Source organism: Geodermatophilus sp. CPCC 205761, assembly GCF_051383655.1.
Taxonomy (GTDB): Bacteria; Actinomycetota; Actinomycetes; order Mycobacteriales; family Geodermatophilaceae; genus Geodermatophilus.
In genome coordinates, this window is sequence record NZ_JALPKQ010000044.1 from 1 (window position 1) to 43,295 (window position 43,295).

Genomic DNA, 43,295 nt, shown 5'->3' on the forward strand with positions numbered 1-43,295 from the left:
GCCGGCCCGGCAGCCGGTGGCCGCCGCGGCCCGCCCCCGGCGGTGACGCCGGCGCGCCCGTCCCCGCTGCGCGGCGCCGGGGCCCGGTACGCCGTCGCGCTGCTGCTGGTCGCCAGCACCGTCGGCTGGCGGCGCGGCCAGTACTTCTCCGGGTCGCTGGACCCGGTGGTCGTCGCCAAGGCCGCGCTGAGCGTCCTCGCCGTGGTCCTGGCGCTGCTGGCGGCCTCCGCCGGTCCCCGGCGCCGGCTGGGCACCGGCACCTGGTGGGCGGCCGCGGTCCTGCTCGGCTGCTCCGTCTTCGGCGCGCTGACGCACGGCAGCCTGCTGGCCGGCGCGATGGTCGCCGCCCGGGTGGCCGTGCTGGTCGTCGCCGTCACCTGCCTGCTGCGGACGGCAACCGTGCGCCAGGCCGCCACCGCGCTGGCCGCCGCCTGCGGGACCGTGGGTCTGGTCGCGGCCGCCACCGGCCTGCCGAGCGCCGCCACCGGGCGGCTGGCGGGCGGGCTGCCGCCGCTGAGCCCCAACGAGCTGGCGCTGCTGGCCGGGATCGTGGTCCTCGTCGTCGCCTGGCTCGTCGTCCTGGGCGAGCGGCACTGGTGGAGCACGCCGGTGGTCCTGGGCGCGCTGGCGGTCGTCTGGGCCACCGGCTCGCGCACCGGCCTGCTCATGCTGCTGCTCGGCCTGGCGGTCGTCGCCGCCCACCTGCGACGTCCGCCGGTCGGCCTCGTCGTCGGCGGCCTGGTGCTGGCCGCGGTCGCGACGGTCGGTGCCCTGACCACCGGCGTCCTCAGCGGCTTCGCGGCCCGCGACGGTGCGGGGACCAGCACGCTGGAGTCCCGCTTCATCGCCTGGGACGCCGCGAGCACGTGGGCGGAGAGCGGCTGGCAGCTGGTCTTCGGCGGCGGGCTCTCGGTCAAGGTCATCGAGGTCCGCGGCCAGTGGTGGGACGAGCAGCCGCTGGACAGCAGCTGGGTCTCCGCGCTCGTGCAGGCCGGGCTGCTCGGGCTGCTGGCCGCCCTGGTGTGGGCGGTGTGGACGGTGCGCGGTGCGCTGCACGCGCCGCGGTCGCACCGCGCCCTCTTCCTCGGGCTGCTGGTGTTCCTGCTCGGCCGCAGCACCGTGGAGAGCGGCCTGTTCGACGCGACCCCGGCCTTCCTGTGCCTGGTCGCGGTCTCGCTGCTGGCCGAGGGCGGATCCCGCCGGCGGCTGCGGGAGGAGCTGCCCGCGCCCGCGCCCGCGGCGCGGGAGGAGGTACCGGTCCGGTGAGGGTGCTGTTCGACGCCTACTGGTGGGTGGAGGGCCAGCCCTCGGGCCGGCGTGTGGTCGACTCGTTCGTCCGCACGTGGTCGGCGAGCCGGCCGGACGACGAGCTGACCGTGGCGGTGCCCCGCCGGCACGTCGACCGGGTGCGCGAGCTCGTGGGGGACGCGCCGATCGGCATCGCACCGGTGCGGCTGAACCCGCACGGGGTGAGCGTGCTCGCCGAGCTGGGGTCGGCGGCCGACGCCGACGTCGTGATCGCGCAGAACTTCACCCCGCTGCGGACGCGGGCGCTGCGCGCCACCTTCATCCACGACCTGATGTTCGAACAGCACCCCGAGTTCTTCACCCGCCTCGAGCGGCTCTACTTCGCCGGCATGCCCTGGTCGGCCCGCCGTGCCGACCTCGTGCTCACCTCCACTCGCGCCGAGGCCGACCGCATCGCCCGCGTGCGCCCGGGGCTCGCCGCGAAGGTGGTGCCGGTCGGGCTCGGGGTGCCGGAGTCCTTCCGCTCCCGCCGGGCCGCCGACCCCGGCCTGGGGCTGGCACCGGGCGGATTCCTGCTGTGCGTCGGCCGGCTCAACGCCCGCAAGAACACCGGCCGGCTGGTCGAGGCGGTCCTCGCCGCCGGCCTGGTGACGCCCGACCGCCCCCTGGTGGTGGTCGGCGAGCCCGACGGCCTGGCCGCCGCCCGGCACGATCCCGGTGACCGCCGGGTGCGCTTCGTCGGCGGGGTGGACGACGGCGCGCTGGCATGGCTCTACGGGAACTGCCGGCTGTTCGTCTTCCCGTCCCTGGACGAGGGCTTCGGCCTGCCCGTCGTGGAGGCCGGGTTGTCCGGCGCCCCGATGGCGCTCAGCGACATCCCCGCGTTCCGGGAGCTCGCGCCGGGGGCCGCGTTCTTCGACCCGCTCGACCCGGCGTCGATCGCCGCGGCCGTCCGGACCGAGCTCGCCGGTCCGCCGAGCCCCAGCCCGGCCGTCGAGGTGCCCGCCTGGACCGAGGTGGTGGGCCGCATCCGCGCGGCCGTCGAAGAGCGACTCGAGGAGCGACTCGAGGAGCGACTCGCCCTCCGCTGACCGTCCGGTCAGGCGGAGCGGACGGGTGCTCCGACGCGGATCTCGCCGTCGGTGAGGACGTCGGCGCGCAGCCCGCCGCGGTGGATCAGCGGCCGGATGACCCCCGGTCCGCTGAGCCGGTCGAGGTGCACGCAGGGCTCGCACAGCCGGCGCCCCTCGCACAGCACGTCCCCGATCCGGAAGCGCCGCCCGACCAGCGCGTTGACGTCGATGCCGCGGGTGAGGACGTTGCGCCGGGTGCCCGCGAAGTCCAGGTCGTGCCCGGCCGCGGCCAGCTCGTCCAGGACCTCGGCGGCGATCAGCGTCAGGTCGTAGCCGGGGCGGCGTCCGGCGCGGGGACTGAACGTGCCGGCCGCCGCGGCGTAGCGGTCGCCGTCCAACCCGCGGCCGGCGCGGGCCTGCGCGGCCTCGAGCAGCCGCATCGGCGCCTCCGCGGTCGGCGCCACGGCCAGGCCCTCGACGGTGCCGCGCAGCTCCGGCGCGCCCTGCGGCCGGCGCAGCACGGGATCGAGGGAGGCGACGGCGTGGGCCTCGCGGATGCGCAGGTCGGCGGGAGCCCGGCCCAGCAGCGCGGGCGCCTGCGGGCTGAGGACGACGCCGGGCGGCGTCCCGAAGGCCAGCACGGCCACCCCGGCGCCCGGACCGGCCGGGTCCTCGACCACGGCGATCCACCAGCCGGCCCACTGGAAGCGCGCGGGGTCGGCGATGGGCACCAGCCCCGACCCGTGCCCGGCCAGCCAGCTGCGCCAGGCGCCCAGTGCGTGCGCCAGGTCGTCGTCCGGCAGCGGCACGTCGGTCACCGGCACCTCGGTGACCGACGCCAGGCACGCGGCGAACCCCCGGACGAGCGCGCCCGCCGGAGGTCCAGCCGGCAGGTCGACGTCGATCACGCCTCAGGCTCCCACGACGCCGCGCACGGCCAGGGAGACGGCCAGGGCGGCCATGACGACGGCGATGCCGCCGTCGAGCACCCGCCACGCCGTCGGACGGGCGAACACCGGCCGGAGCAGGCGGGCGCCGTAGCCGAGGCCGGTGAACCAGACGGCACTGCCGAGACCGGCACCGGCGGCGAACTCCCACCGGTGCTCGCCGTACGTCGAGGCCATCGAGCCGAGCAGCACCACCGTGTCCAGGTACACGTGCGGGTTGAGCCAGGTCAGCGCCAGGCACGTGCCGACGGTCACCGCCAGACCGGTGCGGGCGCCGGCGGCGTCGGGCAGCAGCGCGCCGGGCCGCAGCGCCCGCCGCGCGGCCATGGCGCCGTAGCAGAGCAGGAACGCCGCCCCGGCGAAGCACACCACCGGGATGAGCCACGGCACCCGTTCCAGGGCCGCGCCGGCGCCCAGCACCCCGGCGCCGATCAGCGCGACTTCGGAGAGCGCGCACACCGCCACCACCGCGGCCACGTGCTCGAGGCGGAGCCCCTGCCGCAGGACGAAGGCGTTCTGGGCACCGATGGCGACGATCAGCCCGAGGCCCAGCGCGAGCCCGGACGCGACGGCGAGCAGCGCCGGAGGGGTGAGCACGCCGCCGACGCTAGGAAGGCGGCCGTCCGCCGTCCAGCTAATGGTTCTCACGCATCATTAGAGTCACTGTTCATGGAGCTGGACCTCGCCCAGCTGCGGGCCCTGGACGCCACCGTCCGCGGCGGCACGCTGGAGGCCGCCGCCCGGGCGCTGCACGTCACCCCGTCGGCCATCAGCCAGCGGCTGCGCGCACTGGAGGTCGCCACCGGCCGGATCCTCCTGGTGCGGACCAGGCCGGTGCAGGTCACCGAGTCCGGACAGGCCGTGCTGCGGCTGGCCCGGCAGGTCGACCTGCTCACCGCCGACGTCGCCCGAGAACTGGGCGACGACGCCGCGGCCGAGCGCGTGCCCACCCTGCCGATCGCGGTCAACGCCGACTCGATGGCCACCTGGGTGCTGCCCGCGCTGGCGCCGCTGGCCGGCGACGTCTGCTTCGACCTGTACCGCGAGGACCAGGAGCACACCAGCGCCCTGCTGCGCGCCGGCACCGTCATGGCGGCGGTGACCGCGGACGCCGAGCCGGTGCCCGGCTGCACGTCCACCCGCCTGGGCGGGATGCGCTACCGGCCGATGGCCTCCCCCGGCTTCGCGCGGCGCTGGTTCCCCGCCGGCCCCACGCCCGAGGCCCTCGCCGGTGCCCCGGTCGTCGTCTTCGACCGCAAGGACGACCTGCAGCACCGCTACCTGCACGCGCAGGCCGGTCCCGACGTCGCTCCGCCGGTGCACCACGTGCCCGCGTCGGCGGACTACGTCGCCGCGGTCACCCTCGGCCTCGGCTGGGGCATGGTGCCCGACCTGCAGGCGCGAGGGGTGGAACTGGTCGCCCTCGACCCGGCCGCCGCGGTCGACGTCGTCCTGTACTGGCAGCAGTGGCGGCTGCGCGCTCCCACCCTCGACCGCGTCCGCGAGGCCGTGCTGGCCGCCGCCGGCCGCGACCTGGACCAGCCCGGCCGGTCCGGGCGCTGATCAGCGGGGCTACGCCCCCGGCGGCCGGTACCGCACCTGCTTGGCCTTGCCCAGCGCCTCCAGCGTCTCCTCGACGGTCAGCAGGACCGTCGTCTCCACCGGACTCAGCGCGCCTCCGCTGGCCAGTGCCACGGTCACCGCCGCCATGGACACGTTGTCGGGGGCCTCCCAGAGCGTGTACCCGTCGTGCGGCCCGAAGGCGTACCAGAACCCGTGCAGCGTCCCGCCGACCGACTCGATGTACGTGCGAGCCGCCTCACGGCGGTCCTCCGGGTTGTTGATCAGCCTGCCCCACGTCTCCGGGGTGTAGCTGAACCTCGTCAGGTAGAGCGGCATCGTCCGGCTCCCTTGTCCGCCTGGTGTGCCCCCGAGGGAGGCCGACGCTAGACCCGGACGGCGGGCCTCCGGGAGGCGGCGAGCGCGGTCCTCAGGCCGGGACCGGCACCGGCCGGACCGCGGCGTCCGGGCGACCGGCGAGCGGGCGCAGCACGGCCTGCCGGACGGCGACGGCGACCAGCAGCGGCCCGATCGCCAGCGCGAGCGGGGCCCACACCTCGCTCCCGTCGACCAGGGCGACCAGCGCGACGACGACCGCGAGACCGACGGCCTCGAGCAGCCGCAGCGCGAGCACCCGCCGCTGCCGGCGGTGCACGGTCGCCAGCACCGAGTACGGCAGCAGGACGGCGCCGGCCACCGCGTAGGCGCTCCAGCCGGCGACGGCCGCCACGGGCACCGCGTACGCGCCCCCGGTGAGCAGCGGCGCCACGACCGGCTGCAGCGCGACGCTGAGTGCCCCCAGCGCGGCGACCGCGCCGGCGAGCCGCAGGACCGCCCGGTCGGCGGCCCGCAGCTGGTCGCCGGCCGGCCGGTCGCGGATGGCCACGGAGTGCGGCAGCAGGAACGAGCCGAGGCCGGTGACGAGGACCAGCGTGGGGGCCGTGTAGACCCGCGCGGCCTCGAGCGGGCCGTACGCGGCGGCACCGGCCAGCCCGACCACGGCCAGCCGCAGGCCGGTCAGCAGCGCCGGGCGGACGGCCTGGGATGCGGCCCGCCAGGCGCCGAAGCCCCAGACCCCCGCCAGGTCCGGCGCCCGCCACGGGCCGCGCGGCCGCTCGGGAGCCGGCAAGCCCGCCCAGGCGACGGCCGACGCGCCCGCCTGCCCGACCAGAAGGGCGAGGAAGAAGGAGGTGAGGGTGAGCCGGCCGGTGGCCGCGCAGGCGGCCAGGGTGCCGGCTGCCAGCAGCAGGCTCGTGCCGTCGACGGCGGGCAGGGACCAGAACCGCCCGGTGGCCATGAGCAGCCGGCGGAGGGTGTCCTCGAGGACGAACGCGGTGACCGCCAGGCCCAGGACGGCGGCCGCGGCCGGCCGGACGACGTCGGTCGCCACGGCCAGGAGGCCGCCGGCGGCACCCGCGGCGACGGCGACGGCCGCGGCCCACACGTGCAGGGCGGCGCGGGTGCCCCGGTCGTGCCGGTCGAGGACGGTCAGCGAGTCGCCGACCAGCCCGCTGACCAGCGCCGTCACCAGCACCACGGCGCCGTACACCAGGGCGAAGGTGGCCAGGCCCGCGGCGCCCAGCCAGCGGGCGGCGGCCACCGAGAGCACCAGGCCGGCGACGGCCTGCGTGACCTGACCGGCGACCGCGCCGGCGGCCGGCCGCCGGGCCAGCCGGAGCAGTCGGGTCATCCGTCGATCCTCCCAACGGGTCGGGTGGACCGGGAGCGGTCGCACCCCGGACGGGTGAGGCCGGCTCCCCGTCGTGGGGAGCCGGCCTCGGTCCAGCGGGTGCGGTCAGCCGATCGCGGTGACGCCGAACGTGGTGAACCGGACGGCGGTCGCGGCGGTGCTGCTGCCCGGGCGATGTGCCGCGAGCCCGACCGACCCGGCCGCCTGCAGCGCCGCGGTGGCGTCGGTGCGGACCAGCTGCGGCGTGCCCGGCTCGGCCGTGCCGGCTGCCCAGACGGTGGCCCGCACCTCGGTGGTGCCGGTGCCGGACACCTGCAGGCGGACGTCCAGCGTGCCGCCGTCGGTGTAGGTCAGGCCCGGGACGACGACCTCCCCGCCGGGGAAGGCCTCGGTGCCGCCCGACACCCGGGACAGCGCCAGCCCGACCGACCCGTCGGCCTGCACCCGGACCCGCACCCGGTACTCCTCACAGGACCCGACCCGCCGGCCGGTCACGTACACGTACGTGCCGTTGCCGGTCGGCATCGAGGACAGCGAGAACGAGGTGCGGACGTCGGCGCTGGTCTGGTCGACCCCGTCGAGGTACGTCGCGGTGTTGTTGCCCGCGCCCGGGAGCGCCAGCTCGGCCGCACCCGGGGTCACCGACTGCCGGGTGGCACCCACCGATGCGGTCCACGCGCCACCGACGTCCGCCGTGCCCAGGCCGTTCTGCACGGTGCGGTTGAAGGTGTCCTTGGCGATGAGCTCGGAGCTCACCGGCGTGGTCACCACCACCTGCTGCTCGGTGACGGCCGTGGCGCCGTCGTCGTCGGTCGCCGTGAGGGTGACCGGGTAGGTGCCCGCCGCGGCGTAGGTGTGCGACGCGGTGGTGCCGGTGCCGGTGCCGCCGTCCCCGAAGGTCCAGGCGTGGCCGGCGACGGTGCCGTCGGCGTCGGCCGATCCGCCGCCGTCGACGGCGAGGGTGAGTCCGGCGGCCGCGGTCGTGAACGACGCCGTCGGCGCCTGGTTCGGCGGCGCGGAGGCGACCGTGACCAGCCGGCTGGAGACGCCGGTGGCGCCCTTGTCGTCGGTCACCGTCAGCGTGACGACGTAGGTGCCGGCCGCCGCGTAGGTGTGCTGCGCGGTCGCCCCGGTGGCCGAGCCGCCGTCGCCGAAGGCCCAGGCGTAGGAGGCGATCCGGCCGTCGGTGTCGGAGGAGGTGCCGGCGTCGAACGCGGCCGTGTGCTCGGCGGTGGTGCCGGTGAAGCGCGCCGCCGGGGCCGTGTTGGCGGGGGTCCCGGTGCCGCCGGCCGCGGCGTGCGCGGCGATCTGCGTCGCCGACAGGGCAGTGCCGTAGAGCGCCACCTCGTCGATCCGGCCGGTGAAGGTGTTGACCCCGCCCATGCCGCTGTCGCTGCCGACCCGCAGGTGACCGCTGTAGGCGAGCCCCGAGGTCGTGTCGGTGCGCGACCCGACCAGCTTGCCGTCGACGTGGAGCGCCATGCCGGCCGAGCCGAGCGTCGCGGCGACGTGGTGCCACTTGCCGTCGTTGAAGGAGGCGGTGCTGGTGACAGTCGTCGGCAGGTTCCAGAACAGCACCCGCCGGTTGACGCCGAAGACGACCCGGCCCTTGGCGTCCAGGTAGACCTGGCGGTCGAAGGTGGAGCTGGTGCCGGACTTCGCGTTGCCGAAGCCGAGGAGCCGCCCGCCCGAGGAGGAACTGGTCTGGAACCAGGCCTCCTGGGTGAAGGTGTTGGGCGCGGCCGTGGCGGTCGGCGTCGACAGGGTCGCCGTCGCGCTGCCGTTGAAGGAGTGGGCGGTGTCACGGTCACCGGTCGGGGCGCCCTCGGCCCCCCGGGTGACGCCCGACCCGACCGTCAGGGCGGCGCGGCCCTGGGTGTCGGCGGCCGTCGTCCCGGCGGCGGTCTCCCCCAGCCGCCAGTACGACTGCGGCGAGTCGGCCCGGACGGCGTCGGCGTAGCGGGTGGTCTGCGCGCCGGCGACGGCCGCGGCCACCTCGACCGGCGCCCACTCGGTGGCGACGGAGTTGCCGAACGGGTCGGTGGCGACCACCCGGTAGCGGAGCGAACCGCTGACGCCGGACTCGGTGGCCGACATGGCCGGCCGCTTCCACCAGGTCGAGGTCTGCACCTGCTCGGCGACGGGCAGCGCGGCGCCCTCCCGCTCGACGCGGTAGGTGAGGGTGGCGTTGTCCTGGTCGCTGGTGGCGGTCCAGGAGACCGTCACCTGACCGGCGGCCGGCGAGGTGACCGCGGCGGTGAAGCCGTCGGTGCTCGGGCCCACCCGGTTCGGCGCGGTGGCGGGCACCGCGTAGCGGACCAGCCCCTGCTGGCCGGCGCCGTTGACCCGCGGGAACTCCCCGGCGTAGACGAGGTACTCGCCGTTGCCGGTCACGTGCCAGCCGGCCTGCCCCTGGCCGGTGACGGTGCCCGGCGTCATGGTGGGGAACCAGGCGAGCTGCGTGCCGGCCGGCTGGCCGCGGAAGTTGGCGTTCTTCAGCGTGCTGGTGCCGACCTTGCCGGTGGCCGCGGTGCTGTAGGCGCTGGCGAACTTGTGCACCCGCGGGTTCTGCTCGGGGAAGCCGCCGATGTTGCCGCAGTCGTGGGTGTGGCTGGCGACGTAGAGCGCGCCGTTCATGGCGTGGCTCGAGTAGGTGTCGCCGCGGCACTCGTTGACCTCGACCACCGTGCCCCCGTCGGCGCGGACCGCGAAGGAGCCCTCGAGGTTGCCCGGCCCGTAGTAGTCGTAGGCGGTGCCGTACACGACGTCGCCGTCGGTGGAGAGGCTGTAGACCGCGGAGTTGACGCCCTGGTTGGTGATCATTTGGTTGATCGCGAACGGGCGGTTGACGCCGGTGACCGGGTCGAGCGCGGCGACGCCGGTGGCCTTGCTGCCGTTCATGGAGTCGAAGCGGCCGGCGGCGACGACCTGGGTGCCCCCGCCGGTGACCACCAGGGAGAGGACGGCGTCGCTGGTGCCCTTGGCGCCGTTGGTGTTGCCCGCGGTGGAGCCGACGCCGGGCACCGGCGCCCACGGGAGCAGCCCGCCGTCGGAGGCGCGGACCGCGGCCAGCCGCGAGCGGCTGACGCCGCCGACGGCGGTGATGCTGCCGCCGAGGTAGACGGTGTCGTCCGTGGCGGCGATGGCGCGGACCTGGCTGTTGATGCTGGGCTTCCAGGTGGTGACCAGGCTGCCGCTGGCGGTGTCGAAGGCCGCGACGCGACGCCGGACCTGGCCGTCGACCTCGGTGAAGTCGCCGCCGACGTAGATCCGCTTGCCGTCCGGCGAGGCGGTCACCACGAGCACCTGCCCGTTGAGGACCGGCGCGAACGAGGTGATCAGCTCCCCGGTGCGGATGTCGTAGGCGAGCAGGTTGGCGCGGGGCGTCTCCTGCGTGCCCGCGGCGGCACCGGCCGGCCGCGCGGAGCTGAACGCGCCGCCGACGTACACGGTGTTGCCGACGACGGCCTGAGACCAGGCCACCCCGTTGATCTGGACGGTGGGCAGCGCGTCGGCGCTCACCGTGACCGGCGCTGCGGCGGAGACCTCCCCCACCGGCGCCGTGTCGGCCGACGCCGCGGCCGGCGGCAGCAGGGCGAAGACGCCCGCCCCCAGTGCCACGGTGACCAGACCGGAGATGACCCGCTTCGGCGCAGGCGCCGACGATGTGCTCCTGCCGTTCCCCCACTGCTCGACCGCCCACCACGGCATGCGATGGACGTGTACCGAGAGTGACCATGTCACGGGGTTCTGACCTGCAGGTACACTCATTTCGGTGACGGACCGTGTCCCTCCCTCCACCGAGGGAGGTCGCTGTCACCCAGCGTGAGCGGGGAGCGACGGTCGGCGAGAACCGCCGTCGCCCCCCTCGGCTCACTCCGCGGCGGTCACCGCGAGGGTGGTGAAGCGGACGGTCGTGGCGGTGGTGGTGCCGCCGGGCCGGTGCACGGCCAGGCCCACCCCGCCGGGCGCCTGCAGCGCCGCGGTCGAGTCGGTGCGGACCAGCTGCGGCGCCGGCTCCGGCGTGCCCTGCGCCCACACCGCACCGGTGACCTCCGTGCCGCCCACGCCGGCCACCTGCACCCGCACGTTCAGCACCGTGCCCGGCGTCCAGGACAGCCCCGGGACCACGACCTCCCCACCCGGGAAGGTCTCACCCCCGGCCAGCCGGGACAGCGCCAGCCCGACCCGGCCGTCGGCCATCACCCGCACCCGCACCCGGTACTCCAGGGTCGCGCTCACCCGCCGGCCGGACACGTACACGTACGTGCCCGCCCCGGTCGGCGCCGCGCTCAGCGCGAACGCCGTCCGCACGTCGGCCGACGTCTGCGCCACCTCACCCAGGAACGCCGCGGTGTTGTTGCCCGCCGCCGGCAGCGCGAACTCCGCCGCACCCGGCGACACCGACAACCGGGTGCCACCCACCGACGCCGACCACGCCCCGCCGACCTCAGCGACCCCCAGCCCGTTCGACACCGACCGCCCGAAACCGTCCCGGGCGAGCACCGCCGGTCCGGCCGGCGGCTCCTCGGCCGGGGGCTCCTGGACCGGCGGCGCGGTCACGGTGACCTGGCGCTCCGCCGTGCCGGTGGCCGCGTCGTCGTCGGTGACCGTCAGCCGGACCGTGTAGGTGCCGGCCGCGGAGTACGTGTGGGTGGCCGTGGCCCCGGACCCGGTGGACCCGTCGCCGAAGTCCCACGCGTGGGCGGTGACCGTGCCGTCGGCGTCGGCCGACGCCGAGCCGTCGACGGCCACGCCGAGCCCGGACACCGCGGCGGTGAGGGCCGCCGTCGGGGCCACGTTGGCCGGCGGCTGCTCGACCGGGGGCTCCTCGGCCGGCGGCTGCTCGGCGCCCCCGCCCGCGCCGACCGCGGTCACCGCGACGGGCGAGAAGCGGACGGTCGTGGCGGTGGTGGTGCCGCCGGGCCGGTGCACGGCCAGGCCCACCCCGCCGGGCGCCTGCAGCGCCGCGGTCGAGTCGGTGCGGACCAGCTGCGGCGCCGGCTCCGGCGTGCCCTGCGCCCACACCGCACCGGTGACCTCCGTGCCGCCCACGCCGGCCACCTGCACCCGCACGTTCAGCACCGTGCCCGGCGTCCAGGACAGCCCCGGGACCACGACCTCCCCACCCGGGAAGGTCTCACCCCCGGCCAGCCGGGACAGCGCCAGCCCGACCCGGCCGTCGGCCATCACCCGCACCCGCACCCGGTACTCCAGGGTCGCGCTCACCCGCCGGCCGGACACGTACACGTACGTGCCCGCCCCGGTCGGCGCCGCGCTCAGCGCGAACGCCGTCCGCACGTCGGCCGACGTCTGCGCCACCTCACCCAGGAACGCCGCGGTGTTGTTGCCCGCCGCCGGCAGCGCGAACTCCGCCGCACCCGGCGACACCGACAACCGGGTGCCACCCACCGACGCCGACCACGCCCCGCCGACCTCAGCGACCCCCAGCCCGTTCGACACCGACCGCCCGAAACCGTCCCGGGCGAGCACCGCCGGTCCGGCCGTGGGTGCCACGGTCACGTCGCGGGTGGTGGTCGCCGTGGCACCGTCGTCGTCGGTCACGGTCAGCCGCACCGTGTAGGTGCCGGCCGCGGAGTAGGCGTGCGACGCGGTCGCGCCGGTGCCGGACGTGCCGTCGCCGAAGTCCCAGGCGCGGGCGGTGACCGTGCCGTCGGCGTCGGCCGACGCCGAGCCGTCGACGCGGGCGACCAGCCCGGTCGTCGTCGCGGTGAACGCCGCCGTCGGCGGCTGGTTCGGCGGGGGCACGACGATCGCGACCGGGCGGGTCGTGGTCGCCGTGGCACCCCTCGCGTCGGTCACTCGCAGCGTCACCGTGTAGGTCGCCGTGGCGCGGTACTGGTGCGCCACGGTCGGGCCGGTGCCGGTGCTGCCGTCGCCGAAGTCCCAGGCGTACGAGGCGATCGCGCCGTCGCTGTCGCTCGAGCCCGAGGCGTCGAACGACGCCTCGGCGTCGGACACGCTGGCGAGGAACGCAGCGGACGGCGCGGCATTGGGCGCCGTCCCGGTGCTGCCGAGGGCGTGGTGCCGCGCGACCTGCTCCGCGGTCAGCGCCGCCGGGTACACCGCCACCTCGTCGAGGCGACCGTTGTAGTACGGCGTCGACGCCCATGGCCGGTCCGCGCCGATCCGCCAGAAGCCCGTGATGTCGTAGGCGCCGGTGGTGTCGGCGCGGGAGGCCACCAGGCGCCCGTCGACGTACAACGACATCCCGTCCGGTCCGACCGTGCCCACGACGTGGTGCCAGGTCCCGTTGTTGTAGACGGCCGGGCTGGTCAGGATGCGCGGGGCGTCCGGGTACACCGCGAAGTTGACCCGGCCAGCGGGGTCGAGCCAGATCTGCCGGTCGTTGTCACTGCTCAGCCCGGTTCGGGCGCTGCCGAAGTCCATGATCACACCGCCGGCCGTCGTCCGGGTCTCGAACCACGCCTCGACGCTGAAGGTGTCGGGCCCGCGCACGGCCGTCTGCGAGCCGAGTGAACCGGAGGTCCCGTCGAACCAGGCCGCGGTGTCCGCGTCGCCCTGCAGTCCGCCGGGCCAGTTCAACTGGACCCCTGGCGTCATCGTGCTGTCGTTGGCACCGGCCTGGCTGTAGGCGATGGCACCGGAGCGCTCGCCCAGGGGCCAGTACTCGGTGGCGCCGTCGGCGTGCACCGCGTCGGCGTAGGCACGGGCGGAGCCGGTGCCCGAGACCGCGACCGTCGCCGTTCCGAGGTCGACCTCGTTGCCGTACGGGTCGGCGGACACCACGCGGTAGCTGTGCGCTCCCTCGGCCACCGCACGGTCGGTCCACGCGAGCACCGGACGCTGCCACCACGACGACGGCCGGCTGAACCGGGCGACCGGCGTCGTGGCCCCGTCCCGGAACACCGAGTACGTCAGCGTGCCGTTGTCGTCGTCGCTGGCCGCCTGGAAGCTGACGCGGACCGTGCCGGGCGCGATGGCGGTCGCGGCAGTCGGTGAGCCGGCGGTGGGACCGACGGCGTTCGGGGCGAGCTCCGGCATGGCGAAGCGGACCAGGCCCTGCTGCGCCTGCCCGTTGACCCGCGGGAACTCCCCGCCGTAGACGACGTACCGGTCGTTCCCGCTGACGCTCCAGCCGCCCTGGAACTGCCGGGTGTACTCACCCTGGGCGAAGCTCGGGTACCAGGTGAGGACCGCCGGCGCCGGCTGCCCGGTGAAGTTCAGGTTGCTCTGCGCGACGATGCCCACGGAGGCCGCCGGGGAGAGGCTCAGCGCCGTCGCCCGCTTCCAGACGCGCGGCTCCTGCTCGGGGAAGCCTCCGATGTTGACGCAGCTGTGGGCGTGCGAGGCCAGGTACAGCGCCCCGCCGGTCGGGAACCCCGAGTACGTGTCGCCGCGGCAGTCGGCCACCCACCGGAGCCGCCCGCCCACCGCGTCCGCGGCGAAGGAACCCTCGAGGTTGCCGGGACCGTAGAAGTCGTAGCCGGTCCCGTAGACCGCGTCGCCGTCGGTCGACAGGCTCCAGACGGCCGAGTTGTTGCCGTGGTTCGTGATCAGCTGGTTGGCGGCGAAGGGGCGGGTGGCCCCGGATCCGGGGTCCAGCGCGGTGACGCCCGTGGCCTTGACCCCGTTCATCGCGTAGAACCGCCCGGCCACCACGACCTGCGAGCCGCCACCAGCGACCACCAGGGCCATCACCTCGTTGGAGGTGATGGCGTTGCGCGCAGCGTCGCTGGTGTTGGGGATGGCGTTGCCCTTGGCGTCGAAGAAGGGCAGTCGGTTGCCGCTGGTGGGACCGACGCCCGGCACCGGCACCCACGGCAGCAGGCCGCCGTCGGAGGCGCGGACCGCGGCCAGCCGGGTGCGGCTCACGGCGCCGACCGCGGTCAGGCTGCCGCCGAAGTAGACGGTGGAGGCGGTGGCCGCGAGCGCCCGCACCTGGCCGTTGGCGCTGGGTGCCCAGGTGGCGACCAGGGCGTGGGTGCGCGTGTCGTAGGCGGCGATCCGGTTGCGGACCTGCCCGTTGGCGCGGGTGAAGTCACCGCCGACGTAGATCCGCGAGCCGTCCGGCGAGGCGGCCACGACCAGCGCCTGGGCGTTGAGGTCGGGCGCGAAGGACTGGACCAGCTCGCCGGTGCGGATGTCGTAGGCGAGCAGGTTGTTGCGGACCGTCTCCGAGGTGCCCGCCGGGGCACCCGCCGGGCGGGCCCGGGTGAACGAGCCGGCCGCGTAGACGGTGTTGCCGACGACGACCTGCGACCACACGACGCCGTCGATCTGGACGGTCGGCAGCGGGTCGGCGGTGACGGTGGCCGGGTTCGCGGCCGACGGAGTGGCCGGCGCCGAGTCGGCGAGCGCGGTCCCGGGTGCCAGGAAGGCCAACCCGCCGGCCATGAGCAGCGTGCTCAGGACCCCCGACACCAGCCGCTTCGGCGCAGCCGACAACCGTTCCCCCATGGTGCTCCCCCGTCGATCGTCCCCGTGTGCAGCGTCCCGATGGGACGAGCGCCGAACACTAAGCGTCACGATCGACGGTCGGCCAGGGTGATCACCCCGCCCGATCCGGTGACGACCTGCGCATTTGTGCAGGTCAGGGGCGTTCGACACTCACCCACCGTGACCGGCGAGCCCCCTCCTCCGAGTGAGCCGGCCGGCCGGGTCCCGGACGCACGACGGCCCCCGCCCCACCGCGGTGCGGCGGGGACGGGGGCCGGTCGGACGGCGCAGGGGTCAGGGCGCCGAGCCGGTGAACAGCAGCAGCGGGGCGCCGGCCTGGTAGCCGACCTCGACGGTCACCCGGTCGCGGGCGTCGGCGGGGACGCTGAACACGTACACGCCGTCGGCCGACTCCCCCGGCTCGAGCAGGCCGGTGAAGGCCCGCTGCGCCTCGTCCTCCAGGGGCGAGGCCGGCGTGCGGTCCGCTCCGTAGGAGGCGTTGACGGCCACTCCCCCCAGGGACACCGGCTCCTCGGTGCCGTTCTCGATGCTGACGGTGATCCGGAGCGCGGGGCCGGCGATGTTGCCCGGGCCGACCGCGGTGCCGTCGACCGCCTCGAGGCCGGCGATGCGGGCGACGATGCCGTTGCCGACGGCGGCCGGCTCGTCGAGCGCGACCTCCGGAAGGGCCGCCGGCAGCTCGTCGACGTCCTCCGTCGGGCCGGTCGGCTCGGGCGTCGGCAGGGGGGCCGGGACGGTCGCGTCGGCCGGGGTGGAGGTCGCGGTCGCCGCCGACGACGGCGATTGCTCGTCCTCGTTCCCGAGCACGAGCAGCAGCGCCACGAGCGCGGCCACGAGCAGCGCGGCGGCGCCGGCGACGAGCAGGCCGCGGCGGCCGCGGCCGGGGAGCTCGGGCGGGGAGGCCGGCGCGGTCGCGGGGGTCTGGGTGGTCACGGTGCGGTCGTCCTTGTCGTCGTCGTCGTCGTCGTCGGGGCCCGGCTGGGCAACCGGTCGATCTCGCCGAACCACTTCCGGCAGGCCAGGGCCAGGTAGCCGGCCGTGGCGAGGAAGAGCAGCGAGTAGGCGGAGAAGAACAGGGCCGGAGCGCCCATGAGGACGAACACCCAGCACAGCAGGCCGTAGTCGGTGGGCACCACCAGCAGCGACCGGAGCACGCTGGGCCGCTCGGCGGTGCGCTGCGCACGGGTCGCCGCGCCGTGCCGCTCGCGGAGGGCCTCGTTGAGCATCGTGCCGAAGAACAGCACCGCGGCCACGACGCAGAACCCGAGCGGCACCAGGAGCAGCGGTCCGCGGTCGACGGTCTCGAAGCGGTACAGCGACACCAGGACGGCGAGGTGCAGGCTCGAGGTCTTGGCCGCGTCGACCATGTGGTCCAGCCACTCGCCGGCCGGGGAGCCGCCGCCACGCAGCCGGGCAAGCTGGCCGTCGGCGGAGTCGAAGGCGTAGCCGACGGCCAGGCACGCCGACACGGCGACCCCGGTGCCCCAGCCCGGCCGGGCGAGGGCGAGGACGGCGATGCCGGTCGCGGTGAACGCGGCACTGATCGTGGTGACCGCGTTGGGGGTGAGCCGGACTCCGAAGGCCAGCGCGGCGAGCAGCCGGCCCAGCCGCCGGTTGACGAAGCGGGAGTAGGCCGGCGCGCCCTGCGCTCCCTTCTGCGCCGTCCCCAGGCGGCGCAGGGTGTCCCCCAGCCCCGCCGGGGGCGGGGCCGGCACGGTCGCGGTCACTGCTGACCGGCCAGCAGCTGCTCCACCGCGGGAGCGGCGGCCGGTGCGGGCACGGCCGGGGTCACCGGCGGCGGCACGGCCCCGGTCACCGGCGGCAGCTCGGCCGGCCGGTGCCAGGAGGCGGGTGCGTCGGCGGCGGTCGGCCTCCGGCGCCCGGAGGGCCGGCGCCCGGGGAACCGGCGCTCGGCCAGCACGCGGGCCAGCTCCTCGTAGCCGGCGGCCACCTGGTCCCAGTCGTAGCCGCCGGCCAGCTCGCGCGCCCGCCGGCCGGCGCGGGCCGTGCCCTCGGGGTCGGCCTCGACCGCGACCACGTGCCCGGCGACGTCCTCGGGCGTGCGGAAGTAGCGGCCGGCGTCGGCGACGACCTCGCGGTTGAAGTCGACGTCGAACGCGGTCACCGCCGCGCCGGCGCCGATGGCGCGCAGCAGCGAGGGGTTGGTGCCCCCGACGGAGTGCCCGTGCAGGTAGGTGGCGCAGTTGGCGTAGAGCTGGTCGAGCACCTGCTGGTCCCAGACCCCGCCGAGGAAGCGGACCCGCTCGTCGGCGAGCGCGTGCACCCGGCGGGTGTACGCGTCGGCGTACGGCGCGGAGCCGACGACGACCAGTGGCTTGGTCGCCGCGCTGGCCGCGTACCCCGCGACGATCAGGTCGACGTGGTTCTCCGGCTCGAAGCGGGCGACGACGAGGTGGTAGCCGCCCGGGACGAGGTCGAGCTCGGCGAGGCGGTCGGCGCCGGGGTCGATGAGCGGCGCCCCGTAGGTGAGCAGCGTCGTCGGCGCGGCGAAGGCGTCCCGGTAGTAGTCGGCGATGCCCCGCGCGTCGGCGATGAGCGCGTCCGACCAGCGGACGGCGAGCGCCTCGGCGACCCGGTAGTAGCGCCGTCCGGTCGGGCCCCACTTCGCCCGCTTCCACTCCAGCCCGTCCACGTGCGTGGCGACCGGGATGCGGGCGGCGCGCAGCGCCGGCAGCAGCGGCGAGTTGGCCGCGTTGAAGACGAACGCGGCGTCCGTGCGGTGGGTGAGCAGGTGCCGCACCGACAGCGCGGTGTGGCTCAGGGTCTCCAGCGCGCGCCGGCGCGCGGCGGGCAGGTGCACCAGCTCCATGCCGAGGTACCCGGCCGGCGGCGGCTCGGTCGCACCCGGCGGGGTCCGGCAGTAGACGACGACCCGGTGCCCGCGGTCGGCGAGACGGCGTCCCACCTCCTCGACGGCGGTCTCGAAACCGCCGTACCGGGCGGGGACACCTCGCGTCCCCACCATGGCGATGCTGAGCGCGTCCACCTGGCCTCCGATCCCTGCCTCCGAGCGGACGGCGGGGGCCCCTGCGGGTCGCACGGGTGCCGTCTCTCCCAGGCAGCATCGACGCCGGTCACCCGGTCGTGGAGCGCAGCGCGGTCGCCCTCACCCGCATGGGTCACGCGGGCGAGGGCTGGCGCCCTCAGTAGGCGCCGGAGCGGCTGAGGACGGCGCGGGCGGTCTTGGCGAGGATGAGCGCGTCCATCGCCAGCGACCAGTTCTCCACGTAGCGGAGGTCGAGGCGGACGGCCTCCTCCCACGGCAGGTCGCTGCGGCCGGAGATCTGCCACAGCCCGGTCAGGCCGGGCTTGACCAGCAGCCGGCGGCTGACCGAGGTGTCGTAACGGGCCACCTCCCCGGGCAGCGGTGGCCGGGGCCCGACCAGCGACATGGAGCCGCCGAGGACGTTGAACAGCTGGGGCAGCTCGTCCAGCGACAGCCGGCGCAGCAGCCGGCCCACCGGCGTCACCCGCGGATCGACCCGCATCTTGAACAGCAGCCCGTCGGAGATGTTCTCCGCCCGCAGCCCGTCGACCTGGCGGTCGGCGCCGACGACCATGCTCCGGAACTTCAGCATCGTGAAGGCCTGGCCGTTCACGCCGACCCGCTCCTGGCGGTAGAGGACCGGGCCGGGGCTGGTCAGGCGGATCGCCGCCGCGAGGGCCAGCAGCACCGGGGCGAGCGCGACGATCGCGAGCGCGGCGGCGACGCGGTCCAGGCTGCCCTTGACCACGCGCTGCCAGCCGGTGAACCGCGGCTGCTCCACGGTGAGCAGCGGCAGCCCCTCGAGCGGGCGGATGTGCAGGCGGGGGCCGGCGACCTCGACCAGGCCCGGCGCGACGAGCAGCTCGATGCCGGTGCCCTCCAGCTGCCAGGACAGCCGGCGCAGGTACTCGGCGGCGGTCTCGCTGGCCGAGGTGACCGCGATCGTGTCCGCGCCGTGCTCCGCGGCGATGGCCAGGACGTCGTCCAGACCGCCCACGGGGACCGCGGCACCCTGGGCCACCCGCACCCGGTCGTCGGGGGTCACGCAGGCCGCGACGACGTCCAGGCCCGCGTAGTTCTCCCGGCGCACCCGCTGGACCAGCTCCAGGACGGCGGTCCCGCGGCCGACGACGACCACGCGCTTGGTGCACCACCCGCGGGCCCGCAGCCCGCGCAGGGCGCAGCGGGCGGCGAACCGGCCCAGCAGGGTGACGAGGGTGAGACCCGGGACGGCGCCGACGACGAGTGCGCGGCTGAGATCGAGCGCGGCGGCGTAGGAGAGGAAACCGAGCAGCGCGAGGAGGACGAGGCCGGCCTTGCCGACCGCCCGGTACTCGTCGCTGCCGGTGCCGAAGACCCGCTCGGAGTGCGCGCCGACCGCGTGCAGCAGCAGCGGCCACGCGGCGACGAGAGCGAGGACCACCCACGACAGCGCGGCGCCGGAGGTCCATCCCTCCGCCCGGGTGGCGAGGACGAGCGCCCCGGCACCGGCGGCGGCGAGCGCCTCGAAGCCGGTGAGGGCGAGTGAGAAGCGGCCCACCCAGGCCCGGGTCACCGTGCGGAGCCGCGGCGTCGCCGTCCTGGCCCGGACGGCCGAAGCCGTCCCCAGCCGGACCCTGGTGTGGTCGAGTAGCACGGTTCCCCCCGGACGCGCGTGACGGTACGTAGTCGGGAACCGAGTGCGGGAGCCCGGGAACGGGCGGTCCTGCGGGCCTCAGCAGCCCGACTTCGCAGCAACCATCACAGGGCGTCACGACCGGGTCAACGCGCGGGGCGACCGTTCACCCCCATGGGAGCAGGAGTCACCCGGTCGGGGCGGGGAGGGGTGACGGGGCGTCAGGTCCGGGGGTGGACGACGTTCTGCGCGGCCTCGAGCCCGCGGGTGAGGAGCTCCTCGGTCGCGTCGGCCGCCTCGGCCAGCAGCAGGCCGAGCTCCTTGCGCTCGGTGCCGGAGAAGTCCTTGAGCACGAAGTCGGCGGGGTCCTGCCGGCCGGGCGGGCGGCCGATGCCGACGCGCACCCGGAGGTAGTCCTTGGTGCCGGTGGACCGGGTGATCGACCGCAGGCCGTTGTGGCCGCCCTCGCCGCCGCCCCGCTTGAGCCGCACGCAGGAGAACGGGAGGTCGAGCTCGTCGTGCAGCACCACGAGGTCGCAGGCCGGGAGGTGGTGGTAGTCCAGCAGGCCGCGCACCGGCCCACCGGACTCGTTCATGTAGGTGGTGGGGCGGGCCAGCACGACCCGCCGTCCGGCCAGCCGGCCCTCACCGGAGAGCGCGCGGGACCGGGCGCCCTTGCCCGGCGAGAGCCGGATGCCGGCCCGCGCGGCCAGCTCGTCGAGCACCATCGCGCCCACGTTGTGCCGGTGGCCGGCGTAGGACGGGCCGGGGTTGCCGAGGCCGACGACCAGGAAGGGGCCCTCGGACACGACCGCGGGGGCCCCGGCATCGCCGGCGCCCCCGCGGGTCGTTGCGTCGCTGCTCAGGGCTGGACGCCGGTGTTCTCGCCGGCGTCGGCCGGGACGGCACCGTCGGTCTCGGAGGTGGCCTCCTCGGTGGGCTCGGTGTGCTCCTCGCGCTCGATGCCGGCCTCGGCCTCGGCCTCGGCCAGCTCGGCCTCGAGGGCCTCGGCGGTCGGGGCGCCCAGGAAGCCGATGACCAGCGCCTCGGCGTCGGTGATCAGCGTCGCGCCGCTGGGCAGCACGAGGTCGCCGGCGGCGATGTTCTGACCGGCGGTGCGGCCGGTGATGTCGACCTCGATGGCCTCGGGCAGCTTCGTGGCGTCGGCCTCGATGGCGACCGTGTTCAGCTGGTGGTTCGGGATCGAGTCGATGCCGGGCTCGCCGACGACGACGATCGGGACCTCGACGGTCGTCCGCTCACCGCGGCGCACGAGCAGCAGGTCGACGTGCTCGTGCTGGCGGGTCAGCGGGTCGCGCTGCACGGCCTTGGTCAGCGCCAGCTCCTCCTTGCCGTCGAGGACGACGGTCAGCAGGGCGTTGGCGCCGCCGTTGCGCAGCGCCGCGGCGAACTCGCGGGCCGGCAGGGACAGGTGCACGACGTCCTGGCCGTGCCCGTAGAGGACGGCGGGGATGCGGCCGGCCCGGCGGGTGCGGCGGGCGCCGCCCTTGCCGAACTCGGTGCGGGACTCGGCGACGAGGCGGAAGTCAGCCACGGTGGTGTGCTCCTCGAGAGGTGGTCGGTGTCGGTGGCCGGCACACGGCGCGGCACACCCCACCTGGAGGCACACGCACGTCGATCACGGAGTACGGAGGAACCGTCTCCCTCGCCGGGCAACCACCCCAGGATACCCGACGCCCCCACCCGGACTTTCGGCGCGGAAAGTCCGCAATGGGCCGACCCGCAGCGGCGAGATCCGCTGACCCCGTCGGGGACGGCACGGACCCGGAGTGGACCGGCCGCGGGGGTCCGGAGGACCTCCCGGCCGGGACACGGGAGGGGCTCAGCGCACCAGGGGGACGGCACCTGGCCGCGGTGTCGTCCGGTAGGACGACGATGTGCTCAGCTCGCGCCGTCGAAGAGGCTGGTGACCGAGCCGTCCTCGAAGACCTCCTTGATCGCCCGGGCGAGCAGCGGGGCGATGGAGAGCACGGTGAGCTTGTCGAACTGGCGGGCCGACTCGATCGGCAGCGTGTTGGTCACGATGACCTCGCTGACCTGGCTGTTCTTCAGCCGGTCGACGGCCGGGCCGGAGAGGACGCCGTGGGTGGCGGTGACGATGACGTCGGCGGCGCCGGCCTCGAACAGCGTCTCGGCGGCCTTCACGATCGTGCCACCGGTGTCGATCATGTCGTCGACCAGGATGCAGGCCCGGCCGGCGACGTCACCGACGACGCGGTTGGCCTTGACCTCGTTGGGCTTCATCGGGTCACGGGTCTTGTGGATGAAGGCCAGCGGGACGCCGCCCAGCTTGTCGGTCCAGCGCTCGGCGACGCGCACCCGGCCGGAGTCCGGCGAGACGACGGTGATGTCGCGGTCGCCCCACCGCTGGCAGACGTGCGACACCAGCAGGTCGAGGGCGAAGAGGTGGTCGACCGGGCCGTCGAAGAAGCCCTGGATCTGTGCGGTGTGCAGGTCGACGGTCATGAGCCGGTCGGCGCCGGCGGTCTTGAACAGGTCGGCGACCAGGCGGGCGGAGATCGGCTCGCGGCCGCGGTGCTTCTTGTCCTGCCGGGCGTAGGGGAAGAACGGGGCGACGACGGTGATCCGCTTGGCCGAGGCGCGCTTGAGCGCGTCGACCATGATCAGCTGCTCCATGAGCCAGGTGTTCAGCGGCGCGGTGTGACTCTGCACCACGAAGGCGTCGCAGCCGCGTACCGACTCCTCGAACCGGACGAACAGCTCGCCGTTGGCGAACTCGTAGGCCGCCGTCGGCGTCGGCGACACCCCGAGGTGGCCGGCGATCTCGTCGGTCAGCTCCGGATAAGCCCGCCCGGAGAACAGCATCAGGCTCTTGCTGGTGGCTTGCCGGATGGCGCTCATCGGCTCTGTTACCCCTGGTGGTCGAAATCCGCCGCCGTCTACTCGGACCCCCTGGTCCCAGTGTCGGTCGCTGTCCCGGCTGCTGCACCCCTGGCCGCCTCGGCGGCCTTCGCGGCGGCCGTTCCGGGCCGCCGCCGTGCCACCCAGCCTGCCACATTGCGCTGCGTGGCCCGCGCCACGGCCATGGCCCCCGGGGGCACGTCCGAGGTGATCACCGAGCCGGCGGCGGTGTAGGCGCCGTCCCCGATGGTGACCGGTGCCACGAACATGTTGTCGGCTCCGGTCCGCGCGTGGCTGCCGATCGTGGTGTGGTGCTTGTGCACGCCGTCGTAGTTGACGAAGACGGTGGCCGCGCCGATGTTCGAGCCCTCGCCGATCGTGGCGTCGCCGACGTAGGACAGGTGCGGCACCTTCGAGCCGGCGCCCACCTCGGCGTTCTTCGTCTCGACGAAGGTGCCGACCTTCGCGCCGGCGTGCAGCCGGGTGCCGGGGCGCAGGTAGGCGAACGGCCCGACCGAGACGTCGGGGCCGATCTCCGCCCCGACGCAGTGCGCCCGGACGACGCTGGCGCCCTCCCCCACCGCGGTGTCCACCAGCGTGCTGTCCGGCCCGACGACCGCGCCGGAGGCCACCGACGTCGTCCCCTGCAGCTGGACGCCCGGCTCGAGCAGCGCGTCCGGCCCGACGGTGACGGTGACGTCGACCCAGGTGGTGGCCGGGTCGACGACCGTGACGCCGGAGCGCATGAGCTCGTCGAGCACGCGGTCGTTCAGCGTGCGCCGGCGGGCGGCGAGCTCCCGCCGGTCGTTGCAGCCGAGCACGTCGACCGGGTCCGCGGCGCGCTCGCCGCCGACACGGGCGCCCTCGGCGACGAGCAGGCCGAGGACGTCGGTCAGGTACTGCTCGCCCTGGTCGTTGGCCGCACCGACCCGGTCCAGTGCCCGGCGCAGCGCGGCCGCGTCGCCGACGTAGACGCCGGCGTTCACCTCGCGGATCGCCCGCTGCGCGTCGGTCGCGTCCCGCTCCTCCACGATCGCCAGCACCCCGCCGTCCTCGGCCCGCACGATCCGGCCCAGCCCCGTGGGCTCGTCGACCTCGGCGGTCAGGACGGTGAGCACGTTGCCCGCGGCGGTGTGCGCGTCGACCAGCGCGCCGATGGTCTCCCGGCGCAGCAGCGGGGCGTCGCCGTTGACCAGCAGCACCGGCCCCTCCAGGTCCGGGACGGCGGCCAGCGCGACGGCGGCAGCGTGCCCCGACCCGTTCTGCTCCTCCTGCACCACCGGCCGGGCCCCCGGCGCGGTCGCGGCCAGGTGCTCGGCCACCGTCTCCCGTCCGGCGCCGACGACCACGAGGGTGTGCCGGGCCGCCAGCGGCTCGACGGCGGCCAGCACGTGGCCGAGCATGCTGCGCCCGCCGAGCGGGTGCAGGACCTTGGGCAGCGCCGACTTCATCCGGGTGCCCTGGCCAGCGGCGAGGACGACGACGGCGGCGACGTTCGGGTGGGTCACGGATCTCCTCGTGCCTGGGGCTCGGGTCGGCGTTGCTGGGGGACTCGGACTCGAACCGAGACTTCCCGGCTCCAAAGGCCGGCGGGCTGCCGATTACCCCATCCCCCACTGCGGCGTCACGGACGCCGGCCGGCGTCCCCCTGGAGACTAGGACGCGCGCCGGGCCCGGGCACCGGTCGCCTCGGGAGACCACCCGTCCGCTCGACGGGCGCGGCTCCCTACGGTCACGTAGGTTACGGCCTCGAACCCCCGGCACCTGCGGCGCCAGCCCATGCGCCCTGCCGGGCCCGTCCCTGGAGGTCGCTTGTCCGCTCCCGCTCGCACGAGGCCCACCGCTCCGGTGCGCCCCACCGCCGACCCGGACTCCGGGCTGCCGGCGAACGCACTGGGCAAGGAGAAGGGCGCGGTCGAGCAGATCACGCTCTACGTGTTCGTCGTCGTGCCGTTCCTGGCGCTGGCCGCCGTCGTCCCCGCCGTGTGGGGCTGGGGCCTGTCCTGGCTGGACGTCGGTCTGGCGGTCGGCTTCTACTTCCTGACCCTGCTCGGGGTCACGGTCGGCTACCACCGGCACTTCACGCACGGCTCGTTCAAGGCCAACCGGCCGCTGCGCATGGCGCTGGCGATCGTGGGCTGCATGGCGATCCAGGGTCCGGTCGTGCAGTGGGTCGCCGACCACCGCCGGCACCACGCCTTCTCCGACCGCGAGGGCGACCCGCACTCGCCATGGCGGTACGGCACCGACACCCGGGCGCTGCTCAAGGGCATGTGGCACGCGCACCTGGGCTGGCTGTTCGACCGCCGGCAGACCAACCCGGAGCGGTACGCCCCCGACCTGCTCAGGGACGCCGCCCTGCGCCGCACCAGTCGGCTGTTCGTCGTCTGGGCCTTCCTGAGCCTGGCCCTGCCGGCCGCGATCGGCGGTCTGGTGACCGGCGGCTGGGCCGGCGCGTGGACGGCGTTCTTCTGGGCCGGCCTGGTGCGGGTGGCGCTGCTGCACCACGTCACCTGGTCGATCAACTCGGTGTGCCACGTCGTCGGCACCCGGCCGTTCGCCTCGCGGGACCGCGCGACCAACTTCTGGCCCCTGGCGATCCTCAGCGGCGGCGAGTCTTGGCACAACCTGCACCACGCCGACCCCACCTGCGCCCGGCACGGCGTGCTGCGCGGGCAGGTCGACATGAGCGCCCGCGTCATCTGGCTGTTCGAGAAGCTCGGCTGGGCGCGCGACGTCAAGTGGCCCGACCCCGTCCGGCTCGCCGCCAAGCGGCGGGCCGCCGCGACGGCCACACCCTGACCGGCTCCCCCGGCGGCGCGTCGCGCCGCCGGGTGCGGATGACCGGCGCCGAGCGGCGCCGGCAGCTGCTCGACGTCGGGCGCGAGCTGTTCGCCCAGCGCGGCTACGAGGCGACCTCCATCGAGGAACTCGCCGCCCGCGCCGACGTCAGCAAGCCGGTCGTCTACGAGCACTTCGGCGGCAAGGAGGGGCTGTACGCGGTCGTCGTCGACCGGGAGATGCAGCGGCTGCTCGACCGCTTCACCACGGCGCTGGCCGCGGGGGGCACACCGCGCCAGCTGCTCGAGCGGGCGGCACTGGTCCTGCTCGACTACATCGAGGAGGACACCGACGGCTTCCAGGTGCTCAGCCGCGACTCGCCGCCGACCAGCCGGGGCACCTACTCGTCGCTGATCGGCGAACTGGCCGGGAAGGTCGAGCACATCCTCGCCGCCCAGTTCGACGCCCGCGGGTACGACCCCCGGCTCGCCGAGCTCTACAGCCAGGCACTGCTGGGCATGGTGGCGCTGGTCGGGCAGTGGTGGCTCGACCACCGCTGGCCGGACAAGCGGGAGGTCGCCGCGCACCTGGTGAACCTGGCCTACCACGGCCTGGCGCACCTCGACCCGCACCCGGTCCTGCTGGCCGGGCCGCCGGCCCGCCCGGCGTCCTGAGGTCGGTCAGCCGACCAGGCGCGCGCCGGGCACCGGACCGTGCACGGCCCGCACGGTGCGGAACACACCCTCCCCGGCCAGCTGGGCCGTCAGCCGCACCGCCGCCTCCTCGTCCTCGGCGAGCGCGGCCACCGTCGGCCCGGAGCCGCTGACGATCGCCGCCGGCGCGCCGGCTCCGATGGCCGCGCGCAGGGCCCGCCGCAGGGCCGGCCGCAGCGACAGCGCCGGGCCCTGCAGGTCGTTGGAGAGGGCGGCGGCGAGGGCGGACACCGGCCCGCTGCGCAGGGCAGCGATGACCGGCTCGGGGGCGGCCGGCTCGGTGCCGTCGGGCACCCGGTCCTCGGCCCGCAACCGGTCGAGCTCGGCGTAGACCGCCGGCGTCGACAGCCCCTCGCCGGCGATGCCGAGCACCCAGTCCCAGCGGCGGCGGGCCAGCACCGGCGAGAGCCGCTCCCCGCGTCCGGAGCCGAGGGCGATGCCGCCCTGCAGGCTGAACGGGACGTCGCTGCCCAGCTCCGCGGCGAGGGCGGACAGCTCGCCGCGGGTGGCGTGGGTGCCCCACAGTGCGTCCAGGGCCACCAGCGCCGCGGCCGCGTCGGCACTGCCGCCGGCCAGGCCCGCGGCCGCCGGGATCGACTTGTCGATGGTGATGGTCGCCTCGGCCGGCACCCCGGCGCGCTCGGCGAGCAGCTCGGCGGCCCGCCAGACGAGGTTGCGGCGGTCGGCCGGGACGGCGTCCGGGCCGCTTCCCGTCGTCCCCTCGCCGGTGACGGTGAGCGCCAGCCCGTCCCCGGGGCGCACGGTCACGGTGTCGAACAGCGAGACGGCCAGGTAGACCGTGCGCAGCTCGTGGAAGCCGTCGGCGCGCAGCGGGCCGACGGCGAGGTGCACGTTGACCTTCGCCGGCGCCCGTGCGGCGACCGCGCCGTCCCCGGCCAGGCGACCAGGACCCCCGGGCGACGACCAGCTCACGTCGCCGCCTGCGTCGCTGCCAGGCGGGCGAAGTCGGTGACCGACAGCTGCTCGCCGCGGGTGGTGGGCTCGATCCCCGCCGCCCGCAGCCGCTCCTCCGCGGCCGCGGGGCTGCCGGCCCAGCGGGCCAGCGCCGCGCGCAGCCCCTTGCGGCGCATGCCGAAGGCGGCGTCGACGACCGCGAAGGTGGCCGCGCGGTCCCCCGGCGGCGGCGGCCGCCGCACCAGCGCCACCAGCCCGGAGTCGACCTTGGGCTCGGGCCAGAACACCCGGCGGCCGACGGAGCCGGCCCGCCGCACCTCGCCGTACCAGGCCGCCTTCACCGACGGCACGCCGTAGGCGCCGCTGCCCGGCGCGGCGGCCAGCCGCTCGGCGACCTCGGCCTGCACGAGGACCAGCGCGCGGCGCAGCGTCGGCAGCAGCTCGAGCAGGTGCAGGAGGACGGGCACCGCCACGTTGTACGGCAGGTTGGCCACCAGTGCGGTGGGAGCCGGCCCGGGAACTCCGGTGATCCGAAGCGCGTCGGCCTCGACGACGGTCAGCCGGCCGGCCACCGCCGGCGCACGCTCGGCCACCGTGCGCGGCAACCGGTCCGCCAGGCGCGGGTCGATCTCGACGGCGGTCACGTGCGCGACGGCGGGCAGCAGGGCCAGGGTGAGCGAGCCGAGGCCCGGCCCGACCTCCAGGACGACGTCGTCCGGGGTCAGCTCGGCGGTGCGCACGATCCGCCGGATGGTGTTGGCGTCGTGCAGGAAGTTCTGGCCGAGGCTCTTGGTCGGACGCAGCTCGAGCTGCTGGGCCAGGTCGCGGATCGCGGCCGGGCCCAGCAGCCCGTCGGTCTGCTCGGGAGGGGGAGTCAGGAGGAGCCGATCAGCCGAACAGCCGGGAGCCGCAGTGCGGCCACTGGCCGGCGCCCGAGCGCTGGTAGAGCAGCTGCGCGCGGTAGGTCTGCTCGTCGGCGGAGGCGGCCGAGGGGACCCCGGTGCCGCCCACGGCGCTCCACGTCGCCTGCGAGAACTGGTAGAGGCCGTGGTACTTGCCCGTGGAGCTCACCGCGTTGGGGCGGCCGCCGGACTCGCACTGCGCCAGCGCGGCCCAGTTGAGGCCGTCGGCGGACGGCGCGTTGCCACTGGACGCCGCGGGGCGCTCCTTGGTGCCGACGGTGACCAGCTCGTCGACCGGCTGGCGGGTCACGGTGGTGCTGAGCTGCTCGCGGGCGGTCTCGACGCCGTCCACCACGGTGACCCGGAAGGTGGTGGCCTGCTCGCCGTCCACGCCCGGCTGGGTGACGGTCTCGTCGCCCTCGAGGACGTTGGGGTCCTCGGTCTCGACCGTGTTGTGGCCGATGGCGGTGGTCTCGGTGACCTCGTTGACCTGGACGCGGAAGACCTGCAGCCGCATCCCGTTCATGAGCGCCTGCTCGGGGTAGAGGCTCGTGCGGTCGGTGGCGCCGAGGGTGACGCCCTGCTCGGCGAGCAGGTCGCCGGCGGTGGCGGCGGTGGTGGTCACGACCAGCTGCCGGCCGTCGACCAGCAGGGTGACGTCCTTGGGGGTGCTGATCGACAGCGCCATGCCGTCGAGCGGGAGGCGCTCGCTGCGGCTGGCGGAGACGACGAGGTCCGCGGCGCGGTAGCCGAGCTGCTCGAGGGCCTCGTCGACCGACAGCGCGGTCACGTAGACCTCGCTCTCGACGCCGTCCACGGTCAGGCGCAGCGGCCGGGCGCGGTTGACCACGACGGTGTCGCCGTCGGCCACGGTGGCACCGGCGTCGGGGAGGACGACGTCGTGCGACCGGGTCTCGAGGCCCTCCTCCTCGAGCACCTCGCCGACCGTGCCGGCGTAGGTGCTGACCTCACGCGCCTGCCCGTCGACGGTCAGCGTCAGGGACTTCTGGGCGGCGAAGTAGGCCAGGGAGCCGCCCACCAGTCCGAGCAGGACGAGGGCGAAGAGGGCGAGCTTCAGCGATCGGGGCACGACACTTCCACGGGGTCACGGGACCCGGGCAGAGGAGGCCGCGCAGGAGCCCACCGGCAGGCGGGCACCGAGCGCGTCCCCGGCTCGAACGGCAGTCGACCGGGAGCTCAGCGCTCCCGGTCGCGGTGCCGTCCGGGTCGGTCCCCACCCCGGCTGGTCACGACACGATAACGAACACGGTGCGTCTTGCACCGGTGCGCAGCGAGTGAAGCAGAGGAGCGTCCTGTCGACTTGTGGACGCGCCGACACTCTCCGTGTGCGCCGGGCCGCGTGGGGCGGGTGTGACAGTTGCGCAGCGTGAGGCGGGAGGGGTGACCAACCCCACAGTGTGGCGAAGACCGCTCAGGGGCAGAACACCCGGCCGCTACCCGGCGAGGGCGCGGTCGTTCGAGCGGATCGGCCGCAGCCAGGTGACCAGGAAGACGGCGACCGCCAGGCCCGCGGCCAGCGAGGCGAACCCGCCCGCGACGAGCGCGACGGGCAGCAGGTCGAACCCGTCGGTGACCCGGTCCCCCAGGTCGATGCCGGCCGCCAGGAGGAGCGTGCCGAGCGGCAGCAGGGCGAGGACGCTCGTGGCGGCGGTGACCAGGTGCGTCGTCCAGGTGCGCAGCGCCTCGTCGACCGGGACGTCGGCGCCCTCGGCCGGCACCGGGCGGACGAGCACCCGCAGCAGCGCCACCTCGGCCAGCACCCAGGTCGCCGCCGGCACCACGATCGCGACCCAGCCGACCGAGTCGGGCAGGTTGTCCTGCTGCCACATCAGGACGGCGGTGACCAGCTCGGCGGCCATCACCACGCGCATCGACCAGAGCAGGAACAGGGAGATCTGCTCCGAGCGGCGCGGCCGGCGGGCCGCCGTGCCGGTGCGCCACCGCGGGCGCGGGCGGGTCGCCTCGGCGAGCACGACGCCGGTCAGCAGCCCGATCGCCAGCGCCGGCGCCCACAGGAACACCGAGGCCTCGCCGAACAGCACGACGCTGACCACGATGCCGACGACGCCGAGCAGGAACCCCAACCGGCGGACCCGGCGACCGTGCTGCGCCTGACGCCGCAGCGTGGCGCTCCCCTCCGGGGTCGGGACGGCGAACTCGACGGCCGCCGCGGCCACCGCCCGGTGGCCCGCGGCCTGCGCCCATGCCCGGGCCAGCAGGACACCCGGCACCAGGACGGCGATGAACAGCACGACGGCGATGAGGCGACCCACGGCGCCCAGTGTCCACTCTTCCGCCGGGAACGGGAGAGGCTGTGGTCCGTCGTCAGCCGGCGGGCGTCCCGTCCCCGCCCCACGGGCCGAAGACCCGCTCGGCGGTGGCCGTCAGGGCGGCGCACAGCTGGTCGAGCTCCGCGCCGGTCACCTCGGCCAGCGCCCGCACGGTGAGCGGCACGAGACGCGAGGCGTTCGGCCGGCCGCGGTGCGGCATCGGCGTGAGGAACGGTGAGTCGGTCTCGACCAGCAACTGGTCCAGCGGCGTGAGCGCCGCGGCCTCCCGGAGGTAGCCGGCGTTGCCGAAGGTCAGGGTGCCGGCGAAGGAGAGCACGTGACCGCGCTCGACGCAGGCCGTCGCGAACGCGGCGTCCCCGGAGAAGCAGTGGAAGACGGTGTGCTCGGGCGCCCCCTCGTCGTCGAGCACGCGGAGGATCTCCTCGTGGGCGTCGCGGTCGTGGATGACCAGCGCGACGTCCCGCTCCTTCGCGATCCGGATGTGCGCCCGGAACGACGCCTCCTGCGCCGCCCAGCCCTCGGGACCGGTGCGGAAGCGGTCCAGCCCGGTCTCCCCCACCGCGCGCACGCGGGGCAGCGCCGCGAGCCGGTCGATCTCGGCCAGCACGTCGTCGGTGGCCGCTCCGGTCCCCGCCTCGTTCGGGTGGACGGCGACCGCGGCCAGCACGTTCGGGTGCCGGGCCGCGAGCTGCGCCGACCACCGGGACGAGCCGACGTCGACGCCGACCTGGACGAGCCGGGTGACGCCGACGGCCACGGCGGCCGCGATCTCGGCGTCCACCGCGGCCTCGTCGGGCCGCCGGTCGCTGTCGAGGGCGATGTCGAGGTGGGTGTGGCTGTCGACCGCCGGGGACGGCAGCGGCTCCGGGGAGGGCGGCGGCTCGCCCCGCCGGTTGGCGCGGGCGCCGGCCGACCGGCTCACGAGGAGGCTCCGCCGTCCTCCAGGCGGCGCAGCTCGTCGGCGACGATCGACTCGTCGAGCTTGGTGAACACCGGGGTGGGCGGCGCGAGCGGCGTGCCGGCCGGCAGCGGCCGGGACGCCCAGACCGCCTGCGCGGCGTCGTAGTCCCCGGTGATGACCGGGTAGGGCGAGCCGTCGTCGAGGTCGGTCACCTCGTCGATCCGCGGGGCCGGCGACCACACACCCGTGCCGCCGAGCAGCTCGTGGATCTTCTGCGCGGAGTGCGGGAGGAACGGGGTCAGCAGCGCGTTGCAGTCGCTGATCGCCTGGAGCGCGGTGTGCAGGACGGTGTCCCGGCGGGCCGGGTCCTCCTTGAGCTTCCACGGCGCCTGGTCGGACAGGTACTTGTTGGCCTCGCCGACCACCCGCATCGCCTCGGCGGCCGCGGCCTTCTGCCGGTTGCGCGCCAGGAGGTCGCCGATCGGCCCGAACGCCGCCTTCGTCGTCGCCAGCAGGGCCTGGTCGGCCTCGGTGAGCTCACCGGGCGTGGGGACGGCGCCGACGTTCTTGGCCGCCATCGACACCGAGCGGTTGACCAGGTTGCCCCAGCCGGCGACCAGCTCGTCGTTGTTGCGGCGGCGGAACTCCGCCCAGGTGAAGTCGGTGTCCTGGCTCTCCGGGCCGGCCGCGGCGATGAAGTAGCGCAGCGCGTCGGCGTCGTAGCGGGCCAGGAAGTCGCGCACGTAGATCACGACCTGGCGGGAGGAGGAGAACTTGCGCCCCTCCATCGTCAGGAACTCGCTGGAGACCACCTCGGTGGGCAGGTTGAGCCGGCCCAGCGAGCCCGGCGTCCCGCCCTTGTCGCCCGCGCCGTTGTAGCCGAGCAGCTGGGCCGGCCAGATCTCGGAGTGGAAGACGATGTTGTCCTTGCCCATGAAGTAGTAGGCGTCGGAGTCCGGCGCCTGCCACCACTGCCGCCACGCCTCGGCGTCCCCGGAGCGGCGGGCCCACTCGATCGACGCGGACAGGTAGCCGACGACGGCGTCGAACCACACGTAGATGCGCTTGTCCGGCCGGTCGCGCCAGCCGTCCAGCGGCACCGGCACGCCCCAGTCGATGTCGCGGGTGTAGCTGCGCGGCTTGAGGTCGTCGAGCAGGTTGACGCTGAAGTTCAGCACGTTGGGCCGCCAGCTCTTCCGCGTGGCCAGCCAGTCGCCCAGCGCCCTCGTGAAGGCCGGCAGGTCGAGGAAGTAGTGCTCCTCCTCGACGAACTTCGGGGTCTCCCCGTTGATCCGGCTGACCGGGTTGATCAGGTCGACCGGGTCGAGCTGGTTGCCGCAGTTGTCGCACTGGTCGCCGCGGGCGCCGTCGTAGCCGCAGATGGGGCAGGTGCCCTCGATGTAGCGGTCGGGCAGGGTGCGGCCGGTGGACGGGCTGATCGCGCCGAGCGTCGTCTGCGGGAAGACGTAGCCGTTCTTCAGCAGCCCCAGGAAGATCTCCTGGCTGATCCGGGCGTGGTTGACCGTCGTCGTCCGGGTGAACAGGTCGTAGCTCAGCCCGAGGCTGGCCAGGTCGTTCACGATGATCCGGTTGTTGCGGTCGGCGATCTCCCGCGGGGTGATCCCCTCGGCGTCGGCGGCCACGGTGATCGGCGTCCCGTGTTCGTCGGTGCCGCTGACCATCAGCACCCTGTCCCCCACCATGCGGTGGTAGCGGCTGAAGACGTCGGAGGGGACGCCGAAGCCGGAGACGTGGCCGATGTGCCGCGGGCCGTTGGCGTAGGGCCAGGCCACGGCCGTCAGGATGTGCCGATCACTCACGCGTCCGAGGGTACGGAGGGGGGTCCAGCCGGTTCAGGGGCGGCTGGTGCCCGCCGTCGCCGGCGCGTCGCTCGCGGTGCCCGGGGCCGGCGTGCTGAGCGCGACGGTGCAGAGCGCCAGCCCGATGACGGCCAGCGTGGCGGCGCGCAGCACCGGCCGCGCCGGACCGGTCTCGGAGCGGTCGGCCGGGACCCGCGGTCCCTGCGCCGCCCAGGCCAGCGCCGAGGGCGAGCCGGCGAGCAGCAGCTTCCCGACCGGGACGGCGAGGAGCAGCAGGACCAGCGCCGGCAGCGTGGCCGGTGCGACGGCGGGCAGCGGGCCGACGAGGCTGGCCATCAGCAGCACGCCGACGAGTGCCAGCTCGGCGGTGGCGAGACCGGTGAACAGCCGCCGTCCGGACCCGTCGACGAGCAGCGCGCCACCCCCGGCGCACAGCACCACCCACGCGGCCAGGGCGACCAGGACCACCGCCACCAGCGCGCCGGAGGGGCGCAGCGGGGACAGCAGCAGGCCGTCCAGCCCGGTCAGCGCGCCGGCCACCAGGGCCACGGACTCGAGGCCGGCGACGGCGCCGGCCGCCAGCACCGTCACCGGCGGGTGGACCCGCGCGGAGGACGGCGGTGCGCTGGTGGTCCGGGGGTCGAGGACGGTGCTCGCCACGGTGCTGCTCTCCCTGGCCGGGGACGACGGTCACCAGTCGGGTCGGCGCCGGCGGGAGCCGGCTGTACGACCACGGAGGTGCCCCTCACCCCTCCGGAGGAGAGCTCAGGCGCGGGAGATGTCCTTGCCGCCCGTCGACGCCGGGACGCGCTCCCCGGTCGCCATCCGGCTGTGGCCGCGGCCGTAGACGAAGTAGATGACGATCCCGATCAGCATCCACACCAGGAAGCGCAGCCAGGTGTCGACCGGGAGGTTGGCCATCAGCCAGAGGCAGGCCGCGGCGGAGACCCACGGCAGCACCTGGACGAACGGGACCCGGAAGGTCCGCTCGAGGTCGGGCCGGGTGCGCCGCAGCCGCCACACGCCGACCGACACCAGCAGGAACGCGAAGAGCGTGCCGATGTTGACCAGCTCGGCCAGCGCGGTGAGCGGGACCAGGCCGGCCAGGAGCGCGACGACCGCGCCGGTGGCGATGGTGATCTTGTACGGCGTGCCGTAGCGCGGGTGCACACGGGCCAGCCCGCCCGGCAGCAGGTGGTCCCGGCTCATCGCGAACAGCACCCGCGACTGGCCGAGCATGAGGATCATGACCACCGAGGTCAGGCCGGCCAGCGCACCGAGGGAGATGACGCTGGAGAAGAACGTCAGCCCGTTGGCGGCGAACGCCCCGGCCAGCGGCGCGTCGGCCGACAGCTCGGTGTACTCCTGCATGCCGACGACGACCAGCGAGACGGCCACGTAGAGCGTGGTGCAGATGGCCAGCGAGCCGATGATCCCGCGCGGGAGGTCCCTGCCCGGGTTGCGCGTCTCCTCCGCCGCCGTCGCGACGATGTCGAACCCGATGAAGGCGAAGAAGACGATCGCGGCGCCGGCCAGCACGCCGCTCCACCCGAAGCTCCCCTGCGCGAAGCCGAGCAGCTGGACGAGCGGGGTGTGCAGCCCGCTCTCCCCCTCGGCCAGCGGCTCGGCCGGCGGGATGAACGGCGAGTAGTTGTCGGCGGAGACGTAGAACAGGCCGACCACGATCACCAGCAGGACGACGGCCAGCTTGATCGCGACGATGACCGCGGTGACCCGCGAGGAGAGCTTGATGCCCAGCACCAGGACGGCGGTCATGGCCAGCGCGATCACCATCGCGGGGATGTTGAAGCTCGCCGTCTCCCCCGCGATCGACGTGGGCAGGGCCATCCCGAGGTCGTCGAGCAGCTGGTTGAGGTAGCCCGACCAGCCCACCGACACCGTCGCGGCGCCCAGCGCCAGCTCGAGGACGAGGTCCCAGCCGATGATCCAGGCGACGAACTCGCCGAAGGTCGCGTAGGAGAAGGTGTACGCCGAGCCGGCGACCGGCACGGTGGAGGCGAACTCGGCGTAGCACAGCGCGGCCAGCCCGCAGACCACGCCGGCGATGACGAAGCTGATCGCCACCGCTGGGCCGGCCTGGTCCCGGGCGACCAGCCCGGTGAGCACGAAGATCCCGGTGCCGATGATGACGCCGACGCCGAAGACGGTGAGGTCGAGGCCGGAGAGGTTCTTCTTGAGCCGGTGCTCGGGTTCGTCGGTGTCGCGGATGGAGTCCTCGACGGACTTGACCCGGCGCGTGTTCGCGGCCACGGCGTCCCCTCCCGGCGGGCCGGCGTCCGGCCGGCGGAGCTCGACCTGGGCAGCGTCGCACGGTCGTGGACAGGCTGCATGCCTACGCTGGCAAGCCGGTCGACCCGGACGGGCGACCCGGGAGAGGAGAGCGGATGACCGGCACCGAGACCCCGCGCGGTGCGTCCGGGGGGCTGTCGGCCGAGCCGCCGACCCTCCGCCCCGGCCAGTCCGAGCCACCGACGCTCCGCCCCCGCCCGGCCGGCCCGCCGCGCACGACGCCGTCCCGGGCCGAGGGGCTCAGCCCGGTCGTCGACTGCGGGATCTACGTCGACGGCCGCCGCCAGGACCCGGTCCACCCGCACGACGCGCTGCGCGAGGCGACCGAGCGGGGCGGCTTCGTCTGGCTGGGGCTGTACGCGCCGACCGAGGTGGAGCTCGGCGCGATCGCCGAGCGGTACGGCCTGCACCCCCTCGCCGTCGAGGACGCCGTCTACGCCCACCAGCGCCCCAAGCTCGAGCGGTACGACGACGGCCTGTTCATGGTGCTCAAGACCGCGACGTACGTGGAGCACGACCGGCTCACCGCGACCAGCGAGGTGGTCGACACCGGCGAGGTGATGGTGTTCCTCGGCCCGCACTACGTGATCACGGTCCGGCACGGCGAGCACGGGGGGCTGGCCGACCTGCGACGCAACCTGGAGGAGCAGCGCGAGCTGCTGTGCCTGGGGCCGGCGGCGGTGCTGTACGGCGTGGCCGACCGGGTGGTCGACGACTTCGTCGACGTCGCGAGCCAGGTGGAGGAGGACGTCGACGAGCTGGAGGCGTCGGTGTTCAGCGACCGGCGCTCCGACGACATCGGCCGGCTGTACCAGCTCAAGCGGGAGCTGATGTCGCTGCGCCGGGCGGTCTCCCCGCTGGAGGTGCCGCTGCAGCGGTTGTCGCAGCGGCAGTTCGAGGTCGTCCCGGAGGCCATGCGCTCGTACTTCCGGGACGTCGAGGACCACGCCATCCGCGTCCGCGACCAGGTCTCCGGCCTCGACGAGCTGCTGACCTCGATCCTGCAGGCCTCGCTGGCGCGCACCTCGCAGGCCGACAACGAGGACATGCGGAAGATCAGCGCCTGGGCCGGGATCATCGCCGTCCCCACGGCCATCGCCGGGATCTACGGGATGAACTTCGAGTACATGCCCGAGCTGACCTGGCGCTTCGGTTACCCGCTGGTGCTGCTGGTGATCCTGACCGCCTGCGTCCTCCTCTACCGCGGCTTCAAGCGCAACGGCTGGCTCTGACCGCGGCAGTCGAGGCATAGGAAGCTATTCGCACGTTCTCCGACCGCAGACGTGGGAAAAGCTTCCTATGCCTCGTGCGGGGCGGTCGTCGGGTCGCACTGCGCTGTCCACAGATCCGGAGGACGTCGCCACGCACGGCCTCCCTTCGGTGAGCCTGCTCGCGTGGATTGGCGTCAGGTGGTCTCGGCGGAGTTGGACGAGCACGGCGGGCTGGCGACCCGGCAGGAGCTGCTCGCGCGCGTCCCCGGCAGCGTGCTGGATGGCTACATCGGACGACGCACGCTCATTCGCGTCTTCCCGCACGTCTACCGCGCTGCGGACGGTCGCATGACCGAGGACCTGCTGCTCCGCGCGGCACTGCGTCATGCCGGCCCCGCAGCCGCGCTCAGCCACACGACAGCACTGGCGGTGTGGGGTGTGCTGCCACTGGAACGCCCCCTGCACCTGACGGTCGACCAGTCGATCCGCAGGGCCGGCGCACCCGACCTGATCGTCCACCGGCGCCTGCGGTTCTCGCCCGAGTCGCCGCAGTGCGTCGTCCGCCGCGGCCTGCTGATCACCGATCTGCCCCGTTCGGTCGTCGACGGATGGCCTCTGCTCGCCCCGGCCGACCGGCGGCCCCTGCTGCTCGACGTCATCCGTCAGGGACTGACCACAGCGCTGCACCTCCGGGGCGCTCTGGCGGAGCGACCCAACGTCGGCGGGCACCGGCTGCTCGCCCAGGCGATCGACCTGGCAGAGGACGGCTGCCAGAGCGAATTGGAGGCTCCCGGGGTCCTCGACGTCTTCCGCCACCCGTCCGTCCCACGCAGCGTCGGGCAGTACCGGATCGTGCTGCCGAGTGGAGCGATCCGCCTCGATCGCGCCTGGCCGGAGGTGAAGATCGCCGTCGAGCTCGACGGTGCCCGGCACCACACCTCTCCCGAGGACCGTCGCAAGGACCTCGCACGCGACACCGCGCTGGCCGCACTGGGCTGGGTGGTCTTGCGGTTCACCTACGCCGACGTCCGGCGCGACCCTGACCTCGTGCGGCGGCGGGTCCTCGAGGTCTATGCGACCCGGGCGAGCCAGCTCCGGGTGAGCTGACGCGCTCCGGCGCTTCGCGTGCCGGCCACCCGTCGACCGCGCGGGAATTGGATCCTCTGCCCACGTCGAGGCGGCGCAGACGTGCGTATTGCTTCCTATGCCTGCGACGTCACGGGGACTTGGCGGCGACGACGGCGTCGTAGACGGTGCGGCGCGGCAGGCCGGTCCGGACGACGACGGCGCGGATGGCGTCCTTGCGCGTGGCGCCCGCCGCCTCCTCCGCCGCGACCTCCGCGGCCAGCTCGGCGGGCGAGAGCGGCACCGGCCCGGCCGGCGCCCCGCCGACGACCAGCGTGATCTCGCCCTTCACCCCGTCGGCCGCCCAGTCCGCGAGCTCGGCGAGGGTGCCCCGGCGGACCTCCTCGTGGGTCTTGGTCAGCTCCCGGCAGACGGCGGCGTCGCGGTCGGGCCCGAACGCGCCCGCCGCGTCGGTCAGCGCGTCGGCCAGCCGGTGCGGCGACTCGAAGAAGACCATCGTGCGGCGCTCGTCGGACAGCCCGGCCAGCCGCGACCGCCGCTCCCCGCCCTTGCGCGGCAGGAACCCCTCGAAGCAGAAGCGGTCGACCGGCAGCCCGGACACCGCCAGCGCGGTCGTCACCGCCGACGGTCCGGGCACCGACGTGACCGCCACGCCCGCGTCGATCGCCGCCCGCACCAGCGTGTAGCCGGGGTCGGAGACCGATGGCATCCCGGCGTCGGTGAGCAGGAGCACCGTCTGCCCCTCGGCCAGCGCGGCGAGCAGCCCCGGCAGCCGGGACCGCTCCACCGACTCGTGGAAGGTGACCACCCGGCCGGTCAGCGTCACCTCGAGGTCCTGAGCCAGCCGGTGCAGCCGGCGGGTGTCCTCCACCGCCAGGACGTCGGCACCGGCCATGGCCGCCCGCAGCCGCGGGCCGACGTCCCCGGGCTGGCCCAGCGGCGCCCCACCCAGCACCAGACGTCCCGTCACGCGCCCGAGCCTGTCACGGCCGGAATCGCCGGCCCGCCTGCAGGGGCCCGGCGCGAGCCTGCGAGTGCCGGGGGCAGGGGGGTCCCTTCACTACCCTGGCCCCATGGCGGTGCTGGCTCCCGAGCTGACGGGCCGGGAGCCCGGCGGGGACCGCCCGTCGGCGGTGCGCCGCCGGCCGCTGCCGCGCCCCCGCCGCGACCGGACGCCGCCCCTGCCGGCCGACCCCTGGCTGTCGTGGGCGCTCACCGCGGTGCTCGCCCTGGCCACCGCCGCCGTCCGGCTGTGGCACCTCAGCTATCCCGGCGACCTGCTCTTCGACGAGGCGTACTACCCGCCCGAGGCGCGGGAGCTGCTCGAGTGGGGCCACGAGTACAACCGCGGCTACACGTTCATCGTCCACCCGCCCCTGGGCAAGTGGCTGATCGCCGGCGGCGTCCACCTCTTCGGCTATGACTCGTTCGGCTGGCGGGTCCCCTCGGTGGTCGCCGGCACGGTCACCGTCGTCGTCCTCACCCGGCTCACCCGGCGGCTGACCGGCTCGACGCTGCTGGGCCTGGTCGCCGGCGTGCTCCTGGCGCTGGACGGCGTGGCCTTCACGCTGTCCCGCATCGGCCTGCTCGACGTGTTCCTCCAGGTCTTCGTCGTCTCCGCGGTGGCCTGCCTGGTGGTCGACCGCGACCGGGTGCGCGAGCGGGTCCGGGCCGCGGGCGACCGCGCCGCCGGCGGCTTCGCGCTCGGCCCGCGCGGCTGGCGGCTGGCTGCCGGGTTCCTGCTCGGGTGCGCCTGCGCGGTGAAGTGGAGCGGCATCTACTTCCTGGCGCTGTTCGCCGTCCTCTCGCTGGTGTGGGACCGCGCGGCCTGGCGCGAGGCCGGCGTCCGCCGTCCGACGCTCGTTGCGGCCCGCCGCGGGCTCCCCGGGGCGCTGTGGGCGCTGGCCGCCGTGCCCGTGCTCACCTACCTGGCCGCCTTCACCGGCTGGTTCCTCGGTGAGACGTCGCAGGGCAAGGCGTGGGCGCAGCAGAACCCGGACACGGCCGTCCCGTGGGTCCCGGACGCGCTGCGCTCGCTGTGGCACCAGCACGCCGAGTGGCTGCGGTTCCACAGCGGCCTGTCGACGCCGCACCCCTGGGAGTCGGGACCGTGGACGTGGCTGGTGAACGGCCGGCCGATCCTGCTGTGGAACCCGCAGGGGCTCACCGACTCCGCGGGTGACCAGGTGGTCCGCTACATCTTGATGGTCGGGACGCCGACGCTGTGGTTCGCCTTCGCGCCCGCGCTGGTCTGGCTCGTCTGGCGCCTGGTCGCCCGCCGCGACCCCGCCGCGCTCGTCGTGGCCACCGCCATCGCCGCCGGCTGGGGAGCCTGGTTCCTCAACCCCGAGCGGACGATGTTCGTCTTCTACACGGCTCCGGTCCTGCCGTTCTTCGTGCTCGCCGTCGTCCTCGTCCTGCAGGACGTGCTCGGCCGCCCCGGCGCCGACCCGTGGCGGCGCCAGGTGGGGCTGTCGGCCGTCGCGCTGTACGTGGGGGTCGTCGCCGCGACGTTCGTCTTCTTCTACCCGGTGCTCACCGGGCAGCCGCTGTCGCACGCCGAGTGGCTGGACCGGATGTGGTTCCCCTCCTGGTTCTGAGCAGGCCGCGGCCGCGCCCCCTACGGTGACGGCACCGGCACGGGAGGGACGGCGATGACCAGCGCAGTGCAGCGGCCGCGGGTGCTGACCGGGATCGACGGTGACGTCTGGCGGATCACCCTGGACCGGCCGGAGGCGGGCAACGCCCTCGACCCGGCGATGGCCGAGGAGCTGGCCGCCGCCCTGCGCGACCGCCCGCCGCAGACCCGCACCGTGCTGCTGCTCGGCAACGGCGAGCGGTTCTGCGTCGGCGGCGACATCCAGACCTTCGCCGCGAGCGACGACCTCGGCGGGTACGTCGGCCGGCTCGCGCGCGACTGGCACGAGGTCGTCCGGGCACTGCTGCACTGCCCGGTGCCGGTCGTCACCGGGGTCCAGGGGGCGGTGGCCGGTGCCGGGGTCGGGCTCATCGGCGCCTGCGACGTCGTCGTCTGCGCCCGGTCGACCAAGATCCGGCCGGCCTACGGCGCCATCGGCTTCTCCCCCGACGGCGGCACCTCGTGGGCACTCACCCGGGCACTCGGCGCGCCCCGCGCGCTGGAGCTCATGCTGACCAACGGGGCGCTCACCGCCGCCGAGGCGCACATGTTCGGCCTGGTCGCCCGCCTCGTGGAGGACGAGGAGGTGCACCAGGCGGCGATCGCGCTCGCGCACGCGGTGGCGGCCGGCCCGGTCCGGGCGATGGTCCGCACCCGCGCGCTGGTCCGGCAGGCCGCCGTCCGGACGCTGGACGAGCAGCTGGACGACGAGGCGCGCCTGATCGCCGAGTCCGCGGCCGATCCTGAGGGCCGCGAGGGCGTGCGCGCGTTCATCGAGCGGCGGCCGCCGGACTTCCGCGGCGCCGTCTGACGGGAAGCCGGAACCTCAGACCGCCGTCACCGGGTAGAGGACGAAGGAGGCCCGGGCCTCGGCGCCGGCGCTGTCGGTCGCGGTCACGACGACCTCCATGCGGGTGCCCTCACCGTGGTCGACGAAGGGCCGGGCGTACTCGGGCCCCGTGGAGGACTCGCCGGGGTGGTCGTGGCACAGCCCGGCGCTGCAGTGCACGAGCACCTCGCGCCACCGCACGGTCAGCGGGCCGTCCTCGGCGTCGACCGCCGTCGCCGAGGCCTGCACCAGCTCGCCGGGGACCCACCGCCGGTCGCCCGGCGGCGCGTCGAGCGAGAGCACCGGAGCGGTGTTGCCGGGCACGACGGTCACCGTGGTCGTGTCCGTCGCCCCGCCGGGATCGGTGACCGTGAGCGTCGCGGTCACCGGCTCGGTGCCGGTCCCGGCGTAGGTGTGCACCGCCTGGGCGCCCTCACCGACGGCCCCGTCGCCGAAGTCCCAGCGGTGGGTCAGGGGCTCGCCGTCGAGGTCGCTCGAGCCGCCCCCGTCGAAGGTGACCGTCCTGGTGAGGGCCTCCACCGTGGCCGTGGCCCGCGCGTGCGGCGGGCGGTTGCCCGGCGCGTACACCAGTCGCTGGAGCACGCTGTCGCGGATGTCGGCCCAGACGACGTCCCCGTTCCCGGGGTGCGCGGCGAAGGAGACGGGTGCGCCGTTGTCCGCACCGAAACCGTCGGCCTCCGGCGCCCGCACCAGCCGGCCCTGGTCGTCGTGGCGCAGCGTGTAGACGCGCTGGGAGGAGTAGTCGCCGAAGAAGTAGGCGCCCTGGTACTCGGCCGGGTACGCCGTCCCGGTGTAGACGAGGCCGCCGGTGACCGCGGTTCCGGCCGGTCCGTGCACGTAGGAGTGCAGCGGCGCGGTGTTGGGGACGCCCTGGCAGGCCGGCAGCTCCGAGTAGCCCGCCGTCGGCAGGTCGCCCTCCCAGCACGGCCAGCCGTAGCTCGCCCCGCGACGGACGACGTCCACCTCCTCCCACGTGTTCTGGCCGACGTCGCCGAGCAGGGGGACGCCGGTGACCGGGTCGAGGCTGAACCGGAACGGGCTGCGGAAGCCGCTGGCGTACACCCGGCTCTGCCACGACGACGGGGCGTCCGGGTCGTAGAACGGGTTCTCCGGCACCCCGCTGCCGTCGGGGCGGACGTGCAGCAGCTTGCCGTAGCCGCTGGTGCGGTCCAGGGCCCGCAGCGCCAGCGGGTCGACGATCCGGGGGTCGGCGCTGTCGCCGATCGAGGCCCACAGGGTGCCGTCGTCGTCGGCGACCACGCTGGTCATCGCGTGGGTGTCGGTGCCGGCCGGCAGCTCGAAGAGGACCCGCTCGTCGGCCAGCGCGGTCGGGGCGGCTCCGCCGACGAGGGTCCAGGCGGCCAGCCGCACCGTCCACAGCCCCTCGACCTCCAGGGTGCGCGTCAGGTAGACCGTGTCCGCGTCCGGGGAGACGGCGATCCCCAGCAGCCCGTGGTCGCCGGTGGTCACCACGGACAGCTCGGCGAGCGTCCGGGCCTCCCCGTCCGCTGACACCCACGCCACCCGGCCGTTCTTGCCGGTGGTGAGGTAGCTGCCGTCGGGCAGGAACTCGACGTCGGTGAGGGCCTCCTCCTGGCCGCTGGGCAGCTCCTGGACGACGAACCCACCGGTCAGCGCCGGGAGAGCTCCGGCCGGGCCGGCCGTGGCCGCCAGCGTTCCCGCCGCGAGCGCCGCGAGCACGCCCAGGTGCAGGGCGCGGCCGGACCACCGACGGACGACGCTGCCTCGTTGCCGCATGCCGCGCGACGGTGCCGCAGGGCTCGGGCCCGGACAACGCGCCTCGCCGGAGGCCCGCGCCCGCCCCGGACGGTCCGGCACTCTGGGTGGTCGGCCGTGCGCGGAGCGACTCCACGGGGGGACCTCCCGCACAGACGACGACGCCCCGCCCGGGGAGCCCGGGCGGGGCGTCGTGCTGTCGGGTGGAGCTGAGGGGATTTGAACCCCTGACCCCCTCGATGCGAACGAGGTGCGCTACCGGTCTGCGCCACAGCCCCTGACGAACGGAGAGCTTACCGTCCGTGCGCTCCGGCGCCGCCACGGGGGCGGCGCCGGAGCATCGGCTCAGCCGTTGGCGACCTTGCGGGGCTGGTAGACGTCGATGTCGGCGAAGCCGATGTCGTCGTCGTCGAGGCCCACCACGGCGCTGTTCTGCCAGCCGGCCGGCGCCGCGGCGCGGGCGGCGACCACCCGGCCCGGGCGCAGCGGGTGCACCGGAGCCAGGGGCAGGCTCGGGTGCGGCAGGCCGACGGTGTGGTGCACCTCCTCCACCGGGGCGACCGGGGTCTCCACGGGGGCGGCGCGGGGCGCCGTCGCCGGGCGGGCGGCGGGACGCGGCTCCGGCCGGCGGGCGGCACGGGCGGCGGCCCGGGC

Annotated in this window: 33 protein-coding genes, 2 tRNA genes and 1 pseudogene; 9 read left to right on the forward strand and 27 right to left on the reverse strand. The window is 75.1% G+C overall.

Annotated elements, in window-relative coordinates:
• Both MY526_RS21485 and MY526_RS21490 read left to right on the forward strand, forming a co-directional pair.
• Nucleotides 1-1,266, forward strand: a 1,266-nt coding sequence (locus MY526_RS21485) for a hypothetical protein (RefSeq protein ID WP_436705026.1), incomplete at its 5' end; no start/stop codon positions are given.
• Nucleotides 1,263-2,339: a glycosyltransferase family 4 protein gene (locus MY526_RS21490; RefSeq protein WP_436705027.1), complete on the forward strand. Its 1,077-nt coding sequence runs from the start codon at nt 1,263-1,265 to the stop codon at nt 2,337-2,339. The genes MY526_RS21485 and MY526_RS21490, both read left to right, overlap by 4 nt.
• Before the next feature lie 8 nt (nt 2,340-2,347).
• Here MY526_RS21490 and MY526_RS21495 read toward each other — a convergent pair whose 3' ends face one another.
• A complete protein-coding gene (locus MY526_RS21495) occupies nt 2,348-3,229 on the reverse strand; it encodes an MOSC domain-containing protein (RefSeq protein ID WP_436705028.1) in 882 nt (293 codons plus the stop codon).
• A 3-nt stretch (nt 3,230-3,232) separates the two neighbouring features.
• Nucleotides 3,233-3,865 carry a LysE/ArgO family amino acid transporter gene (locus tag MY526_RS21500; protein ID WP_436705029.1) on the reverse strand — a complete coding sequence of 211 codons (633 nt, stop codon included), beginning with the start codon at nt 3,863-3,865 and terminating at the stop codon, nt 3,233-3,235.
• 72 nt (nt 3,866-3,937) lie between these two features.
• Here MY526_RS21500 and MY526_RS21505 point away from each other — a divergent pair, with 72 nt between their 5' ends.
• Nucleotides 3,938-4,831: a LysR family transcriptional regulator ArgP gene (locus MY526_RS21505; RefSeq protein WP_436694744.1), complete on the forward strand. Its 894-nt coding sequence runs from the start codon at nt 3,938-3,940 to the stop codon at nt 4,829-4,831.
• Between the two features lie 9 nt (nt 4,832-4,840).
• Here MY526_RS21505 and MY526_RS21510 read toward each other — a convergent pair whose 3' ends face one another.
• The 13 genes from MY526_RS21510 to MY526_RS21570 all read right to left on the reverse strand — a co-directional run bounded on the left by MY526_RS21510 (nt 4,841) and on the right by MY526_RS21570 (nt 24,081).
• Complete coding sequence (locus MY526_RS21510; protein ID WP_436694745.1) at nt 4,841-5,167, reverse strand: GYD domain-containing protein; 327 nt, start codon at nt 5,165-5,167, stop codon at nt 4,841-4,843.
• 91 nt (nt 5,168-5,258) lie between these two features.
• Nucleotides 5,259-6,518, reverse strand: a complete 1,260-nt coding sequence (locus tag MY526_RS21515) for a hypothetical protein (protein WP_436694746.1) — start codon at nt 6,516-6,518, stop codon at nt 5,259-5,261.
• 105 nt (nt 6,519-6,623) lie between these two features.
• A complete protein-coding gene (locus MY526_RS21520) occupies nt 6,624-10,229 on the reverse strand; it encodes a PKD domain-containing protein (RefSeq protein ID WP_436705030.1) in 3,606 nt (1,201 codons plus the stop codon).
• A gap of 162 nt (nt 10,230-10,391) precedes the next feature.
• Nucleotides 10,392-14,960 carry a PKD domain-containing protein gene (locus tag MY526_RS21525; protein WP_436705031.1) on the reverse strand — a complete coding sequence of 1,523 codons (4,569 nt, stop codon included), beginning with the start codon at nt 14,958-14,960 and terminating at the stop codon, nt 10,392-10,394.
• 273 nt (nt 14,961-15,233) lie between these two features.
• Nucleotides 15,234-15,893, reverse strand: a complete 660-nt coding sequence (locus MY526_RS21530; protein ID WP_436694749.1) for a hypothetical protein — start codon at nt 15,891-15,893, stop codon at nt 15,234-15,236.
• On the reverse strand, nt 15,890-16,687 hold the full coding sequence (locus MY526_RS21535; protein ID WP_436705032.1) for a CDP-alcohol phosphatidyltransferase family protein: 798 nt from the start codon (nt 16,685-16,687) through the stop codon (nt 15,890-15,892). Before MY526_RS21535 ends, MY526_RS21530 begins: the two co-directional genes overlap by 4 nt.
• Nucleotides 16,684-17,967 (reverse strand): DUF1972 domain-containing protein, encoded by a 1,284-nt coding sequence (locus MY526_RS21540; RefSeq protein ID WP_436705033.1) that lies wholly within the window; start codon nt 17,965-17,967, stop codon nt 16,684-16,686. The genes MY526_RS21535 and MY526_RS21540 overlap by 4 nt, the downstream gene beginning before the upstream one ends.
• 157 nt (nt 17,968-18,124) lie before the next feature.
• Nucleotides 18,125-19,507 carry a sugar transferase gene (locus tag MY526_RS21545; RefSeq protein WP_436705034.1) on the reverse strand — a complete coding sequence of 461 codons (1,383 nt, stop codon included), beginning with the start codon at nt 19,505-19,507 and terminating at the stop codon, nt 18,125-18,127.
• A gap of 296 nt (nt 19,508-19,803) precedes the next feature.
• A complete protein-coding gene (gene pth, locus MY526_RS21550; RefSeq protein ID WP_436694753.1) occupies nt 19,804-20,391 on the reverse strand; it encodes an aminoacyl-tRNA hydrolase in 588 nt (195 codons plus the stop codon).
• 53 nt (nt 20,392-20,444) lie between these two features.
• Nucleotides 20,445-21,137: a 50S ribosomal protein L25/general stress protein Ctc gene (locus MY526_RS21555; protein WP_436705035.1), complete on the reverse strand. Its 693-nt coding sequence runs from the start codon at nt 21,135-21,137 to the stop codon at nt 20,445-20,447.
• A gap of 347 nt (nt 21,138-21,484) precedes the next feature.
• On the reverse strand, nt 21,485-22,465 hold the full coding sequence (locus tag MY526_RS21560; RefSeq protein ID WP_436694755.1) for a ribose-phosphate diphosphokinase: 981 nt from the start codon (nt 22,463-22,465) through the stop codon (nt 21,485-21,487).
• A 38-nt stretch (nt 22,466-22,503) separates the two neighbouring features.
• The gene (gene glmU, locus MY526_RS21565; RefSeq protein WP_436705036.1) at nt 22,504-23,973 is read right to left on the reverse strand and encodes a bifunctional UDP-N-acetylglucosamine diphosphorylase/glucosamine-1-phosphate N-acetyltransferase GlmU; all 1,470 of its coding nucleotides are present in this window, start codon (nt 23,971-23,973) and stop codon (nt 22,504-22,506) included.
• A 35-nt stretch (nt 23,974-24,008) separates the two neighbouring features.
• Nucleotides 24,009-24,081, reverse strand: a tRNA-Gln gene (locus tag MY526_RS21570).
• Nucleotides 24,082-24,277: 196 nt separating this feature from the next.
• On the opposite strand from MY526_RS21570, the gene MY526_RS21575 reads away from it, so the two are divergent.
• Nucleotides 24,278-25,267 (forward strand): acyl-CoA desaturase, encoded by a 990-nt coding sequence (locus MY526_RS21575; RefSeq protein WP_436694757.1) that lies wholly within the window; start codon nt 24,278-24,280, stop codon nt 25,265-25,267.
• Nucleotides 25,268-25,305: 38 nt separating this feature from the next.
• Nucleotides 25,306-25,920: a TetR/AcrR family transcriptional regulator gene (locus tag MY526_RS21580; protein ID WP_436705037.1), complete on the forward strand. Its 615-nt coding sequence runs from the start codon at nt 25,306-25,308 to the stop codon at nt 25,918-25,920.
• A gap of 6 nt (nt 25,921-25,926) precedes the next feature.
• Here MY526_RS21580 and MY526_RS21585 read toward each other — a convergent pair whose 3' ends face one another.
• From MY526_RS21585 to MY526_RS21620, 8 genes are all read right to left on the reverse strand, one after another.
• On the reverse strand, nt 25,927-26,892 hold the full coding sequence (locus tag MY526_RS21585) for a 4-(cytidine 5'-diphospho)-2-C-methyl-D-erythritol kinase (RefSeq protein WP_436705038.1): 966 nt from the start codon (nt 26,890-26,892) through the stop codon (nt 25,927-25,929).
• On the reverse strand, nt 26,889-27,614 hold the full coding sequence (gene rsmA / locus MY526_RS21590) for a 16S rRNA (adenine(1518)-N(6)/adenine(1519)-N(6))-dimethyltransferase RsmA (RefSeq protein ID WP_436694760.1): 726 nt from the start codon (nt 27,612-27,614) through the stop codon (nt 26,889-26,891). The genes MY526_RS21585 and rsmA overlap by 4 nt, the downstream gene beginning before the upstream one ends.
• A gap of 148 nt (nt 27,615-27,762) precedes the next feature.
• Entirely contained in the window at nt 27,763-28,866 is a 1,104-nt protein-coding gene (locus MY526_RS21595) for a ubiquitin-like domain-containing protein (RefSeq protein ID WP_436694761.1), read from the reverse strand.
• 364 nt (nt 28,867-29,230) lie between these two features.
• On the reverse strand, nt 29,231-30,070 hold the full coding sequence (locus MY526_RS21600; RefSeq protein ID WP_436705039.1) for a hypothetical protein: 840 nt from the start codon (nt 30,068-30,070) through the stop codon (nt 29,231-29,233).
• Nucleotides 30,071-30,122: 52 nt separating this feature from the next.
• Nucleotides 30,123-31,010, reverse strand: coding sequence for a TatD family hydrolase (locus tag MY526_RS21605; RefSeq protein ID WP_436694763.1), 888 nt, complete (start codon nt 31,008-31,010; stop codon nt 30,123-30,125).
• A complete protein-coding gene (gene metG, locus MY526_RS21610) occupies nt 31,007-32,809 on the reverse strand; it encodes a methionine--tRNA ligase (RefSeq protein ID WP_436705040.1) in 1,803 nt (600 codons plus the stop codon). Before metG ends, MY526_RS21605 begins: the two co-directional genes overlap by 4 nt.
• Before the next feature lie 33 nt (nt 32,810-32,842).
• Nucleotides 32,843-33,469: a hypothetical protein gene (locus MY526_RS21615; RefSeq protein WP_436705041.1), complete on the reverse strand. Its 627-nt coding sequence runs from the start codon at nt 33,467-33,469 to the stop codon at nt 32,843-32,845.
• A 105-nt stretch (nt 33,470-33,574) separates the two neighbouring features.
• Nucleotides 33,575-35,080: an amino acid permease gene (locus MY526_RS21620; RefSeq protein WP_436705042.1), complete on the reverse strand. Its 1,506-nt coding sequence runs from the start codon at nt 35,078-35,080 to the stop codon at nt 33,575-33,577.
• Between the two features lie 134 nt (nt 35,081-35,214).
• Here MY526_RS21620 and corA point away from each other — a divergent pair, with 134 nt between their 5' ends.
• The gene (gene corA / locus MY526_RS21625; RefSeq protein ID WP_436705043.1) at nt 35,215-36,351 is read left to right on the forward strand and encodes a magnesium/cobalt transporter CorA; all 1,137 of its coding nucleotides are present in this window, start codon (nt 35,215-35,217) and stop codon (nt 36,349-36,351) included.
• A gap of 162 nt (nt 36,352-36,513) precedes the next feature.
• Nucleotides 36,514-37,437, forward strand: a complete 924-nt coding sequence (locus tag MY526_RS21630) for a DUF559 domain-containing protein (protein ID WP_436705044.1) — start codon at nt 36,514-36,516, stop codon at nt 37,435-37,437.
• A gap of 109 nt (nt 37,438-37,546) precedes the next feature.
• Here the strand turns inward: MY526_RS21630 and rsmI are convergent, their stop codons facing one another.
• Entirely contained in the window at nt 37,547-38,386 is an 840-nt protein-coding gene (gene rsmI, locus MY526_RS21635; protein WP_436694769.1) for a 16S rRNA (cytidine(1402)-2'-O)-methyltransferase, read from the reverse strand.
• Between the two features lie 103 nt (nt 38,387-38,489).
• Between rsmI and MY526_RS21640 the strand changes: the two genes are divergently transcribed.
• Both MY526_RS21640 and MY526_RS21645 read left to right on the forward strand, forming a co-directional pair.
• Nucleotides 38,490-40,016, forward strand: a complete 1,527-nt coding sequence (locus MY526_RS21640; RefSeq protein WP_436694770.1) for a dolichyl-phosphate-mannose--protein mannosyltransferase — start codon at nt 38,490-38,492, stop codon at nt 40,014-40,016.
• A gap of 54 nt (nt 40,017-40,070) precedes the next feature.
• Complete coding sequence (locus MY526_RS21645; protein ID WP_436694771.1) at nt 40,071-40,865, forward strand: enoyl-CoA hydratase/isomerase family protein; 795 nt, start codon at nt 40,071-40,073, stop codon at nt 40,863-40,865.
• Nucleotides 40,866-40,880: 15 nt separating this feature from the next.
• Here MY526_RS21645 and MY526_RS21650 read toward each other — a convergent pair whose 3' ends face one another.
• The 3 genes and pseudogenes from MY526_RS21650 to MY526_RS21660 form a co-directional block, all read right to left on the reverse strand.
• A complete protein-coding gene (locus tag MY526_RS21650) occupies nt 40,881-42,662 on the reverse strand; it encodes a PQQ-dependent sugar dehydrogenase (protein ID WP_436705045.1) in 1,782 nt (593 codons plus the stop codon).
• 183 nt (nt 42,663-42,845) lie between these two features.
• Nucleotides 42,846-42,919: transfer RNA gene (locus MY526_RS21655), tRNA-Ala, on the reverse strand.
• 67 nt (nt 42,920-42,986) lie between these two features.
• Nucleotides 42,987-43,295 (reverse strand): annotated as a pseudogene (locus tag MY526_RS21660) (hypothetical protein); the annotation flags it as partial.

Coding starts and splice junctions, on each gene's coding strand:
- MY526_RS21505 (WP_436694744.1), top strand. CDS start 3,938: ATGGAGCTGGACCTCGCCCAGCTGCGGGCCCTGGACGCCACCGTCCGC.
- MY526_RS21510 (WP_436694745.1), bottom strand. CDS start 5,167: ATGCCGCTCTACCTGACGAGGTTCAGCTACACCCCGGAGACGTGGGGC.
- MY526_RS21515 (WP_436694746.1), bottom strand. CDS start 6,518: ATGACCCGACTGCTCCGGCTGGCCCGGCGGCCGGCCGCCGGCGCGGTC.
- MY526_RS21520 (WP_436705030.1), bottom strand. CDS start 10,229: ATGCCGTGGTGGGCGGTCGAGCAGTGGGGGAACGGCAGGAGCACATCG.
- MY526_RS21525 (WP_436705031.1), bottom strand. CDS start 14,960: ATGGGGGAACGGTTGTCGGCTGCGCCGAAGCGGCTGGTGTCGGGGGTC.
- MY526_RS21560 (WP_436694755.1), bottom strand. CDS start 22,465: ATGAGCGCCATCCGGCAAGCCACCAGCAAGAGCCTGATGCTGTTCTCC.
- MY526_RS21580 (WP_436705037.1), top strand. CDS start 25,306: ATGACCGGCGCCGAGCGGCGCCGGCAGCTGCTCGACGTCGGGCGCGAG.
- corA (WP_436705043.1), top strand. CDS start 35,215: ATGACCGGCACCGAGACCCCGCGCGGTGCGTCCGGGGGGCTGTCGGCC.
- MY526_RS21640 (WP_436694770.1), top strand. CDS start 38,490: ATGGCGGTGCTGGCTCCCGAGCTGACGGGCCGGGAGCCCGGCGGGGAC.
- MY526_RS21645 (WP_436694771.1), top strand. CDS start 40,071: ATGACCAGCGCAGTGCAGCGGCCGCGGGTGCTGACCGGGATCGACGGT.
- MY526_RS21650 (WP_436705045.1), bottom strand. CDS start 42,662: ATGCGGCAACGAGGCAGCGTCGTCCGTCGGTGGTCCGGCCGCGCCCTG.